We start from the raw sequence: 41320 nt of genomic DNA, 5'->3' as shown, positions 1-41320 counted from the left end.
AAAAAACCTGCCCTTGCCAAACAGGTAAAATCACCGACTTCTTGACCCCGAAATAGCCCGTTTCTACCTCTTCAAACTGGCTCCATTACGCCGGTCAGGCGTGGCTCCATTACGGCGATCACTGACAAATGATGCTTTTGCTCGACAAGACAATCCGAATCTCCCGCAGAAACGGGCGAAAAGAAGCAATTTCTTGCCGCTTTGTGTCCTGGCGAACAGAACGCTGCCGGCTGAACGGACATAATCCCTTCCCGGATTATGTGCGGTGACTACTCTCACCAATCCACGAAAGGCTGCCCCATGACGAACTGGACCATACGCCAGAGGATTCTGGCTAGTTTTGCCGTCATTCTTGCCCTGATGGTGGTCATGGGGGGCGTCGCTTACATGCGGCTTGCCCTAATCGAGCAGAGGGCCACGACAATACACCGGGACGCCATGCCCGGCATCTACTTCAGCACCCAGCTCATGACCGCCCTGGTCACCAATTATTCACTGACCCAGGAGCATCTTCTGCACGAGGAGCACGAGGAACCGGCCAAAATCCAGCAAGTGGATTCACTGCTTCAAGCCAACAGGGGCACTCTTGAAAGCTTGATCAAGAACTACGAAACAACCATTTTCCAGGCCAAGGACAGGGAAGTTTTTGACGCTTTCAAGAAACTGTACAGCACCTATGCGCTGGCTCAGGAAGCTGTCCTGAAACTTGGCTCGGTCAACAATAACCAGGCAGCGCATACGCAGATCGACAGCTTTGAACCGTTATTCGAAAAGGTGAGAGGCGCTCTCCAAGCCGTGGTCGAGTACCACAAGATCAGCGTCGATGATGCGACCCGGCAAATATTTGAAGCGATAGATACGGCCAACGCCAGCATTCTGCTCGTTTTCGGCATTGCGCTGTTGCTCGCAGTTGTCTGCGGCATATACCTGCTGCGGGCGATTACCCGGCCGCTGGGGTTGCTTAGTGCCGAGCTGGGACAATCCGGTGCGCAGGTCGGTACTTCCGTCAACGAGTTGGCAGCGACCACCAAGGAACAGCAGGCCACGGCCAGCGAGATCGCGGCGACCACCACCGAGATCGGTGCGACCTCGAGGGAAATTTCCGCCACTTCGCGAGAGTTTGTCAAGACGATGAGCGAGCTTTCCGAGGTGGCTGAACATTCGGCCTCACTGGCAGGCAGTGGGCAGGTAGGCCTGACGCATATGGAAGAGACCATGCATCAGGTGATGGCGGCGGCCAGTTCAATCAATGCCAAACTGGCCGTGCTCAATGAAAAGGCCAGCAACATCAACCAGGTGGTAACCACCATCACCAAGGTGGCCGATCGGACCAACCTGCTCTCGCTCAATGCCGCCATCGAAGCCGAGAAAGCCGGCGAATATGGTCGGGGCTTCGCCGTGGTGGCCACCGAGATTCGTCGTCTGGCCGACCAGACGGCGGTAGCAACTTACGACATCGAGCAGATGGTCAAGGAAATCCAGTCCGCCGTGTCGGCTGGCGTCATGGGCATGGACAAGTTCTCGGAGGAGGTGCGCCGCGGCATGCAGGAAGTGCAGCAGGTGGGCGGCCAGTTATCGCAGATCATCCAGCAGGTGCAAGCCCTAGCGCCGCGCTTTGAATCCGTTAGCGAAGGCATGCAAGCGCAGGCGAGCGGGGGCGAGCAGATAACGCAGGCACTCGGCCAGTTGAGCGAGGCGGTACAGCAGACGGTTGAAACCTTGCGCCAGTCGGGGCTGGCGATCAATGGGCTGAATCAGGTGGTCAGTGGCCTGTCGGGCGGCGTTGAGCGTCTGAAGTTCCTGGTATGACGGTCGAGTGCAGGGGCAGCCGATTGTTCGATAGACCCTTTCCGGAGCGAGGCGAATATGCTCTTCCTCCTTTTTCAACTGGGTAACGACCGTTACGCCCTGGATACCGGCCAGGTGACTGAAGTGCTGCCGTTGGTGCGCCTCAAACAGATTCCGCAGGCACCGCCCGCCGTGGCCGGCGTCTTCGATTTCCGCGGCGAGCCGGTGCCGGTGGTGGATTTGAGTCAAATGGCGCTGGGGCGCCCCGCCCACTGCCGTTTGAGCACGCGCATCATTCTCGCGCACTATCCTGATACCAATGGTGAACAGCGTTTGCTCGGCCTGATCGCCGAAAGAGTTACGGAGACCATTCGGCGCGATCCCTCGGACTTCGTCACCACCGGAGTTGACCTCGATGCCGCGTCCTATCTCGGCCCGGTGGCTAGTGACGCGCGCGGGCTGATTCAACGGGTTGAAGTGGATCAGTTGCTGACGTCGGCCGTGCGCGACCTGCTCTTTAAACAACCGGTCGCCAGTTGATGGGCTACGCCGCCTTCGAGAATTTGCTGAAGCAGGCGATGGGCCTGGATGCCGTCTCGATTGGCTCTGCGGCGATCGAGCACGCGGTGCAGGCGCGCATGTCCGCGTGCAAACTGAACGACATGGCGGCTTACCTCGACGCGGTGCGCGCCTCGCCAAGCGAACTGCAAACCTTGATTGAAGCGGTTGTCGTGCCTGAAACCTGGTTTTTCCGAGACCGCGAGGCATTCTCTGCACTGGCCCGGATGGCCGCCGAGGAATGGTTGCCCACCCACCCACACGGCGTGATGCGTCTGTTGAGTCTCCCCTGTTCGAGCGGCGAAGAGCCTTACTCGATGGCGATGGCATTGCTGGGCGCCGGCTTTCCGGGGAGCCGCTTTCAAATCGATGCTGTGGATATCAGCGCGCGGGTGCTCACCCACGCCAGGCGTGCGGTATACGGCAAAAACTCATTCCGCGGCAACCATCTCGATTTCCGCGATCGTTATTTTTCCGCCACCGCACATGGCCATCATTTGGGCGATGCGGTGCAGCGCCAGGTGCTTTTCCATCATGCCAATCTGTTGGCGCCCGATTTTTTGCCGGGCGAGGAACGCTACGACATAATTTTTTGCCGCAACCTGCTGATTTACTTCGATCGCGCGACTCAGGATAACGCCGTCCGGGTGTTGCAGCGCCTGCTCAAGGCCAAGGGGGTACTCTTTATCGGCCCGTCTGAAACCGGTTTGATGCTCAGCCACGACTTCGTATCGGCCAAGGTGCCGCTGGCCTTCGCTTTTCGAAAGATCGATGTCGCAGCGCGGACCGTCCTACGGGTTCCGGCTACAGTGCCCCCGGCTATCCGTTCGCCCATTCGGCCAGCGCCCACTGTAGTAACGGCATTGTCGCAGAAACAGCGTCAAGGTTTGGGCAAAGTGTTTGCCGCGCCTCGGCCTGGCGCGCTGCAAGCGCTGCTGGTCAAGCCCGATGCGTGGATGGCGGAAGCTTCCGCACTGGCCGATCAGGGACGCCTGGCAGAGGCAGTAAAATCTTGCGAGGAGCAGATGCGGCGGCAAGGCCCTTCGCCCCAGGGCTTTTATCTTTTGGGCCTGATCCGCGATGTCGGCGGCAATCTGCCGGAAGCCGCGCAGCACTACCGCAAGGCGCTCTACCTCGATCCCAATCACCTGGATAGCTTGTCCCACCTTGCTTTCCTGCTGGAAAAACAGGGGGATGCTAAGGGGGCGCAGGTGTTGCGCGATCGCGTGCGGAGGGCGGCGCCGATGCGAGCCCCTTGACATGAGCAAACCATCCGCCACCGCACTGGACGCTTCCCGCCCCACCATCAACGACTGCTGGAACGGCATTGGCGTCCGTGGTGATTCTTCCTGTCCGGAGTTGAAAAAGTATATTCACTGCCGAAACTGCCCGGTTTACGCCACGGCGGCCGTCGATTTGCTCGATGCCGAACTGCCTGCAGATCATCTGGCGCACTGGACCAGCCATGTCGCGCAGGCAAAGCCCCTGGTGGAAATCGATCGGCAGGCGGTGGTCGTGTTTCGTATCGGCGATGAATGGCTAGCGTTGCCGAGCATCCTGTTCAAGGAAATCGCCAATCCCGGAGTGATTCACGCCGTGCCGCACCGCCGTAATGGCGTGGCGCTCGGTCTGGCCAACATTCGCGGCGAATTGTTGGCGTGCGTTTCGCTGCGCGAGGTGCTGAGTCTGCAAGCAGCCAAGGAAGGCAAGCGCGACAATCATCATGCTGCGGGCGAACGTTTTATGGTCATCCAGCGCGACGGCAACCGGCTTGTCTGCCCGGTCGACGAGGTGCACGGGATTTTGCGTTTTCATCGGCGCCAACAGATACCGGTGCCGGCAACGCTGGCAAAGGCAACGGCTACTTACACGCTGGCCTTGCTGCCCTGGCAGCAAGAATCATCAGTCGGCCTGCTCGACGACCAGTTGCTGTTTTATACCCTCAACCGGAGTCTGGCATGAGCCACGGCGACCTCAGTCAGATGTCGATGCAGGAGCTCTTCCGCCAGGAGGCGGAAAGCCAGACGCAGGTGTTGACGAGCGGCCTGCTGGAGTTGGAGAACGATGCCGCCGCAGCCGACCAGCTTGAGGCGTGCATGCGCGCGGCCCACTCGCTCAAGGGCGCCGCCCGCATTGTCGGCATCCATGCCGGCGTGGACGTGGCGCATGCCATGGAGGATTGTTTTGTCGCCGCCCAGCGCGGCGATATCAGGCTAGGAAAAGAACATATCGACCTGCTGCTGCGCGGTGGGGATTTGCTGCTTCACCTCGGCAATCTGCCGGAAGCCGAAATCAGCCGGCCAACCGCAGAAAGTCCGCTGGCGGTGACCACTTTCCTGACCGAACTCAAGGGCCTGCTGGACAATGGCGAGGTCGCCGAAGCGCTGGCCGACGCAGACAGCCTGCCGGCCGCCGGGGAAAGCGAGGTGCTGGCCGATCATGTCGAGCCGCTTACCGCTTTTGCCGATGCCCGTGAAAGCGCCGAACGCGTCCTGCGCGTCAGGGCGGAAAACCTGAACCGTCTGCTTGGGCTCACCGGCGAGTCGCTGGTCGAGTCGCGCTGGCTTAAGCCGTTTTCCGAATCGTTGCTGCGCCTCAAGCGCCTGCATTCCGACACCAGCGCGGCGCTGGATGAGTTGCGTGCGGCGCTGACCGGGCAGGTGCTGGACGAGTGCAGCGCCGCCGCGCTCGCCGACTTGCAGCAGCGGATTATCGCTTCGCGGCATTTGCTGTCTGAACGCCTCGTCGAACTGGACATGTTCGACAGCCGCTCAACCAATCTGGCGCAGCGCCTCTACAACGAGGCGCTGGCCTGCCGCATGCGACCTTTTGCCGACGGCATACGGAGTTTTCCGCGCATGGTGCGCGATCTCGGTCATGCCCTCGGCAAGCAGGTGCGGCTGGACATCGTCGGCAAGGCGACACAGGTGGATCGGGATATTCTGGAAAAACTTGATGCGCCGCTTGGCCATCTGCTGCGCAATGCCATCGACCACGGTATCGAATCCGCGGTGGAGCGCCTTGCCGCCAGCAAGCCGGCTGAGGGCGTCATCACGCTTGAGGCCCGCCACAGCGCCGGCATGTTGCAGATCATTGTCACCGACGACGGGCGCGGCATTGATCTGGATTTGCTGCGCCAGACCGTCATCGAGCGCAACCATGTCAACAGTGAGACCGCCCACAAGCTCTCTGACGCCGAGTTGCTGGCCTTCGTGTTCCTGCCGGGCTTCACGCTGCGCGACACGGTTACCGAGGTTTCCGGCCGTGGCGTCGGCCTGGATGTCGTGCAGGACATGGTGAAGCGGGTGCGCGGCACGGTCCGCGTGGTGCCGCAGCTGGGCCACGGCACGCGCTTCCTGATGCAGTTGCCGCTAACACTGTCGGTGGTACGCACACTGCTGGCGGAGATAGACGGTGAGCCTTACGCTTTCCCGCTGGCGTATATCGTGCGCACGCTGATGCTGCCGCGCGAGCAGATCGAATTGATCGAAGGTCGCCAACATTTTAATTTTGACGGCCGTGCTGTCGGTCTGGTCAATGCCTGCCAGTTGCTGGGGGGCGGCGAACCCAAACTGGCGGGCAACGAGCTGCCGGTGATTGTCGTCAGCGATGGCGGCAATAGCTACGGTCTGGTCGCCGATCGCTTTCTAGGTGAGCGCGCCTTGGTGGTGCAGCCGCTCGACGTTCGATTCGGCAAGGTCCAGGATATCGCCGCTGGCGCCCTCATGGAAGACGGTTCTCCGGTGCTGATCGTGGATGTCGAGGACCTCGTCCGTTCAGTCGAAAAGCTCGTCATCGCAGGGCATTTGAGCCTGGTACAGCGCAGCGTCACAACCGACCGCAAGCGCAAGCGCGTACTGGTGGTCGATGATTCACTGACCGTCCGCGAGCTGGAGCGCAAGTTGCTGTCTCATGCCGGCTATGAGGTCGAAGTCGCGGTGGACGGCATGGATGGGTGGAACGCCGCGCGCACCGGCCATTTCGATCTGATGGTCAGCGATATCGACATGCCGCGCATGGATGGCATCGAACTGGTCACGCTGATCAAGAAAGACCCCAACCTCAAATATCTGCCGGTGATGATCGTTTCCTACAAGGACCGCGAGGAAGACCGTCGCCGCGGGCTCGAAGCCGGTGCGGATTATTACCTGACCAAGGGTAGCTTCCACGACGAGACATTATTGGCGGCGGTGGTGGACATGATCGGCGAGGCCGAAGCATGAAGATCGGCATCGTCAACGACATGCCCATGGCCGTGGAAGCCCTGCGCCGTGCGCTGACGCAGAAGCCGGGCTATCAGGTTGTCTGGGTCGCCAGGAATGGCGCGGAAGCCGTAGAACAGTGTGCCAAAGCAACACCAGACCTGGTCTTGATGGACCTGATCATGCCCGGCATGGATGGCGTCGAGACGACACGCCGGATCATGGCCCAAACGCCCTGCGCCATTCTGATCGTGACGGTTAGTGTTGGGGCCAATGCCTCGCGCGTGTTCGAGGCCATGGGGCAGGGCGCCCTTGATGCGGTTGATACGCCCGCCTGGAGCGAGAGCACGTCACCGCTGCTGGCAAAAATAGAAACCGTCCAGAGACTCATTCGCGACAAGAATGGCAACCATGCCGCCATTGAGCACGCTCGCCGCCGGGGGCTCGCCCCCTACGGAGAAAATCTGGTGGCGATGGGCGCGTCGGCTGGCGGCCCGGCGGCGCTAAGCGCCGTGTTGCGGGGCTTGCCCAGGGACTTCCCGGCAGCGATTGTCATCATCCAGCATGTGGATGCGCAGTTTGCCGCCGGCATGGCGGAGTGGTTGGCCTTGAGTTGCATGTTGCCGGTCCGGGTCGCCCGCGAAGGCGAAGCACCAGCGGCAGGTGTCGTGCTGCTGGCCGCCACGAACGATCATCTGACGCTAAAAGCCCCCGGTCACCTTGGTTATACCGCCAAGCCGGTCGATTATCCATACCGGCCCTCGGTGGATGTATTTTTTCAGAGTGCCTGCCGATTTTGGCCCGGCACCGTCGTGGGCGTGCTGCTCACCGGCATGGGGCGCGACGGTGCGCTCGGCCTGAAGGCGCTGCGCAACAAGGGCCACTACACCATGGCGCAGGATCAGGCGAGCAGCGCGGTATACGGCATGCCGAAAGCCGCGGCCAGGCTGGATGCGGCCGTCGATATTGTGGCACTGGAGCAGATTGCGCCGAAACTGGTCAACCTGTTCGCCCGCTAGTGCGAGGATGACGAAGGGGGCATGAAGATGCGCAAAACAATTGATAGCGAAGCGGGGGTGACCGTGCCGCCAGACACCAATGATGTCATGGTGCTGCTGGTGGACGATCAGCTCATCATCGCCGAGGCAATACGCCGGGTGTTGGCTGACCAGCCGAACATCGACTTCCATTATTGCAGTGACCCGGCCGACGCCATGGTGATTGCCAGGAAAGTCAAGCCGACCGTCATCCTTCAGGATCTGGTGATGCCCCACGTGGACGGACTCGCCCTCGTCCGGTTGTACCGTGCCGACCCGGCCACCCAGGATATCCCGGTGATCGTGTTGTCGACCAAGGAAGAGCCGGCGGTCAAGCGCGAGGCATTCGCGGCGGGGGCCAATGATTACCTGGTCAAACTGCCGGACAGCATTGAGTTGATCGCCCGCATTCGCTATCACTCGAAGTACTTCTTGAACCAGGTCCAGCGCGATCAGGCCTACCAGGCCCTGCGGCGCAGCCAGCAGCAGCTTCAGGAAAAGAATCTCGAATTGCTGCGCTTGTCCAATCAGGACGGGCTTACGGGATTGAGCAACCGAAGATATTTCGATGAGTATATCGAAGCGCAATGGAAACAGGCCATCGGAGACCAGAGTCCGATCTCCCTGCTGATGATTGATGTGGATGACTTCAAGCGATACAACGATACCTATGGCCACCTGGCGGGAGACGATGCATTAAAGCAGGTAGCAGCGGTGATGCGGCAGCGATTCCTGCGGCCGACCGATCTCACGGTACGTTTCGGTGGCGAAGAGTTTGCGGTGATCCTGCCCGCAACGCCTTTTCTACCGATCCAGTCGCTCGGCGAAAAATTGCGATGCGATGTGGAGGAACTGGCTATCGCGCACAGAGGCTCCAGCGTGGGTGAGTGCCTTACCGTAAGTGTCGGCGGTACATCAATGATCCCGCAATCCACAGACACCTTTCTCAGCTGGATTGACCGCGCCGACAAGGCTTTATATCAAGCCAAGCTGTTGGGCAAGAACCGGGTTGTGATGCATGGGCAAGATCAATCCTTCCTTGCGCACGCCGCTCAATCAGCGTCTGCAACCGATTCGGCCTAGAGCTGTGCCGGAAGACCGCCTGCAGGAATTGCAACAGGGCCTGCAGCCGGGCCTGCTGATACTGCCGGCTGGGATAGACTGCGTAAAGCGGCACCAACTCGCACCGGGTCCCCGGGAAAAGATCGATCAGCCGACCGCTGGGCAGGTCGTCGGCGATATCCAGTCGCGATTTGCAGGCGATGCCGCAGCCTTGCACCGCCCCCCGGCGGACAGTGCCCCGTCGTCGGCGCCGCCGGCGGGGTGGGGTCGATCCTGATCCAGCTCGCCCGCCAATTGACCGACCTGACCTGCCGTGCCGAGTGCCAAGGCGATCGCGAACGTCGGTTCCACATGCACATCGCCTGATGTTCCGTGGAATTCACCAGGTGTGTTGTGCAGGGTTCGAACCGATCATCTTCAATCTCAGTTGCTGCTCCTGAACAAACGTCAGGATGCGACCCGAACCGTGCCGGAGTCCTCGCTGCCCGCCCTTGACGATGGCATCGACACCGTTCGGTCCAGCGCGGCGGGGCCCATTTCAGAACCGTACCCACATGCATGCCAACCACCTCGGCAACTAGCGGAATGGCGCGCGTCAGCCAAGGGGATTTCCTTCCGTCGTAGGCACGCGCACCGTGCATCGACCTGTCGCGTGGCATCGCGGCAGGGGGGGCTTGGCAACGGCATGGCCGCGTGAGCAAAAAGAGGCGAATAGCGTTTGCTAACGCACAGACAGCCAAGGACAAAATCCGGATTGTGCATACGACATAGTGAAATGGGGAGGCGGCATGGAACCCAACCAGCCCGCGCAAGTCGCGAAAGAGTCCAGCAAAGCGCCGACCGGCATCGCGGGTTTCGATGAGATCACCCGCGGCGGTTTGCCGCGCGCCCGCACGACGTTACTGGTAGGCGGTCCCGGCTCCGGCAAGACCATAATGGCGCTGCAATTCCTGGCGCATGGCGCGCGGGATTGCAAGGAGCCGGGCATCTTCGTCGCCTTCGAGGAATCCTCGCGGCGCATCGAGGCCAATGCTGAAAGCTTCGGCTGGGGACTTGCCGACTTGTTGCGCAAGAAAGAACTGTTTTTCCTCGACGCCCAACCGAAGTCCGACTTGGTGCAGGCGGGCGATTTCGATCTCGGCGGGATGCTCGCGGCACTGGAGGCCCAGGCCCAGGCGATGCGGGCGCGACGGATCGTGTTCGACGCCCTCGATGTCGTATTGGCGCTGCTGCCCGACCCGGCGGCGAAGCGGCGCGAGATCTACCGGCTGCACGAGTGGTTACTGGCGCGTGAACTGACCGGCATCATCACCGCGAAGGCGGGCGGAGACGAAAACAGCGTCGTCATCCAGCAGCCGTTCGGTTTCATGCAATTCATGGTGGACTGCGCCGTCATCCTCGACCACAGCGTGGCGCTAGGCGTGTCGTACCGAAATCTGCGGGTGCAGAAATATCGCGGCTCCGGCTTCGACGAGAATGAATCGCCGTTCCTGATCGGCAACGGTGGGCTGGTGGTCGACGTCGCACGCACCCGCGTTCATGTCCATCCCAAGGTCAGCAACGAGCGCGTTCCCAGCGGCGTCGAGCGGCTCGATACCATGCTTGGCGGCGGCTACTACCGCGGCGCCAGCATTCTGGTCACCGGTTATTCTGGCACCGCCAAGACCACCCTGAGCGGAGCCTTCGCGGGGGCAGCCTGCCAGCGCGGCGAACACACCCTGTTCGTCAGCTTCGATTCGGATTGCAACGAGGTGATCCGAAACCTGGCCTCGGTCGGCATCGGGCTGGATCGATATGTCAAAAGCGGCTGTCTGCGCATGATCTCGGCGCGCTCCATCGCGGGCAGCGCGGAATCTTACCTGGTGCGCATCAAGACCGAGGCGGAAGAGCATGGCGCCCGTTGTCTGGTGATCGATCCTGTGTCCACCTGGTACAAATCCAGCAACGACACGACCGCGCAAAGCGTGGCCGACCGCTTGATCGACTGGTCCAAGGGCGAAGGCATCACCCTGGTCTGCACCAGCCTGCTCGACGAGATGTCGAACCGGACCGAAAGCGGTTCGCCACTACAGATTTCGACCCTGGCCGACACCTGGATCCACCTCAGCTATCTGGTCCAGGCCGGCGAGCGCAACCGCGGCCTGTCCATCGTCAAATCCCGTGGCACGGCGCATTCGAACCAGGTGCGCGAACTGATCCTGAGCGACGCGGGGGTGACGCTGGCCGACACCTACACGGCCGGTGGCGAGGTGTTGATGGGCACCCTGCGCTGGGAAAAGGAACGCGCCGAGCGGGTCGCCAGCGAGGCCGCCGAGGCCGCCGCGAAGCTCAAGCGGGTCAAACTCGATGCCGAGGAGGCAGAGCTCAAGGTGCGCATGAAGTCCTTGGAGACGGAACTCGTGGCGAAGCAGGTCGAAAAGGCCTTGCTGGTCCGCTCCACACAGAGTCACGAAGGCGAGTTGTCGCGCGGCCGCACCCAGATGAAGGAGTTGCGCGGCGACGATGAGACGATCGCGGGCGGGAAAGCGAGCCAGCCATGAGACGACAGCCCCAATTCACGTTCCGGCTTTTTGTCGCTGGCGATGCGCCAAACTCGGTCCAGGCGGTCGCCCACCTTGCCGCATTCTGCCGGGACCACCTGGCGGATCGCCATGAAATCGAAATTGTCGACGTCTTCCGGGAGCCGAAGCGCGCGTTGGCGGAAGGCATCTTCATGACGCCGACCCTGGTCGCATTGACGCCGCCGCCGGTGCGGAGAATCGTCGGTACGCTCAGCCAGACGCAGACCGTGTTGCTGACGTTGGGCTTGCTGGACAGCGCGGCATGAAACCTGTCGAACCACAGCCTCCGCTGGATGCCAACGAAGAAATTTCCGCGCTGATCGAGACCTTGCACGCAACCGGGCGACGTCTGGAGGAACTGACGGCCGGCGAGGTGGACGGCGTGTCGGACCGTGACGGCCGGACGTTCCTGTTGCGCCACGTCCAGGAGCAGCTGCGTCACAACCACGCCGCTAGGCAGATCACCATCCTCAATGCGCTGCCCGCGCATATCGCCTTGCTCGACAGCGAGGGGCGCATCGTCTCGGTGAACCAGGCATGGCAGCGATTTGCCGACGCGAATGCGCTGCAGTGCGCGGAATATGGGATTGGCGCCAATTACCTCGATGCTTGCGACAGTGCGCAGGGCGATGACGCAGCCACCGCACAACAGGCCGCCGCGGGAATTCGTGCGCTGCAGAATGGTGCGGTAAATCACTTTTCGATGGAATATCCCTGCCATTCGCCAACCCGGCAGCGCTGGTTCCTGATGATGGCAAGCCCCCTGGCCGATGGGCTTCCGGATGGCGTCGTGGTCATGCACCTGGATATCACCGACCGTATGCGGGCCGAGCAGGAATTACGCGAAAGCGAGCGTCGCTTCAGCGATCTGCTGGGAAATGTCGAGCTGGTTTCGATGATGCTCGACCGCGAGGCACGGATAACCTATTGCAACGATTTCCTGCTCCACCTGACCGGCTGGCAACGCGAGGAAGTGATCGGGTGCAACTGGTTCGATGTCTTCATGCCGCCGGAACTGGACGACTTGAAAGGCAGCTTCTTTTCCGCGCTGCTCAGCAACCTGCCCGACACATGGCACCACGAAAACGAAATCCTCACCCGGTCGGGGGAGCGGCGGCTCATACGCTGGAACAATTCGGTACTGCGTTCGGGCGACGGAGAGGTAATCGGGGCGGCGGGCATCGGCGAAGACATCACCGAGCAAAAACGGACGCAACAGGCACTGGCGAAACTCCAACGCCAGAGGGAGTCGATTCTGGAGTCGCTGGAAGAAGGCATTTACGGCATGGATCTCGAGGGAAGAATCACTTTCCAGAATCCCGCGGCCGCGAAAATGCTCGGATACCGCAGCGAGGAGCTGATCGGGAGAACGGCACACACCACGATGCACTACGCGAGGAGGGATGGGACGCCTTTTCCGATAGCTCAGAGCCCTATCCATACTACCCTGGCCGATGGGGTCGTACGCAGAGTCGAGGATGAAGTGTTCTGGCGCAAGGATGGGGCGAGTGTACAGGTCGAATACACCACCGCCCCTAAACGCAACGAGCAAGGCGCTATCGTCGGAGGCGTGGTCGCATTTCGCGACGTCACCGAGCGCAAGCAGCGCGAGCAAGAGATACTCGCGACGAAAAACCAGTTGCAAGCGACCCTCGACGCCATCCCCGACTTGCTGTTCGAGGTTGGGCTCGACGGCCGCTACTACACTTGCCATTCCCCGCGCGTCGATCTGCTGGCGGCCCCGCCGGAGGAATTGCTCAGCAAAACGGTCGCCGAGGTCCTGCCCGTCGATGCGGCGGATATTGTCCTGGCGGCCTTGCGCGAGGCCGACGCTACCGGCCACTCAACCGGCAAGCAATTCGAGCTGGCGTTGCCGCAAGGCCGGGCGTGGTTCGAACTCTCCGTTTCCCGCATGGCCGTCGCGTCCGGCCAGGAAGCGCGCTTCATTTGCCTTTCGCGCGACATCACGGAGCGCAAGCGGGCGGAACAGGAGTTGCGCGAAAGCGAGCGTGTCTCCACGGAATCCAGGGCCGACGCCGCCGCGGTACGCGACATCGCCGCCCGCCTGCAGGCGATACTCGACACCGTGGTGGACGGGGTCGTCACCATCGACGAGTTCGGCAAGGTGGAAACCTTCAATCCGGCCGCCGAGCGCATTTTCGGCTATGCCGCCAACGAAGTGGTCGGGCGCAATGTCAGGATGCTGATGCCGGAGCCGTACCACGGCGAACATGACGGTTATCTCGCGCGTTACCGCGTCACCGGCGAAGCGCGCATCATCGGCACCGGGCGCGAGGTCATGGGGCTGCGCAAGGATGGCGGCACGTTTCCGCTCGATCTTTCAATCAGCGAGATGACGCTGGGGGGCGAGCGCCACTACACCGGGGTGGTGCGCGACATCACCGAGGGCAAGGCGGCGGAGCGGGAGGTGGTCGCCGCCAGGATCGAGGCGGAGCGCGCCAATGCCGCCAAGAACACCTTCCTGGCCAACATGAGCCACGAAATCCGCACGCCAATGAATGGCGTCATCGGCATGATCGAGGTGCTGCAACAAAGCAGCCTCAGCGGCCCGCAGATGGAGATGGCCAACATCATTCGCGACTCGTCGTTTGCCCTACTGGACGTGATCAACGATATCCTCGATTTCTCCAAGATCGAGGCCGGCAAGCTCGAAATCGACAACGTCCCGATGAGTGTCGCCGACGTGGTCGAGAAGGCCTGCGGAATCCTCGACCGCATGGCCCTGAAGAAAAAGGTGGAGTTGACCCTGTTCACCGATCCGACGATCCCCGCGGAGTTGATGGGCGATCCGGGGCGGCTGCGCCAGATCCTGATCAATCTTACCAACAACGCCATCAAGTTTTCCGGCGCGACGCCGCGCCCGGGCCGGGTGTCCGTTCGCGCGCTGTTGGTCGAAAGCGACGCTAAGGGCGTTCGGCTGGAGTTCCAGGTCGCCGATAACGGCATCGGCCTCGGTGAGAAAAGTCTGGCGCGGATATTCTCGCCCTTCGTCCAGGCCGACATTTCCACCACCCGCGAATATGGGGGGACCGGACTGGGGCTGGCCATATCGCGTCAGTTGGCGGACATGATGAGCGGAGAAATCCGAGTGAACAGCAAGCCGGGAGTAGGCTCGCTGTTCAGTGTCAGCCTGCCCCTCGAACTGCCGTCGGGACAAACCGATGCCGGGCGGCAACCCGGCCTGCTCGCCGGGCTGTCCTGTCTCGTGTTCGGTTCTGCCGATGGCATGGCTGGCGATCTGGCCGCCTACCTGGCCCATGACGAAGCCGAGGTGGAACGGACAGCCGATCTGGCGACCTCCCGGCAATGGATCGCCAGCCGATCACCGGGCCGCGCCATCATCGTCATCGATACCCGCGTCGCCAGCCCACCGCTGGATGAACTTCGCGCCACGGCCCGCGACCACCCGGAGAGCGATATCCACTTCGTGGTCATCCGGCGTGGACTGCGCCGGGGGCTGCGCGAGGAGGGCAGCCATCTGGTGTCGGTGGACGGCAACATTCTGACCCGCCGGACCCTGCTCGATGCTGTGGCGTTTGCCGCCGGCCTGGCCCAGGCGCCTGGCCAGGAAGTGCCCGATGTGGCCAATGCGCCCCTCGCGTTCCTTTCCGGAGAAACGGTGCGGCGACGCGGCAGCCGGATACTGGTTGCCGAGGACAACGAGATCAACCGGAGCGTCATCCTGCATCAGCTGGCCCTCCTGGGCTACGTCGCCGATCTCGCCGACGATGGCCGCGAGGCCCTGACCCGTTGGCGCCAAGGCCACCACGCCCTGTTGCTGACCGATCTGCACATGCCGGAAATGGATGGCTACGAACTCACCGCCACCATTCGGCGCGCCGAGCGCAATGGCCAGCATCTACCCATCGTTGCCCTGACCGCCAATGCCCTGAAGAGCGAGGAGGTTCGTTGCAAGGCCGCCGGCATGGACGATTACCTCACCAAGCCGGTGCTCCTCGACCAGCTCCAGGCCATGCTGGAAAAATGGCTGCCGATCCCAGGTTCGGATGAAACCGCCGGCGATAGCCCGGCGCTGCCGGCCGACCTGCATCTGGCTGCGCTGGACAGGTCGGTACTGCCGAGGCAGATCGGTGACGACCCGGCGCTGATTGCCCGGTTTTTCGAGGACTACCGGCGTTCAGCGCAAGAAACGGCCGACGAGATTCGCGCCGCCGTCATCATGGGCGACTGGAAAACGGCGGGCGACGGTGGCCACAAGCTCAAATCCTCGTCCCGCGCCGTCGGCGCCCTGGCCTTGGGCGAGGTCTGCGCCCGGCTGGAACAGGCGGGCACGGATGGCGATGCCGATGCCATGCTGGCGCTGGCGCTCGAATTCGAACATGCGCTGGCGGCGGCCCTCGGCGCCATGACCCAGGAAGGCGCGGCGCCGGCGAACGTTCTGCTCGTCGACGACGATGCCTTTCAGTTGCAACTGCTCGCGCGCCAGCTCGCCATCCTCGGGCTGGACCGGGTGGCGGCCTGCGCATCCGGCCGGGAGGCGCTGAACCGGCTGGACGCGCAGTCGGTCGGCGAACCGTTGATCTTTCTCGACCTCAGCATGCCCGGCATGGACGGGGTGGAATTCATCCGTCAGCTGGTCGAGCGCCAGTACACCGGCGCCCTGGTGCTGGTCAGCGGCGAAGGCGAGCGGATTCTGGAAACCGCCGAGCGTCTCGCCCGCGCCCATCACTTAAAGGTGCTTGGCCACCTGAACAAACCAGTCCAATTCGAGCGTCTCCAAGCGCTGCTGAACAGTTGGCACAGCACGGCGCCCAAGGCCGCCGGCAAGGCCGCCAAGCGCTATGGCGCCGAGGAAGTCCGGCGCGCCATAGGCGGTGGCGAACTGGTGAATCATTACCAGCCCAAGGTGGACGTGGTGAGCGGCGCCCTGACCGGGGTTGAAGCCTTGGTTCGCTGGCAACACCCCGACGACGGACTGGTGTTTCCGGATGACTTCATCGGCGTGGCCGAGGAAAGCGGCCTCATCGACGACCTGACCCGTGTCGTGCTGGCCGAGGCTCTCGGGCAAACCCGGCGTTGGCTGGACCAGGGCCTGAAGCTGCGGGTGGCGGTCAATGTTTCCATGCACAACCTGGCCCGGATGGAGTTCGCCGATCATGTCCTTGGCGAAGTCCTCCGTTCAGGCGTGGCGGCGGAAGATCTGATCCTGGAAGTGACGGAATCCCGCCTGATGACCGATGTCCTCGCGCCCCTGTACATCCTCACCCGCTTGCGGCTCAAGCACGTCGGCCTCTCGATCGACGACTTCGGCACCGGCCATTCCTCGCTGTCGCAGTTGCGCGATATTCCCTTTGACGAGCTCAAGATCGATCGCAGCTTCGTCCATGGCGCCGCCCAGGACAAAACCCGGGGCGCCATTTTCACCGCCAGCCTCGTCATGGCCCGGCAGTTGGGCATGAAGACCGTCGCCGAAGGGGTGGAAGACCGCGCGGACTGGAATTTCCTGCGCCAACAGGGCTGCGATCTGGCGCAGGGCTACTTCATAGCGCGCCCCATGCCAGCCGCCAAACTACCCGCCTGGCTGGCTGACTGGGAAACGCGTCGTGCCAAATTGGTACAGCCTTGAAGGTCGCCTGCATTCTCGTCGCCAGCATTGTCGTAGCCGACGCCGATCTGGTGAACTCGCCAACGCCTTGCGGGGCGAGGCGAATCGGGCCCACACCACGACCAAGACCAAGCGTAATGCGAAGCAAACCAAGGTGGAAGCGCTGGTGGCGACCGATCGTGACCTGATGAAGGCGCTGATGAAGCAGGCGCTGCAGGAGGTTCTGGAGGGCGAGAAGGCCGAGTTCCTCGGGAGCATACTGAGAGTCGAAGCGGCTACCGCTCGGGGTGCTACAGCCGCGGATTGGTGACGCAGCCGCGAGGTGGCCGGCACTTCGGGGTACGCCCTGCGCACCGGCCCCAGCGCAACAGCATCATCCGATTCCACGATCACCCAATTTGCACAACTTGACGCACACAAATCAAGGGAAGGTTGCGCCTCGGCGCTCGAAACGATGAAACTCGCGCTGAATACCCCCTTCAGGCCCGATTCACGTTTCGCTTCGCAAACACTATGCGACCGTGGTTGGCGTAGTCCGACAGTCTGTTAGAAATCCCTCTGCATATTCCAAGGTTTAGACGCGAAACCCCGCTGCTCGGAATCCGCGCCGAACGGCATTCCGAATCGCCTTTTCGTCTTCAACGACAAAGATCGTCTGCTCGATAAGCATAAATTGAATCCGTTGTCTCGGGGGGGCGCAGATTGTCCGAGTGCCCAGACCGTATACGTAAATCCACGTATGCAGGATAGGAGAGTAACGGATTACCGAACGACTCGCTGCGGTCTATACTTTTGCAGCCCAGAAGGGGGCAGTGGTGTGTCACAGTTCGGAGCGTACCGATCGCCGGCGCTGACCGGGCCTGTGGCTGTGTCGAACCTAGCGAGGGGCCCCGGCTGGCCGAAGCGAAGTCGACGGCGATCGCTGATTGGGATGACAATGTGAACTGTCTTGTGCTGCATGATGATCGACAACGTCCCTGCGGGGCTCGGGGCACTGGTTGTGCATTGGTTGGCGGACGCCGTTTGTCGGCTCGGGCTCGAGCCCTTGTGGAAAAACTTCGAGCAACGCTCCGCGTCGCCGGCGACTTACCTGTTTCCGATTTCTCGGCGGTGAAAACGTATCGATGCTGGATCAGTGATGGCGGAAAATAACACCGTTACGATGGATCAGTTGCGGATCGGACTATATGTCGTGCTCGATCTCAGCTGGTTTCAACATCCCTTTGCCTTCAGTCAGTTCATGATCAAATCTGAGGATCAGATCAGGGAGATCCGGAGCCTTGGGCTGAAAACGGTCCGCTACAACCCAGCGCTGAGCGATTTGACCGTACGGCAACAGCCGGAGGCCGCGGCATCGGTAGCATCACCTACTGCAGACCCTGAGTTCAAGATGGAGGCGACTGGTCCTCAGCCGGCACACGCGATATCTCCAGAAACGAATTCGGAAATTCTGCCGGCGCTCGCCGCCAAACGAGTGCTCGTGGAGCGTATCCGAGCGCAGCGTGAGGCGGCCGCGCGCGTGGAGCACGCGTTCGTCAATGCGGCGAAGGCGATTCGCGACATTGAAAGGAACCTGTATTCGGACCCCAAGGAGACGGTGCAGCAGGCAACGCAGCTGGTGACCCAGATCGCCGACTCGATTCTATGTGCGCCTGACCTGGCAATCCACGTGATGGGCGATCGCACTGGTGGCGAGGAGCTGTATTTTCACTCGTTGAACGTGGCGATGCTGTCACTGATGATCGCCCGTGATCTTGGGGTGCCCCAGGAGGTTTTTGGGGCGCTCGGCATGGGCGCGCTGCTTCACGATATCGGACGCAAAGAAATTCCGGATAAGATTCTGCTAAAGGCCGAACCGCTTAATCAGGCGGAGCGCAATCTCTACCAGACGCACTGTCATTTCGGTGTAGAAATCGGCCGTCGCCTACAGCTGTCCAAGCCAGTGCTCGAGATCATCCGAGACCACCACGAACTATTTGATGGAACCGGCTATCCGGCCGGTCTCAAAGGGGATGCGATCGGCGTTATGCCGCGCATTGTCGCAGTCGCGAACTACTATGACGAGCTGTGCAACCCGGTGGATGTTGCGAACGCTCTGACGCCGCATGATGCCCTCTCGACGATGTTTGCGAAATTGCGTAGCAAGTTCGATCCACGCATGCTGCAGGCGTTCATCCGTTGCCTCGGAGTCTATCCTCCAGGAACGATCGTGCAACTCTCGAACGGTCTGATTGCAATGGTAGCTACGGTAAATACTGCCAAACCGATGAAGCCTATCATCGTCATATACGATGCGAACATTCCAAAGGAAGAATCGATACTTGTTGATATGGCAAGGGAGCAGGATCTGAATATCGCTAAGGCGATCCGCCCTGCTCAAGTACCGGTCGAAATATATAACTACCTGAGTCCTCGCAAGCGCGTTAGCTACTATTTCGATGCGGGAAAATCTGGACAGGACACGGTGACCCGATGAGTAGCCTTGCTGATCTGATGTTGGATCACAGCTCGCAGATGATGATGCTGGTCGATCCAGGCTCCTTGCGCATCGTGATGGCCAATCAACTTGTGACCCAGACGCTCGGTTATCCGCGAGTGGAACTGGTCGCGATGACTATTACAGACATCGAAAGCTCATTGCAGGACGTCTTCTTTTGGGAGGACGTGCACAACGGGCAGTTTCAAGAGATCGAAGGGCAGGAAGGGCTGTATCGATGCGCGGACGGGGAGATGTTGTCCGTGGTGAAATCGGTCCGGGTTGTCGCGCATGAAAATCACGCTCTCATCCTTGTCTTGGCGCGCGACATCAGGCACGAACGCAAGGTCGAGGACACACTAGAGCAGACATTATCGCAATTGCGAGCAACCCTCGAGTCGACCGGTAATGGAATTCTCGTTATCGACTGGCAGGGAAACATCACCAACATGAATCGGCTCTTCAGCAGCATGTGGGGGATCCCCGACGAGTTATTGCTGGAGCGCAACGATGCGGCGATTCTCGAGTTCATCGCCGGCCGAGTCAATGAGTGCGACCTATGTCGTGCACGCCTGCGCGCCACCGTGGATAGCGCGGAAACGGAAGATCTACTTCGATTGACAGATGGTCGTGTATTCGAGTGCAAGTCTCATCCCCAATACATTGGGGAACGGATTGTTGGGCGGGTGTTCGGGTACAGCGATATCACCGAACGCACTCGCGCCGATGAGGCTCTGCGCGAGTCGAGGGATCGGCTGGAGGACAGGGTTCGGGAGCGTACGGTGGAACTGGAGCAGGCCAATGCGACGTTGCAGGGTGAGAAGCGACATCAGCAGACGCTGATTCGCAAGCTCGAGGAAGCTCACAATCAGCTGCTTCAGTCGGAAAAAATGGCGTCAATTGGCCAGCTTGCAGCGGGGGTTGCGCACGAGATCAACAATCCGGTCGGTTTCGTGAATTCCAACCTTGGGACTCTGCAGCGTTATGCCGAAAACCTGTTGCGTTTGCTGTCAGCGTACGAGGGCATCGAAGGTTCACTGACGACGGAGCAGTCGGAAGCAATCGCGTGCGTGAAGAAGGAAATCGACGCCGCTTACTTGCGTGAGGATATCGGTGACCTGCTGACGGAATCGCTTGACGGTTTGCAGCGCGTCAAGCGCATTGTTCAGGATCTGAAGGATTTCTCTCACGTCGACAAGGCCGAACGCGAACTGGCGAATCTGGAGGCGGGTCTAGAGAGTACGCTCAACGTCGTGTGGAACGAGATCAAATACAAGGCCGATGTCGTCAAAGAGTATGGGAATCTTCCAACGATCGAATGTTTCCCGTCACAGCTCAATCAGGTATTCATGAACCTGTTGGTTAATGCAGCCCACGCGATTGAGGACCATGGGCACATCACGCTGCGTACCGGATATGACGAGAATTTTGTTTGGGTCGAAATCGAAGATACGGGAAGAGGGATCCGGCAGGACCACCTAAGCCGAATCTTCGAGCCGTTCTTCACGACCAAAGCGGTCGGCAAGGGGACCGGACTCGGTCTGTCTTTGTCCTACGGAATCGTTAGCCGACACCATGGATACATCGAGGTCAAGAGCGAGCTCGGAAAGGGGTCCGTGTTTCGAGTGGTTCTGCCTCGGAATCTGCCGGTCGAGGCCGTAACGTCGGAGTAATTGTGTGGATAGAGGTCATTTGCTCTGGGCTGTCGGACGGAGACGCGGCCGGTTTGAATAGCGAGGCTTGTCGTAGGCGGCCGTGAGTTTCGGCAGTGCCATTGGACGGCGTGGAAGTCGAAAATAACCGACCGTTCAGATGCCTCGTTTGGCCCGACTGTATCCCGAAACCATACGAATGGTCCTGTCCGGGTATTCCAACGTGAACGTGATTACCGATTCATCAATCGTGGTGCCGTGTTCAGGTTCTGGCATAAGCCGTGGGATGACCGGGAACTCATGAAGGCGATCCGCGATGCGTTTGAACGTTTCGAATAAGGGGTTGCGGCGCATGTCACATCACTTAATTTGGTATATGCGAATATTCAGATGGTGGTAATTTAAGAAGAAAACAACCCCGAACATTGCTGTGTTTGTCGGGGCCACGACTGCCGTCAAGTGGCATCGAAAATTCAGAATCGATAATGCTTCACAATTCTGCTACCGTAGACATCCAGTAAGGATTTGGCTCTCCAATAGAATTGATTTGTAGCCGGAGAGGATTTTTGCGGTGAATCGCGAATCCGATGACGGAGTTAGCTTCGTGGCTACGCTTGCGACGGACTCCGGCACGGTCCGCGGCCTTGGTTTTCCCTGTGGATCATGACCGACACGACAAACACGTCCGCCACCCTTCTCATGGTCGACGACGAACCGAGTATCCTCTCGGCGTTGCGACGGCTCTTGCGACCCGCCGGCTACACAATCCACACGGCGGAAAGCGGCCGTGCCGGGCTTGAGTTGCTCGAGCGTGAGCCGGTCGATCTCGTCATTTCCGACATGCGCATGCCCGAGATGGACGGGGCGAAGTTTCTTGAGCAGGTACGTACGCGCTGGCCCGAGGTCACACGTTTGCTGCTCACCGGCTATGCCGACATGAGCTCCACCATCGCCGCGATCAACCGCGGCGAGATCTACCGCTACATTGCCAAGCCGTGGGACGACAACGAGCTGACGCTGGTCATCCGGGACGCCCTTGAGCGTCGTCGGTTGCAGCGCGAAAACGCGCAGCTGCTTGCATTGTCGCAACAACAGAATGAGGCGCTGCGGGAGCTAAATGCCAGCCTGGAGCAGCGGGTTCGCGAACGGACTGCCGAATTGGAGGAGGCAAATAGCTCCCTCAACGTTGCAAACGACAAGCTGAAGCAAAACTTCGTGGTCTCCATCAAGATGTTTACGGGGCTGATGGAGCTGCGCGGAGGCGCGATGGCTGGCCACTCGCGGCGAGTGGCTGACCTCGCACGACGGCTTGCTCAGCAGCTGGGAAGCGAATCCAAAGGGGTGCAGGACATCTTTCTTGCGGGTCTGTTGCACGATATCGGCAAGATCGGCTTCCCCGATGCGCTGCTCGCCCGACCCGTGGTACGGATGAACGGCGAAGAGCGAGCGCTATACCGTAAGCACTCAATCGCCGGCGAGTCGGCCCTGATGCCGCTCGATGAGTTGAAGGAGGCCGCCCGCCTGGTTCGGTCTCACCATGAACGCTTTGACGGGCAAGGTTTTCCGGACGGTCTTGTCGGTCTGGCGATACCACTCGGCGCGCGAATCCTTGCAGTTGCCACGGATTACGACGGGCTGCAGCAGGGCATGCTTGCTGACAAGCGGCTGAGCGCGGACGAGGCGAAGGCAATGCTTGTTAAGTCGCGTGGCAAACGCTACGACCCACAGGTCGTCGACGCGCTGCTGGATATGCTGGGACGCCCCAAACCGGACCCGAATCGTGGTCAAGAGGTGCGGCCGGCTGATTTGCAGCCGGGCATGATCCTCGCTCGCGACCTCATTGGGCGGGATGGTGTGCTGCTGCTTGCGGCCGATTACATTCTCGACGCCAACTTGATACGACAGATTCAGGAATACGCGCGTCGCGATGCACCTGCTCTGGTGCTGCAAATTCGCATGGATAAACGTGTGGTGCCCGACGAGGCATGACACCGACTGCACTGAAATCCGGGAGACCTATGAACCGAATTCTGATCCTCGACGACGAAGAGTCCATCCTCAAGGCCTTGCGCCGCCTGCTGATGCTCACACCCTGTGTGGTTGGCGACAAGCATTTCAAGCTTGTCGTGGATTGCTTCAGCGTGCCACAACAGGCACTCGAGAAGGCACACAACACCGCCTATGATCTGGTTCTGTCGGATTACCGCATGCCTGGCATGGACGGGGTGCAGTTCCTTAAAGCGTTTCGTGAGCTGCAACCCAACAGTGCACGCCTGATCCTCTCCGGCTACGCTGACCTTAATGGATTGATCGCGGCCATCAACGACGCGGGTATCAGCCGCTTCTTGTCGAAACCGTGGAACGATTACGAATTGGTCGCGGCAATCGCGCAGGCGCTCGCGCTGCGTGAGCTCACCGTGGAGAACCTGCGACTGGCTGACGAAACGCGCTTGGCGAAAGGACGGATTTCGTCGCAGCAACTGGAACGTAACCGCCTTGAATCCGAAGAGCCCGGGATCACCAGGGTGATTTGGGGGCCGGACGGCTCCGTTCTCCTTGACGAATCGCTACTTGACGAACCGCTGCCCGACGACTGGAAACCGGGGCCGCGCTGATGCCCGAGTTCGAGCGGGAGACCAATCGGCTCACATTCAAGCTCGTGTATTACGGACCTGCACAGGGAGGCAAGACGACGAACCTGATGCAATTGCATGAGCTTGCCGGCGCCCAGATGAAGGGCGAACTGATGACGCTCGAGACACAACATGACCGGACGCTGTTTTTCGATCTGCTTCCCTTGGGCTTCCGTACTGCGTCGGGACTGACGATTCGCTTGCGTCTCTTCACGGTTCCCGGTCAGGTCGCGCACGATGGAACGCGAAAGGCTGTTCTGTCGCGCGCAGACGGCGTGGTTTTCGTAGCCGACTCCCAACGTACGCAAGCGACCAACAACGGCGAATCCTTCCAGAACCTTTCGGAAAACGTCGCTCGAGTCGGCTTGGATTTCGAGCGACTGCCGTTGGTGGTGCAATTCAATAAGCGCGACCTTCGGGACATCCTGTCTGTGGAGGACATTCACGAACGCTACGCCGGGGCGCCCTGGCCCCTACTGTTTGCTTCGGCAATCGACGGTCGCGGCGTACGCGAAACTTTTACCGAACTGCTTCATGGTGTTTGGCGGCGCTATGCGGACGACCTGGGTTTGGTGACCGAGCACGGGCTGGACGAGGCAAGTTTCGTGACTGCGGCAGGGGGTGAGGCGACATGACCGACATGGTCGGTTTCGACCGTGATTTTTCATTGGGTGAGCTTCTCAGCACGCGAGATGCGGACGAACTTTGCCGAACACTGACGGCACTGCTGGGAACGCCGGTGGCGATGCTTGACGAAAGATGCAACGCTTTTGGCAGCGCCGCGCACGTCGTTGGTGGGTGCCGAACCCCGTTGGTTCTCGAATTGGAGCCGGTCGGCTTCCTTGAGGCCGACTGTCCTCAGGATTCCCTCTCCGGCGCTGCGCGGACCGTCCGTTGGGGGCTATTGTCGCGCGCTCGCCTGCGCATGGTTTCCGATCTGCATCTCGAAGCCGTTCGCGCCGATTACGCGAAGCTCCAGCAGCAGAATGAGGCGCTCAAGGCGTCTGAAGCAAAATATCGTGAATTGGCGGCTACGCTCGACGCCAAGGTCAAAGAGCAGATCAAAATCATTGATGAACGCCAACTCCAGCTCTATCAGGCCGAACGTCTTGCGTCGATTGGCCAGTTGGCGGCCGGTGTGGCGCACGAAATCAACAACCCACTTGGTTTCATCAGCAGCAATTTGTCGGCGGCCGAGCGCTATCTGCAGAGCCTGGAGGATTTGCGCAGCGTGGTCCCTTCGACCGACTGGCAGGCACGCGATCTCGACTTCCTGTTTAAGGATTTCGTGGAATTGCTGAAGGATTCGCGTGTCGGCATTGACCGCATTGCGCGGATCGTCAAGGATTTGAAGGGGTTTTCGAGTGTCGATCAGCCTGAGGAGCAGGTGGTCGACCTCAATGCGCAGTTGGAAACCCTGCTGACGGTCCTGGTCGGGCAGAAGCCGCCATCGATTACGCTGAGTACGGACTTCGCCCCCTTGCCCCCGTTGTTGTGCTTGCCCGGACACCTCAATCAGGCGTTCCTGAACATACTTCAGAATGCCTTGCTGGCGGTAGGCGACGGGGGAATCGTAACCGTGCATACGCGGACAGACGGGACCTCGATTTCGGTGGAAGTCACTGACACAGGACCGGGGATACCCGACGAGATTCGGGCGCGGATCTTCGACCCCTTCTTTACCACCCGTGGCGTTGGCAGTGGCACCGGGCTTGGCTTGACCGTTGCCCGTGACATAATTCTCGCGCATAGCGGAACGGTAACGGTAATCTGCCCGCCCCACGGCGGAACCCGCGTTACCGTCAATCTCCCCGTGTGACCGCACATGACCAATTACGCCGCCTATTTCACTGGTAAGAACGAGGCGCCCGCGAGCAGCGGGGCGGCAACCCCAATGCGGTACCGCCTGATGATCGTCGACGACGAACCGGCGATCTTGAAGGCGCTCACGCGTACGTTCCGTGCCGAAGCGTACGAGATTGTCACGGCGAGCAACGGCAACGAGGCATTAGCGCGGCTGCGCGAAGCACCCGCACAGGTGATCATCAGCGATTACATGATGCCGGGCATCAACGGCGCCGAATTGCTCAAACAGGTCAAGACGCTCTATCCCGACACGATCCGCATCATGCTCACCGGCCATGCGGATACGGGCGCCGTGATGGGGGCCATCAATGAAGGGGCCGTCTACAAATTCATCCTCAAGCCCTGGAACGACGACGATCTGCGTGTCACCGTCTCGCTCGCCCTCGAGCAATTCGATCTCGTCCAGAAAAACCGTGCATTAACTCAGGAGAACGCAAAAAAGACCAAGGAGATCTCGGCCCTGTCTCGCTTGGCAGTGTCCAACCGCAGCCAGCTGGGGATGATGCTCCACAAGAAAAATCTCCTCACCAGTGCGCAGCTCCAGGAGCTCACACGCCAGCAGGGGCTGCAAAAGGAACCGCTGATCAAGATCCTCCTCGAGCGCGGATGGGTGACCGAGAAGAGTTTGCGCAAGATTCTTCGCGAAGATCTTCTGGTCGAGGAGGTTTCACTTGCGGAGTTCCGGGTCGATACTGCGGTCACCGATCTGATCCCCCGGGGGTTCTGTGAGAAACAGTTGGTGGTCCCACTCAAACTTGAAGGGCGGCGCCTACTCCTGGCGGTGGCAGATCCGATGGATTCGGGCCTGATCGACGATGTTCGCTTTACTGCCGGGCTTGACCTCAAGGTCGTGATGGCCGACAGCGAAGCGATCCGCGCGAAGATAGCCGAGGTGTATGGCGAGCGCGGCGACAACCTGGACATCCGCGATCTGGCGACGATGGTTGGCACTGTGGATCCCTATGAGGGTATTGAGGTCGTCATTGACGACGTCGAGGATGTTCCGCTGGACGAACTACTGGCGTCGACCAATGATCCGCCTGCAATCCGGCTAGTCAACGCGATCATTCTCGAAGCCATGCGGCTTGGCGCCTCGGACATCCACATTCAGCCGCGCACCAAGAACGTCGTGGTGCGGTTACGAATCGATGGGGTGTTGCAGGACAAGATCCAGATTCCGCATGCACTGCACAGTCCCTTGGTGTCGCGCCTCAAGATCATGGCTGAACTCGACATCTCGGAACGCCGCCGCCCGCAGGACGGTCGGCTTACGGTGAAGTCACCACTGCGCATTGTCGATCTGCGGATTTCCACGCTCCCGACCATCAACGGCGAAAAAGTGGTGATGCGGATTCTGGACCGCAACTCGGCTGTTCTGAATCTTGTCGGACTCGGCTTCGGCGACGCAGGGCTGGCTAAAGTGCGCGTCATGGTGGATAAGCCCCAGGGGCTGCTCCTGGCCACCGGACCGACCGGCAGTGGCAAAACCACGACCCTGTATTCGCTCCTGCAGGCCAATGCATCGCCTGCCAAGAATTACATTACGATTGAAGATCCCGTCGAGTACTACCTCGACAATGCCGGACAGGTGCTGGTGAAGGAAAAAATCGGCCTCACTTTTCCTGTCGTGTTGCGCTCGATCCTTCGGCAGGATCCTGATGTGTTGCTGATTGGTGAGATCCGTGACCTCGAAACCGCCGAAGTTGCGTTCCATGCGGCGTTGACCGGACACCAGGTGCTATCGACGCTTCACACCAATTCGGCGATGGCTACCATCGCGCGCCTACTCGACCTGGGACTCAAGCCGTTCATCATTGCCAGTGCGCTCGAGGGTGTGATTGCGCAACGCCTGGTGAGGCGAATTTGCCGGCACTGCCGTCAGAGTCAGCCGGCCGACCCGGCTACGTTGACCCGGCTTGGGCCACGCTTTCGTAATGCGCCACCCGCGAGCTTCGTCGGAGCCGGATGTGTCGAATGTGACGGAACCGGCTATCGAGGCCGCCTCGCTCTATATGAAATTCTACTGCCCGACGAGATGATGCGCGATCTGATTGCCCGCGGTGCGAGCACGAAGGAGCTTGCCGCGCATGCGCGCGCCGGCGGCCATGAATCGCTGTGGGAAGATGCCTGGGGCAAAGTGGGGCGTGGCGACACAACGCTCGAGGAAGTGCTGCGGGTGCTCGGCCCGGAACCGGAATAGGAGGGGCGCAAAATGATTCAAGGCAGCGCACAGGTATTTCAGTCGCCGAGCGGCAACGCCCTCGATGAGCAGCAGGTGCTGGAACGGCTCAGACAGACCGAAGGCCAACTTCTCCAGTCGGAGAAGTTGGCGGCTGTGGGCCTGCTGGCTGCCGGGATTGCTCACGAGATCAACAATCCCGTGGGTTTCGTCAGCTCGAATCTCGGCTCGTTACAAAACTATATCGAGCGCCTCTTCGCGATCCTCGATGCCTACGCGCGGATGCAAGAGGCGTTGCCCGCGGAACATCCTTCGCGGGTCGAGGTGGAAAATCTCGCCCGCGAGACCGAACTTGAGTATCTGCGACAAGACATTCCGGATCTGCTGCGCGAATCGATTGAGGGGCTCGCGCGCGTCAAGGGGATCATCAATGATCTCAAGGATTTCTCGCGTATCGATGACGGGCAGCGCGAACAGGCGGACCTGCATCGCTGCCTCGAGAGTACCCTCAACGTCATTCGCAACGAGATCAAGTACAAAGCCGAGGTCGTACGCGTGTTCGGCGAGCTTCCTCTTGTAAGTTGCGTGCCAGCGCAGATCAACCAGGTGTTCATGAACCTGCTGGTGAATGCGGCGCAGGCGATCGACTCCGTCGGGACCATTACGCTACGTACCGGCGCCGAAGGGAATCTCGTGTGGATCGAAATCTGCGATACAGGCAAGGGGATTCCGCCGGAATTTCAGGCTCGGGTGTTCGAGCCCTTCTTCACGACCAAACCTGTTGGCAAGGGAACGGGGCTCGGACTGTCGATCTCCCGTGATATTGTGCAGCGCCATGGCGGCAGCCTCGTGATGCGAAGCGCGGTCGGCGAAGGAACGACCTTTCGCCTGAGCCTTCCTGTCGGCGAGGCGTCCGAACGCAGTGACTGATCCGTCCGTCGGCCAAGCGCGGTGACGCCTCCGAGCCAAACCGAGTCCGCCATGTCCCGCCGTCGTACTGTCGTAGTCATTACGCTGACCTATGCTCTTTTTGCAGGTCTATGGATCGCTTCTTCCGATACGTTACTGAGCATCCTGGTCGAGGACTCGACTCTACGGATGCAGATCGGCTCCGCGAAGGGGTTCGTCTATGTCGCGGTGACAACGCTCCTGCTGTACCTGCTGCTCGACTCGTGGCGACTAAGTACCCTCGAGGCCGAGGAGGAGCGACGACGCCCTCGACTCGGTGTCGTACTCACTGCATTTCTGGGGCTCGCCCTGGTGGTGCCCGTGATCGGGGTCGCGGTGGTGCGTCTCCATGGGCGGCAAATCGAGCTTGAAGCCTACGCCAACCTGCAGACCGTCGCCGAACTCAAGGCCCGGCAGATTCAGAGCTGGCTCGCTGAACGGGATGGTGACGGTCGCGCGCTGGCACAGTCCTCGGGGTTCGCTCTGCGGCTCGCACGATGGCTCAACAGCGGGGTAGCCGCAGAGCGCGACCTGGTCCAAGACCGGCTCAGTTCGATGCAAAGCTCGCTTCACTATGAGGGCGTCGTGCTCCTCGACGCGAATGGCCGAACTGTCTATGCGAGCGGCTCGCGCCGAGAGGTGCCTGCAGCGATTCAATCCTTGATGGCTCAAGCACGAGTCCGCGGGGACGTGGTACGTAGTGACTTGTATCTGGATGAGAGCGACCGGCTGCACCTGGACTGGATCGTGCCGATCCGGAATCCTCAGCGGCCGAGCGAAAACGTGATTGCATTCGTGCTCTTGCACGTTGAACCGGATCGCGCGCTGTACCCACTCATTTTGAGTTGGCACGCGCCCAGTCCGACAGCAGAAAGTTTCCTGGTCCGTCGTGAAGCCGACTCGGTAGTGTATCTCAATGAACTGCGTCATCGCGTCGGTGCCCCATTGAGTCTGCGCTTGCCCCTCACCACCGATGGGCTGCCAGCTGCGGCGGCGATCGCCAATGGTGAACCGCTCACCATGACCGGCATCGACTACCGGGGTGTCAGCGTGCTCGCCGCAACACGATCAATCGCTGATACTCCATGGCACTTGGTGGCGAAAGTAGATCGTGAAGAGGTGATGGCCCCTCTGCGCAACCTCGTCTGGTGGGTGAGTTTGGTGACCATTTGCGCAATCGCGGCGGTCGCAGCGCTGATTTTGATGTACTTGCGCCAGCAACGCCGTGCCGATCGATGGGCGGTGCAGGCCGAGGCGTCGGAACGCATTCGGGAACTTAACGCTCAACTCGAACAGCGTGTGATTGCACGGACCCGACAACTTGCCGAGGCCAATCGCGAGCTGGAGTCGTTTGCGTACGCAGTGTCACATGACCTTAAGGCGCCGCTGCGCGGCATCATCGGCTACAGTCGTCTCCTTGAGACCGAGTACAGTCAGCAACTCGTGGAAGAGGGCAGGGATTTTGTCTGCCAGATCAACCATGCCGCGATGCAAATGCATCAGCTGATCGACGACCTCCTCGCATATTCACGCATCGAGCGTGGGACCATCGCGATGACGCCAACGGACCTCCCGGCGTTTGTCGATGGCGTTCTCGCGAATTGCCGACCGGCTATTGTCGAGACGGGCGCCAAAGTCAGCGTAAACATTCCGCGGGTCACCGTGCCGCTCGATTCCAACGGGCTGAGCATGGCGCTGCGCAACGTCATCGACAACGCGGTGAAATTCAGTAGTCATGCTACTCCGCCGCGAATCGAAATCGGTGCGCACATCGGGCCTGCCTCGTGCGTCATCTGGGTGCGAGACAATGGCATTGGCTTCGACATGAAGTTTCATGACAGAATGTTCGAAGTATTCAGTCGTCTCGATTCGAATGGCGACTTCCCTGGCACTGGTGTTGGCCTGGGCATCGTGCGCAAGGCAATGCAGCGCATGGGTGGGCAGGCTTGGGCGGAAGGCGAGATAGGGCGGGGGGCCTGTTTTTTCCTTAAACTTCCGTTGATGCCAACGGCGGCTTGATACGCGGTGGGGACAAACTCGAGTCACGTTCCATCATGAACGAACATTCTGACGAAGCCGAAAACGGGGTTGCACGCGGAGAGCAGGTGAAGAGCCCGCGCGTGCTCTATGTCGAAGACAATTCGATGGATGCGACACTTGCGCGGCGCGCCCTCGAGCGGGAAATGCTCGGCGTTCAGCTGCAATTCGTCCGTACGGTCGCCGAGGCGCTTGTCTGCCTTGCCTCGCCAGTTCCTCCGTACGACGCCATGTTCGTAGACTTGCGATTGCCGGATGGGAGCGGCTTCGAGTTGCTCCGCCATGTGCGGGATCGTGATCTCTCCCTGCCGGTGGTGATCCTTACAGCGTCGGGTGACCACGCCACGGCTCTCGCTGCACTCAAGGCAGGTGCCGACGACTACGTTCCCAAACGTGGTGATTACACCGATCGTCTGGCGGCAAGTCTCACCGCGGTTGTCACTCGGCAGCGGGCGCGAGAGGCCATCAGGCGCAGTTCTCTGCGTGTCTTGTATGGGGGGGCCAGGCCTATCGATGTCGACCTGGTGCGTCGCCAGCTCACGCGCATTGCGCCACATATCGAACTCGAAGTCGTTACTACGGGGCCTGACGTCTTGGCGCGTCTTCCCGAATCCGCTGCGGCGTCGCTGCCCTATGACATCCTGCTGCTAGATTATCGGCTCCAGGGGGCCGATGCGCTCGAGATTTTCAAGACTGTGCGTGTCGAACGGGCGCTGCAGGTTCCGGTGGTACTGGCCACGGAACAGGGCGACGAGCATGTCGTCGTCGCCGCGATGCGCCTCGGTGTTGCCGATTGCATCGAAAGGAACAGTACGTTCCTTGAACGCCTGCCAGAGGTTCTTGAGAAGGTCCACCAGCGCGCACTGTTGCAGCGCGAACAGGCTCGTGAGCGCGCGATGGCCGACCGTCTGAGGCTCGTACTCGCGGCCAGTCCGGCCATCGTGTACACGCTGCGCGCGGAGGGCGAGCGGTTCGTGCCGACCTGGGTTAGCGAGAATGTCGTGCGCCTGATGGGGTACCCGATCGAGGAGTGTCTGCAGCCGGACTGGTGGCCCTCACATGTTCATCCGGACGACCTTGGCCGTTTGTCCGAACTCGTGCCGCGCCTGCTTGCGGAGGGTAGCCTGGTTACCGAATACCGGTTTTACGACGGGAGCGGCACGGTCCGGTGGATTCGCGACCAGCAGCGCGTGCTGACGCCCGCCGGCGAGAAGTTTCCCCTGCAGGTGATCGGATCCTGGAACGACATCACTGCCGAGCGCGAAACGCAGGAACGCCTGCGCCTCTATGGCGTTGCATTCGAAAGTAGTCGCGAGGCGTTGATTATTACCGATCTCGTGCCTCGTATCCTCGCGGTAAATCCCGCCTTTGCTCGCATGAGCGGATACACCGAGGTGGAGGTACTCGGGAAGAATCCCAACATTCAGCGCTCAGGTCGCCACGATCAGGCGTTCTTTCGGACGATGTGGGAGTGTGTCAACACAACCGGTTTCTGGGAAGGGGAGGTGTGGAACCGACGCAAGGATGGCGAGGTGTGTCCACAGTGGTTATCGATTAGTACGGTGTGTGATGGGGCCGGCCAACCGACCCATTACGTCGCCGTTGCCAGCGACCTTTCCGAACTCAAGCACAGTGAGGAGAAACTGCGCCGTCTGGCGCACTTCGACCTGCTCACCGAGCTACCCAACCGGATCCTGTTCGAGCTGCGCCTTGAACATGCGCTCGAACGTGCGCAGCGTCATGGCCATGGTGTCGCGGTTCTTGTCGTCGATCTCGACCGTTTCAAAGATGTGAACGACAGCTTGGGTCATGCCGCGGGTGACCATTTGCTACAGTCGGTGGCGCAGCGTCTGCGCGGGCGTTTGCGGAGCGAAGATACGCTCGCGCGCCTGGCCGGCGATCAATTTGCGGTTGTGATGGAAGGGCTATCGGATTTTCGTGATGCCGAGCGGATGACGCGTGACTTGCAGACGCTTCTGGAGTCACCATTCGCTGTTGTCGGACATCATGACGTCTACCTCACCGCTTGCATCGGCATCAGCGTGTGCCCTGAGGACGGCTACGGGGCAGTCGCGCTGCTCGACAAGGCATACGCTGCGGCACATCAGGCGAAAGGCCTTGGGGGTAATCATTTCAGCTATTACACCGGTGAGCTCAATAGCCAGGCTTTGAGTGCGCTGGAACTCGAGGGTGCGCTGCGACGCGCCTTGGAGCGCCACGAGTTCGTGCTGCATTTTCAGCCCAAGGTCGATATCTGCAGTGGCCATGTATGCGGGGCCGAAGCCCTTGTGCGCTGGCAGCGACCCGAGCATGGCTTGGTGCCGCCCCTGCAATTCATTCCGCAAGCGGAACGCAGTGGGCTAATCGTGCCGTTGGGGGCATGGGTGATTGAAGAGACATGCCGGCAGATGCGCGAATGGGCGGACGCCGGGCTGGGCGATGTAAGTGTCGCGGTTAATGTCTCGGCGCGGCAGTTTTGCGGCGAGGATCTCGAATCGACGGTGCAGCAGGCGCTGTCGCGTTATGGTATCCGACCCGAGTTGTTGATGCTGGAACTGACCGAAAGCATGCTGATGGAGCGCCCCGAGGCGACCGTCACGCGCTTGACGCGTTTGAAGAGGCTGGGTGTTCGACTGTCACTCGACGACTTTGGTACGGGGTATTCCAGCCTCGGTTACCTGAGTCGTTTTCCCATCGATCAACTAAAAATTGACCGGTCCTTTGTTACCGATATCGTTTCCGATCCAAGCTCGGCAATTATCGCCACATCGGTGATCGTTCTCGCCCATCGCATGGGCATTGATGTGGTCGCCGAAGGCGTGGAGACGGAAGCTCAACTGAGTTATCTGCGGAAAAATCGCTGCGACAAGATGCAGGGCTACCTTTTCAGCAAGCCACTACCTGCGGACGAATTCTGCGAACTTGTGCGGCAGGGGACACGTCTTCCGGTGATGGCGCCAATTTCGGACACGCGAACCCTGCTGCTCGTCGATGACGAGCCGAACATCCTCTCCGCGATCCGGCGTTTGCTGCGAGGCGAGGGCTATCGCGTGCTGACGGCTGGGAGCGCGCGGGAAGCCTTGGAGATCTTGGCCAAGGAACCCGTACAGGTGATCCTGTCCGACCAGCGAATGCCCGAAATGAACGGGACGGAGTTCCTCGGTCGGGTCAAGGTGCTGCATCCAAGTACGGTGCGCATCGTGCTATCCGGCTACACGGAGCTAGAATCGATCATGCAGGCGGTAAATACCGGAGCGCTGTATAAGTTCCTGACGAAGCCTTGGGATGACAATGCGCTGCGTGAGCACCTGCGCGATGCCTTCAGCTATTACGAGGCCGTATTGAGGCCTCGTTCAGCGGGATTCGCTGGCCAACCTGCGCCGGGTGCGTAGGGGCGGTATCAAGGCAAGAGGCTGTACGCAGAGTTGGATACGAAGGTTCTTACGCAGTGAGCGATTCGGCCGTGTCACTGTCGTCAATCGGCAGCCATAGGCGGACCGAGGTGCCGCGCCCGGGAGCGCTGTCCACCTCGAAGCGGCCTCCATGTTTCTGCGCAATGCTGTAGGCAACGGACAAGCCGAGTCCCGTTCCTTGTCCGACCGGCCGCGTCGTGTAGAAGGGGTCGAACATGCGATTGCTCACGGTTGGTGCCATGCCGCAGCCGGTGTCGGTAATCTCGACACATACCTCGCGCGCCTGGTGCCTCGTGCGCAAGGTAATCGTCCCCTGCTGTTCGATCGCATGGATGGCGTTGAGCAGCAAATTCAGGAAGATCTGGTTGAGTTGTACGGCGTTGCCGTGGACCAGTGGCAGGGGGGCGTAATCGCGCACCACGTCCGCCTTCCCGTCAAGTGACGTGGCGAGCACCTTGAGAGTGGCATCTAGGCAATGGTTGATGTTCACGTCACCCCATTCAGTAGGTGAACTATCGAGCCGCGAGAATTCCTTCAGGTCGGCCACGATCCGGCCTACGCGTTTCAGTCCATCGCGGCTCTCGCTCATCAGCGCATGGAGATCGTCGCGGAGGAAATCGAGATCGGCCTTTTCGCGCAGTTGCTCGGTCGCGCTGCGGGTAAGAGGATCCTGTGTTGACGCAATAACCTCCTCGTAGTCATCGATTACGTGCAGGAGATCCTGTACATAAGTGTCGAGCGTCGCAAAATTGGAATTGATGAAGGCGAGTGGGTTGTTCATTTCGTGAGCGACCCCCGCGGCCAGCTGGCCCAGGCCCGCGAGCTTTTCCGCCTGTACCAACTGGATTTGCGTCTCGGCAAGTCGGGCATTTGTCTCGCGCAACTGTGCCACGGTTTCCTGGAGCAGGCGCTCGTGGTTTCGGCGTTCCGTGATGTCATGGAAGATAACGACTCCCCCCATCTGCCCCTGACTGTCAGTGAGGAGCGGCGCACTCGTGTATTCCACCGGAAAGCTGCTGCCGTCCTTGCGGAAGAATACCTCGTCGTCGCGATGTTCGACCTGCGCGCTTTTGCGCGTGCCAGCAATGGGACAATCGGCCAGCGGGTAAGGACGGCCGTCGGCGTGGTGGTGATGCAAGAGTTCGTGGGATCCTTTACCGATCACCTCTACATCCTGATAGCCGAGCATCGCGAGCGCAGCAGGATTCATGAACATGATTCGGCCGTCTCCATCGACGCCGTAAATGCCCTCTGCCACCGATTCGAGAATTGTCGCCAACTGACGCATCAGGCCGGTAAGAGCTAGACGGTCATCAGCCATCTGCGCAATCGTGCGGTTGATGGCCGAAGCAATGCGCGCCATTTCCGATTCGCCCTTGAAGTAGGGCACTTGCACGGATTGCTCGCCACTCGCAATGGCTTCCAGGGCCTGTTCGATACTGACAATGCGCCGCATGATGTGTCGGCCGAGACGGATCGAAAAAAAGCCGAGGCATAGCAGCCCGGCGCCGAGCAGGCCGCCAACGACCAACCGCGTGCGCAGAATTGAACGCTCGAGGTTGTGCGTCGCCGTCAGTACGTGTCGTTCCTGTAGCGCCGCCAAAGCACGCACGTTGTTAATGAGTGCTTGCTGCAGGTGATACCAGCCGGTTTCCGCCAATTGCGACAACTGTTCCCGATCGTGCTGCACGTACGCACGTTCAGCGCTATCGAGAAATGTCCCTAGTGCCGGCAACGCGGCCTCAATCTCGGCAATCAGCGCATCCTCCTCAGGATCTTCGAGCCAATTGCGGTGTACCAGGCGGTAGGTGTTCCACGCCTTATCGATCAGTGGCCGTTCCTGCCGCAGGAGCTCCAGCGCACCAAGGGGGGAAGCCTGGGCTAACAGGACAGACTGCATCCTTGTGTGAATCGACTGCAGACGTGACTCGATCGCATGCAGTTCGGCCGCCGGGAGCATTTCACCTTGGACGATCCGAAGAAAGGCACGGTCGGTGACGTACTGCGCCCACGCGAACGCCAAGGCCAGACAAAGCATCACCGCGCCCGTAAAAATGGCCTGAAGGCCGAGGCGTCTGCGGATGCTGAAGTGTCGCGCCATGGTTCGTGCAGGACTTGGGGAGGTCCGGCATGGTATGCCATTCCCCGCGCACTGACTACGACGAAGTGCATATGGCCGGTGGCCTGCCGCTCAGCGATTACGGCGAGGATGGGGTGACACAGGAGTTGATTCGGGTGCTGGATTCGCCTACGTGGCGCTCTTCAGGCGCGAGTCATGCGGTCGCATAGCTGCGAGCAGGCCTCGTTGGCTTTTCCCGTATTTTCCGTTTTTCCCGTACGCTTACCCACCTTTAGCTTCAACTTGGGGTTTGGATGGAAGGTTGCCACTCGGCGTGCCGTCACGGTCACCTGTTCGACTGTCTTCGGGTTGTGGCCAGGGCGAGGCGGTTTTGCGCGCAGTCGAAAGCTCCCAAACCCAGAGAGTTTCACGTCGCTGCCCGCGGCGAGCGACGAAACCAGTTCGTCGAAAAACGCGTCGACGATTTCGGCGGCTTCGGATCGGGTAATGCCGATGCTGTCGATCAGCGCCTGGACGATTCCGGCCTTTGTTAAGGCTATGTCCCAATTACGTGTTGCATGGGACGTCCGACGGCCTCCTGCAGGCAGTATGCGGGTCGGATCCCTTCCCGGTAGCGTTCGAGCATGCGTCGCCAACCGAGGTAATTGACGAGGTACTTGGTGGCGACGCCGTGAAAGCGTGACATCCAGTTCTTGAGCCGGCTGTGATAGGCATTGACGTTCTGGATATAGAAAGCGCCCTCACGGACCCGCTGCCCAGGTTTGGCATGCACCACCCGATGGGTGATGCGGCGTAGACGGCAGCGCCGTCCGTACATAAGACCGACTCGCGATCAATCAGCGGCTGTAGTGCGTCCTGCACGTGCGCGGCATCGAGTTGGACCAGCTTGAAATCGGCGGTGTGCCCTTCACGGTCTCGCACCATCATCACCGGAATCTGGTCTTTACCGGTCCCGCGCGTCGCCCCGACGCCGCCTCGTCGGCGCGGCGCTCTGGGCAAGTGACGCTGCCCCTTGAAGGACTCCAGGAAGAACGTCTCGTCGGCGTCGACGATACCGTTCTCATGCTCATCACGATGTTCGGCCACCGCCAGCAGAAAGCGATGGCGCCACAGAAAGGCCGTGTTCTTGCTGATCCCGCAGTGTCGGGCCGCCTGCCTGACCGTTAGACCACGGATCAGAGCCTCGGCATAATTTCGCCAGCATTCAGCTTTGCGCAAGTGTGCCAGCGGCGCGGCAGTCAAGGCATTGCAGGTGCGACCACACCCTCGACAACGGTTACGACGTAGCCCGCGGCTCCAGCCCCACGAGGCCAATTGCACCGCTGGCGCGCCGCAATGCGGGCACTTCTGCAGATCCGGCACAGCGCCTTCAAGCTCGTCGCGCCGGGGCTGCTCATGAAGTGCCGCCACGAGAAGGGACTTCTGCTTGCCGCTAAGTTCGCTCAGCTGAGCCAACAAATGTTGGAAGGCTTGCGTATCCATGATCAGACTCCAACACGTAATTGGGACATAGCCTTCTTCTAGGTAGATCTGCTTAGCCATGCGCGAGTCTCCGCAAATTTTCGCGCGCGCTCCCTTTTCGTGAGTAAGCGTTCTACCGCCCCACATTGACAGGTCGGTGGTCACGCCTGTAAGGGCGCCAGCGGCAGCAACTCATCAAGGCGGCTGTAGGGCCAGACAGGCAGTTTCTTCAACGTGTCCTTGAGCCTAGCATATGGCTTCAGGCCGTTCATTTTTGCGGTGGCGAGCAGGCTCTGGATGGTGGCGGCACGGCAAACGTCGAATTTTTTTACACTCTGAGAACCCCGAGCACTTCACCTTTCCGTAACAAAAGTCACGCTGCATCAAGAATCGATGACGAACCGTGATTAATTCTCGCCTGAGAATGATTACATGCCGCGCAAAATTACTTGCGCTTGCAATCAAAATCAGGTTGACGAAAACGCGAATGCGGTCGGATGTTGCAAAAATGTCAGAAATTCGTACAGTCGCCCCGAAGGGGGCGATTGGGCAGGTCAGATGAGGCCAGAAAGGCTTGTACTACGGCATTTTTAGTAACAAGGTACAAAAAATGCTTCAGACCGAATGCAGAAGTCCATTCGATGTCTCGCGTTGCACCGATGCAACAAGACCTCTCGACAAAAAAATGGTTGGGGAGAACAAGAAAATGACATACAAAATTATGCGCAAGGTACTCGGGGGTGTGATCCTCGCCGGTTTTGTCGGAATGGCTCAGGCCAACTCAACGACTCTAACCAATCCAATAACACTGAATCCCATCAACATAGAGGTTGATAGCGGCGTTGCGTCCTTTAGCTACGACCTAATTTCGTATGGGTATGATCCGTTACTGCATTCACTTGATTCGGCACTCCTCAGCCTTGTCTTTACGGTCTCCGGCAACAACACGAATCAGATTAATAAGGCAAACACCTCGATTGTGACCATTTCTCTGCCTGGTCAATTCGATTTCTCAAGCAGTGTCTCCGCATTCAATTCAAGCACTCCAGAATTGGTCCCCATAAGTTCCGATGCTTTGAATTATGCTGATGGAATTCTTGACTTTTCACTGACTCGCTCTCCGAACCCCGGCGACGTCTTGTTGACGTCAGCGACGCTCACCGTAGACGTTTCGCTATTCCCCACGGACGAACTGGGCGGCAGCAACGACCCGGGTGTCGGCGGGAGCGGTCCAAGCGCCGTCAATGCCGTACCCGAGCCCGGCATCCTTGCCCTCCTTGGCGTCGCCCTGCTCGGCGGCGTGCTCGTCCGCCGCCGCGCGGCCTGACGACGCATTCGTCGCGCGCCGCTCCATGGCGCTGTCTTTGGCTCGCGAGCCCCGCAGCAGGAGATTCGCTAGCTGCGCCTACCTTCAGGCCTGCAACATCCTCACTGGGTGGGGCAGGCCGGTCAGCTTTCGCGCCCGGGCTTGCAAGCGGACCGGGCGTTCACGTTGGTGCAGCAGGATTTCCTGATCGCATACTCCTAGAACGGGCATGGCGTGTGCCCCTCCTGCAACACGCGGCGCATGGCGATGGCGACGAGTTGGATCGCAGTCTGGGAGAGTTTGATCACTGTATGGCCTCACGATGGTCGTTGCACGCGTGATGAGACCGGAATCGTGCTGCTGCCGCTTTCCTGGTCCGGGGTGAGTTCGCCGAAGGCGCGCCCCAGGTATCGCCTGACCACGGCGTGTCTGACGGCATCATTCACGCATCCCATCACGCGACGAAATGCGACGCACTTTCAACCATGTTAGTCCGCCGCCGTTGATGCCTGTAGCAACACCGCTTTACCGGCTCAACGTCTAGAAGCAAAACCGGCGGATCTTCGGCCGAGACGGGTTCGGCCCGCATGACGCTCGGCGGGTTGCCAACGTCAGCTCTACGCTGCGCTCCTCGAACACACGCCTCCGACCAACTGCTGCTGGTCGGAGGTAAATTATCTCCACCATCGGTTGGAACAGGTCGAGGCGAAGTCCGTTGGGCAGCGCCTGCGACTCTAAAAAAATATGTTCGACATCGAACAGACTTGGCAATGAGCCGGTGCTAAATTAAAAATCCGTGATATTTGTTGCGACTGCGTCCAAGCGATATCTACCAAAAAAGTAGCGAAGGCGCCGATGAGTGTGGACGCGAAGGCGACTGTCGTCACTCATGCCCACACCAACGTGATCAACGGCCTCGCGATGACTGTAGTCGCCATGACGATCAAGCAACTGAAGGTGGAAGTCACAAGGCGCTGGTGAGTTTGTCACCCGTTGATCGAGGGCCAAGATGAGAAACGACAGCACTGCCCGGAACTCGGAAGCGTTGCTCAGCGAGGCTATGGTGAGACTTGGCCATCAACAGCCGCCGGAAGGGGTGACGGTCGAAACCGACCCGCTAAAGCTGCTCCACGAGTTGCAAGTGTATCAAGCCGAGCTCAATCTTCAGAATGAGGAACTGCGCCGGACGCAGGTCGAACTGGAAGCTTCGCGGGTCTACTACTTTGAGCTTTACGATCTGGCGCCGGTCGGTTACTGCACGCTCGATGAGGAGGGGCTGATCCTGCAAGCCAATCTTACCGCCGCCAGCATGCTCGGCGTGGCTCGGGAGGAACTGGTCAAGCAGCCGATTCACTGCTTCATCCTCACGGAAGACTTTGACACCTTCCACCGCCACAGCCAGCAGCTCTTTGCGAGCAGTGAGCAGCAAGCCTGCGATCTGCGCATGGTGAAGAAGGACGGGACGGTACTTTGGGTACGCCTGTGCTCGGTCAGTGTGCAAGACGCCGACGGCACGCGTTTGTGCCGCACGGCGATTGGTGACATTACGACGAGCAAACACGCGGAAGAGGCGCTGCATGCGCAGAAGGAGTTTTTTCACCAGATCGCGGAGAATCTTTCCGACTTCATCGCGGTGCTCGACCTGGAAGGGCGGCGAATCTACAACAGTCCCTCGTATCAGCAGTTTTTCGGTGCGACCGATGTCTTGCGAAACACCGACTCCTTTGCCGAAGTTCATCCGGATGACCGGGAGCGGGTCAAGCGGGCTTTCCGGGAAACCGTTGAAACCGGCGTGGGACACCAGCTCGAGTATCGCCTCCGGATGGACGACGGCAGAATCCGTGACATGGAATCGCGCGGCAGCGTGATCAAGGACAGCGACGGGCGGGTGGCGCGCGTGGTCGTCGTCTCTCGCGACATCACAGAGCACAAGCAGCTTCAAGAGCAGGTGCGGCAAATGGCGTTCTCCGACGTCCTCACCGGGCTCCCTAACCGTCGCTTGTTCAGCGACCGATTGAGCCAGGCCATGGCGGCGAGTATGCGCAGTGCCTGCTATGGCGCGCTGATGTTTCTCGATCTGGACAACTTCAAGCCACTCAACGACGCGCATGGCCACGACGTCGGCGATTTGTTATTGATCGCGGCGGCAGATCGGCTGAAGCATTGTGTGCGCGAGATGGATACCGTTGCGCGCTTCGGTGGAGACGAGTTTGTGGTAATGCTCAGCCAACTCGATGTGGACAAGGCAGAATCCATCTCACAATCGGAGACCGTTGCCGAAAAGCTGCGCGCGATCTTGTCGGAACCGTACCTGTTACACGTCACTCCTGCGGCGAAAGCGAACACCAGGGTCGAGCATCGTTGCACGGTGAGTATCGGCGTGACTCTATTCCATGATCATGAAGCGAGCCCAGCCGACATTTTGAGGCGTGCTGATTCGGCGATGTATCAGGCCAAGCAGGCCGGAGGCAATC

The 41320-nt window shown here is 60.1% G+C and carries 26 protein-coding genes and 3 pseudogenes; 24 read left to right on the top strand and 5 right to left on the bottom strand.

Annotation, left to right across the window (positions count from 1 at the left end; all coding sequences use genetic code 11):
• The first annotated feature begins 300 nt into the window (after positions 1 to 300).
• The 7 genes from GPA25_RS19515 to GPA25_RS19485 are packed head-to-tail and all read left to right on the top strand — an operon-like array spanning position 301 to position 8668.
• Entirely contained in the window at positions 301 to 1809 is a 1509-nt protein-coding gene (locus GPA25_RS19515; protein WP_169262072.1) for a methyl-accepting chemotaxis protein, read from the top strand.
• 57 nt (positions 1810 to 1866) lie between these two features.
• Positions 1867 to 2328 (top strand): chemotaxis protein CheW, encoded by a 462-nt coding sequence (locus GPA25_RS19510; RefSeq protein WP_169262071.1) that lies wholly within the window; start codon positions 1867 to 1869, stop codon positions 2326 to 2328.
• Positions 2328 to 3605 carry a CheR family methyltransferase gene (locus tag GPA25_RS19505; RefSeq protein ID WP_169262070.1) on the top strand — a complete coding sequence of 426 codons (1278 nt, stop codon included), beginning with the start codon at positions 2328 to 2330 and terminating at the stop codon, positions 3603 to 3605. The genes GPA25_RS19510 and GPA25_RS19505 overlap by 1 nt, the downstream gene beginning before the upstream one ends.
• Before the next feature lies 1 nt (position 3606).
• Positions 3607 to 4308: a chemotaxis protein CheW gene (locus GPA25_RS19500; protein ID WP_169262069.1), complete on the top strand. Its 702-nt coding sequence runs from the start codon at positions 3607 to 3609 to the stop codon at positions 4306 to 4308.
• Positions 4305 to 6569: a hybrid sensor histidine kinase/response regulator gene (locus tag GPA25_RS19495; protein WP_169262068.1), complete on the top strand. Its 2265-nt coding sequence runs from the start codon at positions 4305 to 4307 to the stop codon at positions 6567 to 6569. Before GPA25_RS19500 ends, GPA25_RS19495 begins: the two co-directional genes overlap by 4 nt.
• Positions 6566 to 7567 carry a chemotaxis response regulator protein-glutamate methylesterase gene (gene cheB / locus GPA25_RS19490; RefSeq protein WP_169262067.1) on the top strand — a complete coding sequence of 334 codons (1002 nt, stop codon included), beginning with the start codon at positions 6566 to 6568 and terminating at the stop codon, positions 7565 to 7567. The genes GPA25_RS19495 and cheB overlap by 4 nt, the downstream gene beginning before the upstream one ends.
• A 21-nt stretch (positions 7568 to 7588) precedes the next feature.
• Positions 7589 to 8668, top strand: a complete 1080-nt coding sequence (locus GPA25_RS19485) for a diguanylate cyclase (protein WP_281357742.1) — start codon at positions 7589 to 7591, stop codon at positions 8666 to 8668.
• Between the two features lie 70 nt (positions 8669 to 8738).
• On the opposite strand, the pseudogene GPA25_RS24385 reads toward GPA25_RS19485, so the two are convergent.
• A pseudogene (locus GPA25_RS24385) lies at positions 8739 to 8864 on the bottom strand (hypothetical protein); the annotation flags it as partial.
• 571 nt (positions 8865 to 9435) lie between these two features.
• Between GPA25_RS24385 and kaiC the strand changes: the two are divergent.
• The 14 genes from kaiC (at position 9436) to GPA25_RS19415 (ending at position 33978) form a co-directional block, all read left to right on the top strand.
• Entirely contained in the window at positions 9436 to 11187 is a 1752-nt protein-coding gene (kaiC, locus tag GPA25_RS19480; protein WP_169262066.1) for a circadian clock protein KaiC, read from the top strand.
• Positions 11184 to 11474, top strand: coding sequence for a circadian clock KaiB family protein (locus GPA25_RS19475; protein ID WP_169262065.1), 291 nt, complete (start codon positions 11184 to 11186; stop codon positions 11472 to 11474). Before kaiC ends, GPA25_RS19475 begins: the two co-directional genes overlap by 4 nt.
• The gene (locus GPA25_RS19470) at positions 11471 to 16816 is read left to right on the top strand and encodes a PAS domain S-box protein (RefSeq protein ID WP_169262064.1); all 5346 of its coding nucleotides are present in this window, start codon (positions 11471 to 11473) and stop codon (positions 16814 to 16816) included. The genes GPA25_RS19475 and GPA25_RS19470 overlap by 4 nt, the downstream gene beginning before the upstream one ends.
• Positions 16794 to 17105: a hypothetical protein gene (locus GPA25_RS19465; RefSeq protein WP_169262063.1), complete on the top strand. Its 312-nt coding sequence runs from the start codon at positions 16794 to 16796 to the stop codon at positions 17103 to 17105. The genes GPA25_RS19470 and GPA25_RS19465 overlap by 23 nt, the downstream gene beginning before the upstream one ends.
• An 828-nt stretch (positions 17106 to 17933) precedes the next feature.
• Positions 17934 to 19271, top strand: coding sequence for a cyclic di-GMP phosphodiesterase (locus GPA25_RS19460; RefSeq protein ID WP_169262062.1), 1338 nt, complete (start codon positions 17934 to 17936; stop codon positions 19269 to 19271).
• Positions 19268 to 20944: an ATP-binding protein gene (locus GPA25_RS19455; protein ID WP_169262061.1), complete on the top strand. Its 1677-nt coding sequence runs from the start codon at positions 19268 to 19270 to the stop codon at positions 20942 to 20944. Before GPA25_RS19460 ends, GPA25_RS19455 begins: the two co-directional genes overlap by 4 nt.
• A gap of 642 nt (positions 20945 to 21586) precedes the next feature.
• On the top strand, positions 21587 to 22912 hold the full coding sequence (gene nosR, locus GPA25_RS19450; protein WP_169262060.1) for a response regulator c-di-GMP phosphodiesterase, NosR family: 1326 nt from the start codon (positions 21587 to 21589) through the stop codon (positions 22910 to 22912).
• 29 nt (positions 22913 to 22941) lie between these two features.
• Positions 22942 to 23538 (top strand): response regulator, encoded by a 597-nt coding sequence (locus GPA25_RS19445; RefSeq protein WP_169262059.1) that lies wholly within the window; start codon positions 22942 to 22944, stop codon positions 23536 to 23538.
• Positions 23538 to 24191, top strand: a complete 654-nt coding sequence (locus GPA25_RS19440; protein WP_169262058.1) for a GTP-binding protein — start codon at positions 23538 to 23540, stop codon at positions 24189 to 24191. Before GPA25_RS19445 ends, GPA25_RS19440 begins: the two co-directional genes overlap by 1 nt.
• Entirely contained in the window at positions 24188 to 25375 is a 1188-nt protein-coding gene (locus GPA25_RS19435) for a sensor histidine kinase (RefSeq protein ID WP_169262057.1), read from the top strand. Before GPA25_RS19440 ends, GPA25_RS19435 begins: the two co-directional genes overlap by 4 nt.
• 6 nt (positions 25376 to 25381) lie before the next feature.
• Positions 25382 to 27622: an ATPase, T2SS/T4P/T4SS family gene (locus GPA25_RS19430; RefSeq protein ID WP_169262056.1), complete on the top strand. Its 2241-nt coding sequence runs from the start codon at positions 25382 to 25384 to the stop codon at positions 27620 to 27622.
• A gap of 75 nt (positions 27623 to 27697) precedes the next feature.
• Positions 27698 to 28531: an ATP-binding protein gene (locus tag GPA25_RS19425; RefSeq protein ID WP_343035013.1), complete on the top strand. Its 834-nt coding sequence runs from the start codon at positions 27698 to 27700 to the stop codon at positions 28529 to 28531.
• 51 nt (positions 28532 to 28582) lie between these two features.
• Positions 28583 to 30568 (top strand): sensor histidine kinase, encoded by a 1986-nt coding sequence (locus GPA25_RS19420; protein ID WP_169262054.1) that lies wholly within the window; start codon positions 28583 to 28585, stop codon positions 30566 to 30568.
• Between the two features lie 35 nt (positions 30569 to 30603).
• Entirely contained in the window at positions 30604 to 33978 is a 3375-nt protein-coding gene (locus tag GPA25_RS19415; protein WP_169262053.1) for an EAL domain-containing protein, read from the top strand.
• Between the two features lie 49 nt (positions 33979 to 34027).
• Here GPA25_RS19415 and GPA25_RS19410 read toward each other — a convergent pair whose 3' ends face one another.
• The 4 genes and pseudogenes from GPA25_RS19410 to GPA25_RS19395 form a co-directional block, all read right to left on the bottom strand.
• A complete protein-coding gene (locus GPA25_RS19410; RefSeq protein ID WP_169262052.1) occupies positions 34028 to 36100 on the bottom strand; it encodes a HAMP domain-containing sensor histidine kinase in 2073 nt (690 codons plus the stop codon).
• A gap of 161 nt (positions 36101 to 36261) precedes the next feature.
• On the bottom strand, positions 36262 to 36714 hold the full coding sequence (locus GPA25_RS19405) for an integration host factor subunit alpha (protein WP_246265893.1): 453 nt from the start codon (positions 36712 to 36714) through the stop codon (positions 36262 to 36264).
• Positions 36615 to 37561: pseudogene (locus GPA25_RS19400) on the bottom strand (IS1595 family transposase). Before GPA25_RS19400 ends, GPA25_RS19405 begins: the two are co-directional and overlap by 100 nt.
• A 140-nt stretch (positions 37562 to 37701) precedes the next feature.
• Positions 37702 to 37884: pseudogene (locus GPA25_RS19395) on the bottom strand (transposase domain-containing protein); the annotation flags it as partial.
• Between the two features lie 266 nt (positions 37885 to 38150).
• Here GPA25_RS19395 and GPA25_RS19390 point away from each other — a divergent pair.
• The 3 genes from GPA25_RS19390 to GPA25_RS19385 form a co-directional block, all read left to right on the top strand.
• Positions 38151 to 38867, top strand: a complete 717-nt coding sequence (locus tag GPA25_RS19390; protein WP_169262051.1) for a PEP-CTERM sorting domain-containing protein — start codon at positions 38151 to 38153, stop codon at positions 38865 to 38867.
• Between the two features lie 834 nt (positions 38868 to 39701).
• Entirely contained in the window at positions 39702 to 39827 is a 126-nt protein-coding gene (locus GPA25_RS24240; protein ID WP_281357741.1) for a hypothetical protein, read from the top strand.
• Positions 39828 to 39855: 28 nt separating this feature from the next.
• The coding region (locus GPA25_RS19385) for a sensor domain-containing diguanylate cyclase (protein ID WP_169262050.1) at positions 39856 to 41320 on the top strand (1465 nt) is incomplete at its 3' end.

The organism is Aromatoleum diolicum (assembly GCF_012910955.1).
Lineage (GTDB): Bacteria > Pseudomonadota > Gammaproteobacteria > Burkholderiales > Rhodocyclaceae > Aromatoleum > Aromatoleum diolicum.
This window is presented reverse-complemented; position numbering and strand designations above follow the sequence as displayed.

Coding starts and splice junctions, on each gene's coding strand:
- GPA25_RS19515 (WP_169262072.1), top strand. CDS start 301: ATGACGAACTGGACCATACGCCAGAGGATTCTGGCTAGTTTTGCCGTC.
- GPA25_RS19510 (WP_169262071.1), top strand. CDS start 1,867: ATGCTCTTCCTCCTTTTTCAACTGGGTAACGACCGTTACGCCCTGGAT.
- GPA25_RS19505 (WP_169262070.1), top strand. CDS start 2,328: ATGGGCTACGCCGCCTTCGAGAATTTGCTGAAGCAGGCGATGGGCCTG.
- GPA25_RS19500 (WP_169262069.1), top strand. CDS start 3,607: ATGAGCAAACCATCCGCCACCGCACTGGACGCTTCCCGCCCCACCATC.
- GPA25_RS19495 (WP_169262068.1), top strand. CDS start 4,305: ATGAGCCACGGCGACCTCAGTCAGATGTCGATGCAGGAGCTCTTCCGC.
- cheB (WP_169262067.1), top strand. CDS start 6,566: ATGAAGATCGGCATCGTCAACGACATGCCCATGGCCGTGGAAGCCCTG.
- GPA25_RS19485 (WP_281357742.1), top strand. CDS start 7,589: ATGAAGATGCGCAAAACAATTGATAGCGAAGCGGGGGTGACCGTGCCG.
- kaiC (WP_169262066.1), top strand. CDS start 9,436: ATGGAACCCAACCAGCCCGCGCAAGTCGCGAAAGAGTCCAGCAAAGCG.
- GPA25_RS19475 (WP_169262065.1), top strand. CDS start 11,184: ATGAGACGACAGCCCCAATTCACGTTCCGGCTTTTTGTCGCTGGCGAT.
- GPA25_RS19470 (WP_169262064.1), top strand. CDS start 11,471: ATGAAACCTGTCGAACCACAGCCTCCGCTGGATGCCAACGAAGAAATT.
- GPA25_RS19460 (WP_169262062.1), top strand. CDS start 17,934: ATGGCGGAAAATAACACCGTTACGATGGATCAGTTGCGGATCGGACTA.
- GPA25_RS19455 (WP_169262061.1), top strand. CDS start 19,268: ATGAGTAGCCTTGCTGATCTGATGTTGGATCACAGCTCGCAGATGATG.
- nosR (WP_169262060.1), top strand. CDS start 21,587: ATGACCGACACGACAAACACGTCCGCCACCCTTCTCATGGTCGACGAC.
- GPA25_RS19445 (WP_169262059.1), top strand. CDS start 22,942: ATGAACCGAATTCTGATCCTCGACGACGAAGAGTCCATCCTCAAGGCC.
- GPA25_RS19440 (WP_169262058.1), top strand. CDS start 23,538: ATGCCCGAGTTCGAGCGGGAGACCAATCGGCTCACATTCAAGCTCGTG.
- GPA25_RS19435 (WP_169262057.1), top strand. CDS start 24,188: ATGACCGACATGGTCGGTTTCGACCGTGATTTTTCATTGGGTGAGCTT.
- GPA25_RS19430 (WP_169262056.1), top strand. CDS start 25,382: ATGACCAATTACGCCGCCTATTTCACTGGTAAGAACGAGGCGCCCGCG.
- GPA25_RS19420 (WP_169262054.1), top strand. CDS start 28,583: ATGTCCCGCCGTCGTACTGTCGTAGTCATTACGCTGACCTATGCTCTT.
- GPA25_RS19415 (WP_169262053.1), top strand. CDS start 30,604: ATGAACGAACATTCTGACGAAGCCGAAAACGGGGTTGCACGCGGAGAG.
- GPA25_RS19410 (WP_169262052.1), bottom strand. CDS start 36,100: ATGGCGCGACACTTCAGCATCCGCAGACGCCTCGGCCTTCAGGCCATT.
- GPA25_RS19390 (WP_169262051.1), top strand. CDS start 38,151: ATGCTTCAGACCGAATGCAGAAGTCCATTCGATGTCTCGCGTTGCACC.
- GPA25_RS24240 (WP_281357741.1), top strand. CDS start 39,702: ATGAGTGTGGACGCGAAGGCGACTGTCGTCACTCATGCCCACACCAAC.